The organism is Gordonia oryzae (assembly GCF_003797185.1).
GTDB lineage: Bacteria > Actinomycetota > Actinomycetes > Mycobacteriales > Mycobacteriaceae > Gordonia > Gordonia oryzae.
In genome coordinates this window covers 229850-286093 of sequence record NZ_RKMH01000006.1, presented here as the reverse complement: position 1 = coordinate 286093, position 56244 = coordinate 229850, and the positions used below count along the sequence as shown (strand labels likewise).

Sequence of the window (56244 nt, the reverse complement as noted above, 5' to 3'; positions counted from 1 at the left end):
CGAGCTGTGGTGCAAGAGATCTCGAGAATCGGCGCACGCGCCTCACACCTCGACCATCGGGGGAAAGGGCGCCTCGACCACCGGGCGGAACCCGACCGTGCTAGCCGAACTCGATGCGGCATTCGCGGTCATCGGGGACGTACAGTTCCTGCCGGGATACTCGCTGGCGTTGACGAAGTCTCCTGGGGTCGAAGGACTCTCCGCACTTCCTCGAGCCGAGCGCCTTCGATTCCTAGCCGACGTGAATCTGATCGCCACCGCCGTCGAGACCGTATGCGCGGCACATGATCCGGGTTTCGGCGCATGAACACAGAGATCCTCGCCAACACACACCCGATCCTGCACGCTCACATCCGGCCGCGCTACACCTGGGAGCCCGCGGACCGGGTGGGGATGCCGATGTGAAGCCATCCGCAGGAGTGCTGGCATGAACCCGACAACGCCCTGTCGGCTGCGCACCCCGAGTTGAGATCGGCCCTCAGCACCGAGATCAACCGGCTGCGTCAGATCGAGGAGAACCGCAGCGGTTGATTGATCGACGGGCGGTGATCAGCCTGGCGGTCGGCCCGCAGCGATCTGCACCAGCGCCCGGACACTGACGTCGCGGGCGCGGCGGCGGGATTCGGCGAGCGGATTGTCGGAGGGCACGAGTAGACGCAAACCCTTGTGGTGGCTGCGGAATCGCAGCGGGGTGGTGAGTTCGACGGCCTCCCCATCGACGCCCGCGTAGGTGGTGCCACCAGCCGAGGAGACCTCGAAGGTTGGGGTGGTGAACTCGTGCCAGTGTGGACTGGTCTTGCGCAGGCCGACGGCCGACAGGGCGACCAGTGTGGCCGCTTCGGCGCCGGTGCGCGGCGACACGGCGACGAGGCCGAGGAGGCCGGTATCCATCCGTCGTCGCTCACCGGCGTCGAGAGGGGCGCCGGAATAGGGGTTGTTGGACACCAAGATCAGGAATGCGCCGTCGACCGTAGTGCCGTCGGCCGACGTGAAGTGCAGGTCGAACGGTTCTGCGGTGTTGCCGAGAAGTTCGGGCAGCAGCGCCGTGGTGGTGTGAGCCTTGTCGTCACGGTAGGAGTCCTGCTGCACGATCGTTGCATACACGCCGAGCGAGACGTTGTTGACGAACAGGCGTCCGTTGACGGTGGCGTAATCGACGCGGCGGATCACGCCGTCGGAGAAGGCATGGACGTTGCGCCGTGGGTCGGACCGATCGAGCCCGAGATCCAGGGCGAAATGGTTGCGGGTGCCCGCGCCGACGCAGACGAACGGCAGGTCGTGCTCGATCGCGATGGCGGCGACGAGCGCCTGCGAACCGTCACCGCCGGCCATCCCCAGACAGTCCGCACCACGCGCCACCGCGTCACGTGCGAGTTGCTCGAGGTCGTCGTCGGGTCCCAGGACGACGGTCTCGACACCGATCCGGTGTGCTGCCTCGACGAGTTCAAACCTATCGACCTTGCCGCCACCGGATTTCGGGTTGCAGATCAGAACCGGATGCCGGGGCCGCCACGGCGCGTGCATCAGATCCAGCTCGTGCAGATGCGGCGTCAAAGCGTAACGGGCCGAGGCGACCGCGATCACCCCGAGCGCGACGGCGACGAACAGGTGCACGACAAAAGCGCCGGAATCAACGACGGCCAGCACCAACGCACTGATGAGCGCTGCGACCCCGAGCATCCCGACGCCGATACCGACACCGCGTCGTACCCCGCGTTCGGTGATCGCCCACCACGCGCCGAGTGCGGCGACGGCCAGACCCGCCACGCCGAGCACGAAGTGCAGACCGCTGTTGACCAGGAACACCAGAATCGCCACGAGGAGTCCGGCCGCGGCCAGCAACGCGACGACGGCACTGATCCGTCGCTGGCTCGTCACCTCGAGTCGGGGTCGGTGGTGATCAGAGCGCAGATCTCGGCGTAGCGCAGCAGAAAGCGCTTCTCGTCGAGACGTTTGCGGCGCATCCACGAGGTGACCTCGGTATTGCACTTACCCGCGTTGCACGACCGGCAACTCGGCACCACGTTACCGGCGGTGTACCGGCCGCCCCGGGAAATGGCGAGAACGCAATCCTTCTGTAGCGCAACGCCATCAGCCTCGCAGTAGGCGCATCCACCCCACAGTGAGATCAACTGCTCCCATTGCTCGGGGGTGAGGTCATCGGTGACCGCGTCCATTCGGCGCCGACGACGTTTCGCGTAGCGGCGGGCACGGGTGCGGTTGGCGGGCACGACGATCAGGGTAGGCCATCACCGGCGTCTCATGCGCTGAGACCGGCCGGCACGCCGGGGCAGTGTGACCTCCATGCGACCGTCGGAAAGCCGCGCATGCGACGAACGTCGACGGCGCCGCGGGCGTGATCGGAGCACCTGCTGCGTGGTCACGGTGACCTCTGTCGTATGGTGAAGCCGATTATATATTTGATATAGACAGAGGTGTACGGCGTATGGACATGACCTGGTCGGATGACGACATCGCCTTTCGCGACGAGGTGCGTGAGTTCCTCGACGCCGAACTGACGCCGGAGTTGCGCGCCGCCGGTCGACTGCGCACCAGCGTGTACACCGATCACGCGGCCTCGATGCAGTGGCAGGCGATCCTGCACACACGTGGATGGGCCGCGCCGGCATGGCCGGTCGAACACGGCGGCTGCGACTGGTCGCTGACCCAGCACTACATCTTCAGCCGCGAGTCGGTGCTGGCCGGTGCGCCCGCACTGTCGCCCATGGGCATCCGCATGGTCGCCCACGCGATCATCGCCTTCGGCACCCCTGAACAGAAGGCGTTCTACCTGCCGGGCATCCTCACCGGCGACGTCTTCTTCTGTCAGGGCTACTCCGAACCGGAATCCGGCAGCGACCTCGCCTCGCTGTCGATGTCGGCGGTCTCCGACGGAGACGATCTCGTGTGCACCGGCAGCAAGATCTGGACAACCCATGCCGCCGAGGCCAATTGGATGTTCTGCCTGGTCCGTACCTCACGGACCGGGAAGAAACAGGAGGGCATCACCTTCCTCCTGATCGACATGAGCTCCCCGGGCATCGAGGTGCAGCCGCTGGTAATGGCCTCGGGTGAGCAGGTGCAGGCGCAGGTGTTCTTCGACGAGGTGCGGGTGCCCAAGAAGAACGTGCTCGGCGCGATCGACGACGGCTGGACGGTCGCGAAGTATCTGCTGGTGTTCGAGCGCGGCGGCGGCGCGGCAGCGCCGGCACTGCAGGTGATGGTGGAGAACCTCACCGATCATGCCTCGACGGTCACCGGGCCGTCGGGGGTGCCGCTGGCCGACGAGCCGACGTTCGCCGCCAAGCTCGCCGATCTGCGCATGCGCGCAAAGGTTCTCGAGGTTCTCGAATATCGCGCGCTCGCGGAGATGAGTGCTGGACGCAACCCGGGTGCGATCTCGTCGATGCTCAAGATCCTCTCGACCGAGCTGAGTCAGCAGATCACCACCCTCGGCGTCGAGGCGGCGGGTCCCCGCGGACGGGTGTATCAGCCGCACGCCGCCGCTCCGGGTGGGCCGATCGCCGATTTCGTGGCGCCGGCGGACGGATATGTCAGTGGGCAGCCGTGGCAGGCTGTGGCGCCGCTGCTCTACCTCAACGACCGTGCCGGCTCGATCTACGCGGGCAGTAACGAGATCCAGCGCAACATCCTCGCCAAGGCTGCTCTGGGCCTGCCCCAGTACTGACCGGAAAGGTTTCGCCCACTATGGATTTCGATCTCACCGCTGAACAGCAACTGCTCTCCGACGGGCTCACCCGCTTTCTCGAATCCCGATACGACCTCACCGAGAGCCGCACGGTCGCCAAGGTCGGTGACGGATGGCAACCACAGATCTGGCGCGCCTTTGCCGACGAACTAGGCGTCATCGGTGCCTGCTTGCCCTCGACGGTCGGCGGTGACGACGGCGGCCCCGAGGAGCTGATGGTCGTCACCGAGGCGCTCGGCCGCGCCCTCGTGGTCGAACCGTTCGTCGACACGGTGGTCCTCGGCGCCGGTCTGCTTGCGCGTACCGGACACGACGGTGCACTCGAGGTCGCGCGGTCGGTGACCGCGGGTGAGACTCTCGTGGCCACCGCCGCGCTCGAGGACACCTCGGGCGGACGGCTGCACCATGTGACCACCCGCGCCGAGGAGTCCGACGGCGGCTGGGTTCTTCGCGGCGCCAAGGCTGTTGTCACCACCGCCCCGATCGCCGATCAGCTGATCCTCACCGCACGGATTTCCGGCGACGTCGACGACCGCGACGGCATCGGCCTGTTCCTCATCCCGCTTGGCGACGCGACGCCGGCCGGGCTGACCCGGCACGGGTTCCGCACCGTCGACGACCGCCGTGCCGCGGACCTCACCCTCGACGGTGTGCAGGTGGGCGGCGACGCAGTGATCGCCCGCGGTGCCGACGCGCTCGCACTACTCGAACGCGCATGGGACACCGCCACCGCCGCGGTGGTCTCCGAAGCGGTCGGCCTGATGCGCAAGGTGCTGGCCGACACCGTTGCCTACACCACCCAGCGTCAGCAGTTCGGACGTCCGCTCGCCGGCTTTCAGGCATTGGCGCACCGCATGGTCGACATGTACATCGAACTCGAACAGGCGGTTGCCGCACAGTATCTGGCGATCCTGTCGCTCGGCGCCGAACCCGCCGAGCGGGCTGCGGCGGTGTCGGCGGCCAAGGCCACGATCAGCCGGGCCGCACGATTCATCGGCCAGAGCTCGGTGCAACTGCACGGCGGGATGGGGATGACCGAGGAACTCGCGATCGGACACTACTTCCGGCGACTGTCCGTCATCGAATACGAATTCGGTTCAGCGGACGCTCATCTGGCGAGGATCGAGAAACTCGCCAGGGCCTGAGCGAACTCGGCCTCGACCTCGGCCCGGCCATGCACGGGGTCGGTGCCGGGCACATGTGCCGGCTACTTCTCTGAGAGTGTCGCCGTCCTCGACGAGCTGCAAAGCAGCATCGCACGCACCGGTGCGAGGCCGGCCATCGACACCGCGTTCACGCTGCGCCGCAGCAGCGCTCGCCTGGCGGTGACGTGCGTGGCGGTGACGTGCGTGGCGGTGACGACGAGTCGCACGGTCTCTCGACGACCACTGGATCGGGCGGGTGAGGCGCCGGCGGCCAGAGCGGCGATCTCGGTGGCCGGCCAAGTCCGCGGTGGCACTGATGTTCATGCCGACCGTCTGATTGCCCGGACCGACCGTGGTGCACGGCAGGCCGTCGAATCGGACGTGGGGATATCAGGGGAAGGGTAGGCCTCCCGTGCCGCCGTTGCCGTTGCTGTTTCCGTTGCTGGGCACTGTGGTCTGCGCATTGTCCATGGCGCTGCCGAGTTTCACGGTGACCGCGCGCTCCTGGCCGCCGCGGGAGACGGTGATGGGTACCGTCGAGCCGGGTTCATGAGTGAGGATCTGGGCCATCAGGTCGGCGTAGCTGGTCACACGTTGATCGCCCACCTTGGTGATCACGTCACCGGACTTGATGCCCGCGGCCGCGGCTGCTCCGTCACCCGCGACTTTGGTGATCTGCGCACCCTCGACGTCGGAGGTGGCCGATTGTGATAGCGAACCCGTCACTCCTAGAACGGGTTTGGTTGCATGGCCGTCGGTGAGCAACTCGTTGGCGACTCGGCGCGCGGTGTTGACCGGGATGGCAAAGCCCAAACCGTACGCCTGCACACCGCCCTGCGCGGCCTGGCCGGTGTCGACCGCCGAATTCACCCCGATCACCTGCCCGGAGAGGTTGACCAGCGGACCGCCGGAGTTGCCGGGATTGATGGGGGTGTCGGTCTGCAGCCCGTTGTAGACAGCGACCGAAGAGCCCTGTTCGTCTCCGGCGGTGACCGTGCGCGAGAGATTGCTGATGATGCCCGAAGTGACCGTGTTCGACAGGCTTTCTGGGCTGCCGACCGCGACGACCTGTTGGCCAACCTGAAGTCCGTCGGAATTGCCCAGGGACGCCGGTGTCAGTCCGCCGGCATTCTGCAGCTTGATCACGGCGAGATCGTAGGAGGGCGACGTCCCAACCACTGAGGCCTTATAGGTCTTCTGGTCGGAGGTGGTGACCTGGATTGCCGAAGTGTTTCCGACGCCGGACACCACGTGATTGTTCGTCAGAACGTAGCCGTCGGGGGACAGTACGATCCCGCTCCCGACTGCCGTGCCCTGGGACCCGGCCACCTCGATGTCGGCGGTGAACTTCGACGCGGTTTGTGCGGCGTAGGTGACCGACCCGGGGCGCACATCGGCTGCGGTGGTCGCGGGCGGAGCCGTGAGCTGGGGCACAGTTGCCGTGGTGTGCTCGACCAGCGCATTGCCGCCGAGCGCGACCGCGCCACCGATCAGGCCGGCGATGAGTGCGGTGGCGATGATCGGTTTCATCGACGGCCGGCGCATGGCGCCGACGCCGGCGGGTATCGACGCGGTGGAGGGGCTCGGGTAGTGGCCACCCGGGTGGTACCCAGAAGGCTCGTATCCTCCAGTCGAGTACTGGCCGGACAGAGGCGGGGTGTAGCCGGGGGTCGGGCCCCACCCTCCGGCGTGCTGGCCGTACGGGTGCGTGTCACCGGTGGTCGGGGGCGGTGGGCTCAGCGGCGTGGTCGGCGCCTCGGGGGCGCTCGGATATTGACGCGAATCCTGCTGTTTACCCGAGATTTCCGTTCCGTCTGGAGTGATTTCGCCCGGAACATCATTGTCGGGATGGCGATCTGTGGTCACCAGACCACATTGCCCACGATCACTGAGAGCAATCCGAGAGGATTGTGTGGAATTGACCCTCAATTCGCACATCGAGGCGCCCACCGTTGCCGGTGTGCGCCTCGATGTGTCGATGTACGCGATACTGCGACGTAGTGGTCGCCCCGGCTACTTCACCTCACCGCGCAGGATGCGGAGCACGCCGAAGAACAGCGGGACACCGATCCACACGATTCCGGAGACGACGAGCTTGGCCCATTCGCCGCCGCTCGCCCACTGCCCGGTTTGCAAGGGCGCGCTGGTCAATCCGGTGTCGACCCACGCTCCGAGATGGTCGTGGAACCACGGCACCAGCTGACTGACGAGGGTCAGCGCGGTCGGCAGCACGAAGTAGGCGACGATCGCGCCGGGAGTGTTCAGGATCAGCGCGGCGAAGCCGAACCCCAGCAGTAGTCCGAACAGTTGCAGCACAAACGAATTGACCAACCCCGCGGCGGTGAACGACCAGGCTCCGGCCGGATCGGCGAAGGCAAGACCGGCGATCACGTTGCCGACCGCCCCGAGCACGAGGGCGAGGCCGACGGCGATCACCGAGGCGATCAGTGCGGTTAGTAGTTTCGCGACGATGATCCGTTCTCGACGAGGTTCCATCGTGAACGTCGTCAACGCCGTTCGCTGACTCCATTCACCGGTGACCAACAGGATCGCCATCACCGGCAGGATGATGTTTAGCGGGATATTCATCATGCCGAAGAACTGGCCGAAGGTGAGGTTGGTCAGAGTGTTGCGGTTGGCGATCAGCATTGCCACCACGACGACCACCGACAGCACGCCGATGGATGCGGCCAACCAGAATCCGGCTCGGGTGTCGACGAGTTTGCGGAGTTCGACCCGGACCAGGCGGGTCATCGGAATGCCGGCGGTGGTGCGCGTCGGCGCGGGCGCGGATGGGGCAACGGTGAGGGTGGTCATCAGAATGCTCCTGCGGTCATCGGTTGTTCGCGTTGGGTGGAGGCGGTCAGTTCGAGGAACATCTCCTCGAGTGTGGCGTCGTCGCCGGCGCGCAATTCGGTGAGCACGATGGCGTTCGCCGCGGCGACTCGCCCCACCTCCTCGGGGGCGGCGTCGGTGGACAGTCCGCCGCCGGACTGCGGCTGCGCGCTGATGCCCGAGGCATCGAGCGCGTCGGCGAGGGCCCGGTCGTCGAGAGAGCGCACTGTGGTTCCGGTGCCCGCGAGCAACTCGGCCTTGGTGCCCTGGGCGACGATGCGTCCGTTACCGATGACGACGAGGTCGTCGGCGACGATCTCGATCTCGTGCAGCAGATGGGAGGAGAGCAGAACGGTGCCGCCACGATCGGCGTAGCCGCGCAGCAGGCTGCGCATCCAGTGGATGCCCGCCGGGTCGAGGCCGTTGGCGGGTTCGTCGAGGATCAACACCCGCGGATCGCCCATGAGTGCGTTGGCGATTCCGAGTCGCTGCCGCATACCGAGGGAATAGTTGCCGACCCGCCGGCCGGCTTCCTGCGGCGTCAGGCCGACCAGTTCGAGCATCTCGTCGACCCTGGTGCGGGGCACTCCGATGGTCATCGCGGTCAGGCGCAGGATCTCCTCGCCGGTGCGTCCGGCGTGCTGTGCGGACGCGTCGAGGAGTACTCCGACCTCGGTGGCGGGATTGGGGATGTCGCGATATGCCTGCCCGTCGATCCTCGCCGAGCCCGACGTCGCCGGGGTCAGTCCGGTCATCACCCGCATGGTGGTGGACTTGCCCGCCCCGTTCGGTCCGAGGAAACCGGTCACCTGCCCCGGGCGGCACGTGAACGACACGTTGTCGACGGCGACGTACTCGCCGTAGCGCTTGCTGAGGTTCTCCACTGTGATCATGGAGATCATCGTTGCCGCGCCGGGCGGGTGCGCACATCGGGCACGAGGATGGACCCGATCTACGACGAAAGTCTGATACTGCCTGGCCGTCGGGTGCAGGCGGCTGGGGGACCACCCCCACTACGGTGAGGGGGTGCGTCCCGAGGATTATCAGCCGCCGCTGAATTGGTGGAGCCATACGTGGCGTCTGCTGCTAATGCTTCCGATCTCCGCGGTGGCGCTGATCGGACGCACCGATCACCTGGGTGCTCCGGTGATCTGGTGGCTGATCCTCGATCTGGCCCTCGGTGTGGTGTGCGTCGTCGCGATCTGGTGGCGCCGAACCCATCCGGTCCTGGTGTGTACGTTGACCAACCTGGCCGCGATGGTGTCGGTCAGCTCCTCGGGAGCCGGGGCACTGGCGATGGTCTCGTTGTCCACTCGACGGCGGTGGCGTGAGATCGCGCCGCAGATCGTGCTGGTAGTCGTGTGCAGCGCGGTCGCCGACGAGTTCGTCTATCGACCCGATCCGAGTGAATCACCGCTGGTGCGATACTCGTTCATCGTCGCGATCACCGCGGTACTGGTGGCGTGGGGCATGTACATCGGGTCGCGGCGCGAGCTGCTGGCGAGTTGGCGCTCGCGGGCCATGCTGGCCGAGCAGGAGCAGCAGGCGAAGGTCGCACAGGCGCGATCGGTCGAACGGGCGAGAATCGCACGGGAGATGCATGACGTTCTGGCGCATCGTATCTCGACGGTGAGCATGTATGCCGGGGCGTTGGCCTACCGTGCCGACCTGACCCCGGAGCAGGTGCACGACACCGCGTCGACGATCGAGGAGAACTCGCGACTGGCCCTCACCGAACTACGAGAGGTACTCGGGGTGCTGCGCGAGGGCCCCGGGGATGCCGACCCGGAACAGCCGCAGGCCGGCCGCGACGACGTGGACGACCTCGTCGAGCAGAGCCGGGCGGCGGGTATGCGGGTGAGCTATGTACGCACCGACGACCTGCAGACGGTCGCGGCCACCACCGCACGGACTCTATATCGCTGTCTGCAAGAGGGTTTGACCAACGCGCGTAAGCATGCACCGGCGTCGGCGGTGACCGTGCGCATCGAACCCGGACGCTCGGGTGGGATCGACCTGCTGGTGGCCAATCCGCTGCCGATCGGCGACCGGTCACCGACGCTGCCGGCGTCGGGTCTGGGGCTGATCGGGTTGGGCGAACGTGTGGAGTTGAGTGGTGGCCGGTCCTCGACGACCCGCACCGACGACGGGATGTTCATCCTGCACGTCTGGCTGCCGTCGGCCGTGACGAGCAGAGACGACTCGAGAACAGGATGATCAGGGTGACCGAGATTCGAGGAGGTGGCTGGTGGTCGCACGGGTGATGATCGTCGACGACGACCCGTTGGTGCGGTCGGGACTGAAGTTGCTGCTCGGCGCCGAACCGGGCTTGTCGATAGCCGCGGAGGCGCCCAACGGCAGTGCGGCGCTCGACGCGCACCGCAGCGACCCGGTCGATCTGGTGTTGATGGATCTGCGGATGCCGGTGATGGACGGGATCGCGGCCACCAGCGCCCTGAAGGCTGCCGAACCGGCGCCGGCAGTCATCGTGCTGACGACCTTCGACGCCGACGACTATGTGGTACGGGCATTGGCGGTCGGTGCCGACGGATTCCTGTTGAAGGACACACCACCGCAGCAGATCGTGGCGGCCATCAGCAACGTCCTCGACGGGCAACCCGCGCTGAGTCCCTCGGTGACCGCGGCGCTCATCAAACAGGTCGTCGACTCCGGGCAGCAATCGGGGTCGGTCGTGGCGCGCGACGGCATCGCGCGACTGACCGAGCGGGAACGCGAGGTGGCGATCGCGTTGGCCAAGGGAGCGTCAAACGCCGAGATCGGCGCCGAGCTCTACATGAGTGTGGCCACCGTCAAGGCGCACATCTCGCACATCTTCAGTAAACTTGGTGCGGCCAATCGTGTGCAGGTGGCGATCGCCGTTCACGGCGCGGGTCTGGTCTGAACCTCTTCTCACACAGTCTGTTCGACGATGCGCGGCGGCCCGGCCGCTGCGCCGGCGGCGAGGAAGGCCCACACCGCGATCGCCGCGCAGACCAGCATGACGATCGCCAGGGGGCCGGCAGTGTCGGGTCCGGCGACGCTCACCAAGGGCGATACCAGTGCGCCGAGCCCGAAATGCAGGGTGCCAGTACCGCCGATGCGGCGCCGGCGTTGGCGCCGACGGACGACATGGCCAGGGCAGTGGTGCGTCGGTCACCACCAGCAGTGCGAAACCGATGGTGGCAGTGGACATCACGGTGATTCCGACGGAGACGAGCCCGCGTACCGCGCGGGTGGCGACCACACGCGCGGCCAGTGCGCTGCCGGCCGGCAGGACCGCTGCGTTGACCCCGAACGCCAGCCCGTACACGCCACTGGAGAGCCCCATCACGTCCTGATAGACGAACGGCGACGTCGAGAGATGGGCCATCATCACCGCGAAGGAGAACGCGAAAGTGCCGCTGTATCGGAGAAGTCCGGGCCCGCGCAGCTCGCGGGTCGATCCCGGGTGGTCGGCGCGGCGGCGTGCGAGCCGGCGATCTCGGGGCAGGGGTCTCGGTGATGACGCAGGCGATCGAGACGAGCGTGATGACCGAGATCGCGAGAACCACGCCGAGGATTCCGCGCCACCCGATCGGATCGACGAGGAACCCGCCGAGCAGCGGCGCGAGTACCGGCGCCACCCCGCCGACGATCATCATCGGCGAGAATGCTGCGCGTCCGGTCGCGAGATCAAGCCCCGCGGACCACACGGGTCCATCCGGCGTGGTGCCTCTCAACCGCAGCGAGGCCGCGGTGATGCGGTGGGTGCATCGTCACCTTGGCGGCACCCCGGCTCAGGATGCCACCGCAACGAGATTGCAGCGCAGCAACTTCAGCGTTGTCATGCGATCTCTGGAGGTCAAGGCGATGATCGTCCGGGAACCCGATCCCGGCGATGTCCGCTCGGTGCGGCTGTATCCGGCCGACCTCGCTCCCGACAGCATCGCCCGACTCCACGAGTTCTGGGCACACATGATTTCTGGGGCCCTGGAGACGCAGACGTCGGCCGTGCGCAGCCGATCCAGCTCGACCAGCCTGCGGACCGCCCTCGAGGTGCTCTGCGCACTCGATAAGGGATTGCTGCGGGCGCGGTGATCGAATCCATCGCGGTCATCGAACCGATCGCGGTGGCGAAGTCGGGTCCCGCTCGCCACACTGGAGACCACAACGCCTGACGCCGACGACAGGCAACGACGGAAGGCCCAACGATGGCTGGTCGCAACGAGAACTTCGGATTCGACCCCGAGGACTTCGATCGCTTCGCGCGGGAGGCCGCCGACGGCTTGCGCCAGGTCCTCGGGCGCTTCGTTTCCGAACCGGCGGCATCGAGCCGCCGCACCAAGCCGGAACCGACCACCGCGGGCGAGGTCGGGGCAGGCGTCTGGGCGGTGTTCGACGTCGATGATCGCGGCGATGCCCGAGTGGAGCAGGTCTTCGCCACCGAAATCGATGCCCTGCGAGCCAATCAGCACAACACCGACCCCCGACGCCGGGTGCGATTCTTGCCCTATGGCATCGCGGTCAGCGCTCTCGGCGGATCGGCGATCGCCGCCGGTGACGGTGGCAGCGAGGACGAGAATCGTGGCGATGCGGCAGGGGAGTCCGCGCAGAGCTGACCCTCTACCGATCATCGGGGCGCTCCTCGCGATCGGGTCCGGTGCCCATGATGTGATGTGGCGGGCGAGGTGGTCGCGTCTTGATAGGCACGTCGCGAGCGATGCGGCAGGATGACGTGGGTGAGCATGCTTGCCGAGGCGGCCTCGAATCCCGATCGAACCACCGCGGTGACCCTGTTCTGGATTGCGGTGGCGGCGGTGGCCGCGCCGCTGGTCGCCCGACTCACCCGCCGCTACGTCCCCGAGGTGGTGGTGCTGCTGATTCTCGGCATGGTGTTCGGGCCGCACGTCCTCGCCATGAGTGATCCGGACTCGGTGGCCGCGGTGAGCCAGCTCGGCCTCGGCATGCTCTTCCTGCTCGCCGGATTCGAACTCGATCCGACGATCTTGCGGGGCAGACCCGGCGTGCTCGCGGGCGGGATCTGGTTGCTGAGTCTGCTCATCGCGACGATCGCGGTGGCGTTGCTGGTGGCGCCGGGCGATTTCACCGCACACGTGGCGATCGGGATCGCGATGACCTCGACGGCATTGGGAACCTTGCTGCCGATCGTCAAGGCCGATGGGCTGCTCGAGCAACCGTTGGGACGCGCGGTGATGGCCCACGGGGCGGTCGGTGAACTCGGTCCGATCCTGGCGATGTCGTTGCTGTTGACCAGCCGCAACATCGGCGGTGCGGCGATCGTGCTCGCCTTGTTCGCCATCGCGGCCCTGATCCTGTTCGCGCTACCGCGGCGGGTCGGCCGGAGTCCCGCCCTGCGCGCCGCGCTCGTCGAAATGGAGGGCGGCACCTTCCAGTTGCCCGTCCGTGTCGTCGTGGTGCTGCTCGCGGCGTTCATGGCGGTGGCCGCGGTCTTCGATCTCGACGTGGTGCTCGGTGCCTTCGCCGCCGGCATCGCCCTCCGGCGCCTGCTCCCCGAGCACACCCGGGTGGTCGAGAGCCTCGAAGTCATCGGCTTCGGACTGCTCATCCCGGTCTTCTTCGTGACCTCGGGCATGAACATCGATCCGTCGGCGGTGGCGTCGGCGCCGATGCTATGGGTGATCCTGGTCGTCGGCATCGGTGTGGCCCGCGGTGTCCCGGTGTGGGTGGGCGAGCGGATGGTGACCCACGACGCGAGCCTGCGAGTCGGACGTGAACGCGTCTCGCTGGCGCTGTATGCGGCCACCGGCCTGCCGATCATCGTTGCCGTCACCCAGGTCGCGACAAGCAGTGATCTGATGTCACCGACGCTGGCCTCCACGCTCGTCGCCGCGGGCGCCACGACGGTGCTGGTGTTCCCCCTGGCAGCTAGGTTGATCGCTCGTAAGGACACCACGGCGCCATCCGCGGCATCGTGATGCGGTGGGACGCGCCTCGGCATCCGTCAGACGAGCAACTTGGCGAGACGAGCAAGGGGACGACCCACGGAGTGGATCGTCCCCTGCGCCGGACCCGGGACATACCGGATCCGTGCTGCGTCGTTATCGATCAGAGGTACTGACCGCAGACCGGCCAGGCGCCCGGTCCCTGGGTGGCCAGCACGTTCTCGGCGACGCGGATCTGCTCTTCGCGCGAGGCGTACGCAGGGTTGCCGGTGCCGCCGTTGGCTTCCCAGGTGGACTGGGTGAACTGCAGTCCGCCGTAGTAGCCGTTACCGGTGCTGATGCCCCAGTTGCCGCCGCTCTCACATTGCGCGACGGCGTCCCAGTTGTGGCCGGTATCTGCTGATGCGGTCGCGGCTGCCACGCCGAGCGGGGCCAGTGTCAGGGCGCCGATCACTCCGGCGCGCGCAGCAAGCTTCTTCATGGTGGTCGTCATCCATTCCTCCCTCATCCGCCCGGTGGTAGGCGGGTGATTCTCGGACCGGAGGCGACCCTACGGCTCGGTAACGGTCAGGTCACGCCGGCGCTTGCGACCTGGGGGAAAGTCATCACGGTGAGATAAAGCTGTGAAGTCGCCGGGAAACGCCTGCGCATTACGGCGTGTCGCACACCTCGACGCAGGGTTGGCGGCGCCCTGCTTTGTGACCAAACGCACAGCGGCGGTGTGGCTCGTGTCACGCGCTTGTGGCTGAAGCGCTGTCCGTTTCGCGCAATTGATGTCGAAAGTTGCTGGCGGAATGCGTGATTCGTCGTCTAGGTCGGATCGGGTGAGCGCGCGCGTGCTCAGTCCCTTCACAGTCCGGAGGGTTAGCCTTGCGCGGTTTACGTGCCGACGTTGCCGTCTTCTGGGGACGATGCGGCGGGCGACGGCGCCCTGACGACGAGTGGAGAACGGATGGCCAGCGAGTTCGATCGACGTCGGTCGCGGGCGTCCTCCGGGCATCATCGCGCCGGGCGGCCCCATCGGCTGACTGCGGGCGAGGTGTATCGCCGGGCGGCGCAGCGCCGAGCCGACGAGGACACCTCGGTCTGGACGCCCGTCGGGGGGGTTACCGCGGCACCGGACGTCTCCGATCACGCTGATCGCCCCGGCGCCGGGCCCACCGAACCGCGGCCGACCCGGCGTTCGGGCTCCGAGGACCCGACTCGGCCCATTCCGACGACTCCGAGATCGGATCGTCACCCGAGTCCGCAACTGCCGGAGACGGCCGCGTCGACCCAGGACGACGGCACGGTGGGGGCCAATAGTGGCGTATTCCGGACCATCCCTGTCCGCGGCGGCACCGCACGGGGTAGCGCGGCAGACCGCGATCGCGTGCGGCGTCGCGCACCACGACGAACGGCGTCGGAAACAGTGCGTGCCTCGCGTGGGCGCCGCAGGGCGATCGGACTGGCCCGAGCGGCGGTCCTGGTGTGCTCGGTTGTCGCCTTCGTCGTCTGTGGGGCGATGTGGATGGGGGTCAGCACTTTTCATGGCGGGCTCGGTTACTCCAACGTGCTGCAGGGCGCGCCGCGGTCGACCGATGGCACCCAGAACATCCTGCTGATCGGACTCGACACCCGAAAGGACAAGAACGGCAACGATCTTCCCGCCGATGTGATGCGACAGCTGCATGCCGGTGACGGCGACTCGGGTGGCTACAACACGAATACTCTGATCCTGATGCACATCCCGGCCGACCGGAAGAACATCGTCGCCTACTCGATTCCGCGCGACGACCTCGTCGAGACGCCCGACCTGGACGTGTCCCAGGCCAAGATCAAAGAGGTGTACGGCCGCACCAAGGCGGCCACCGAGGACCAACTGGCCAAGGGGGGCATCAGCGATCCGGCCACGCTCGAGGCGAAGGGCCGCGACGCCGGCCGCACCGCAACGATCAAGGCGGTGCGCACCCTCACCGGAGTGCCGATCGACCGATTCGCCGAGGTCAGCCTGATCGGCTTCTACGACGTCGCCAAGGCGCTCGGCGGCGTCGAGGTTTGCCTCAATCACGCAGTGTCCGACGACTATTCGGGCGCGAATTTCAGTTCGGGCATGCATCGGCTATCGGCGTCGCAGGCATTGGCCTTCGTGCGTCAGCGTCACGGGCTGACCCGCGGCGACCTCGACCGCACCCACCGTCAGCAGGCATTCCTGCTCTCCGCCCTGCATCAGGTGCAGAGCGCCGGAACGCTCACCGACGTCGGCAAGCTGAACCGGCTGATGAGCGTCGTCGACGATGACGTGGTCTTCTCCCAGGGGTGGGATGTGGTGTCCTGGGCCCAGGACATGATCGGCGTGCCCGATCAGAAGATCAGCTTCCAGACCCTGCCCGTCGTGCGGTACGCGACCGTCGACGATCAAGACGTCAACATCATCGATCCGGTTGCGATCCGCGCCGAGGTCCAGCGTGCCTTCGGGGTGCCGGTTACCGCGTCCGCGCCATCCTCATCCGGTGCGTCGGAGTCCGCTGCGTCGCCCGAGTCCGGGTCGGCGGCGACCCCGAGCACCGACGACTCCTCCGACGGGGCGCAGAACACCAGTGCCGACAACTCCGGGCCCGCGCCCGACAGCGGCCCGGCCGTGGTCAACACAAGCACCATTCCCTGCGTCGACTGACCTCTCGCCACTTGCCCCAACGGACGGGACGCGGCGGTGCCGTCGGGAAATGCTGATGCCGGGTCGAGGTGGTTGTCGATGCGCCATCAGGGATCGTGACGTCGACCCGCCCGTGGCGGCGCAACCCGTTGTCGACGGACACTGCGTTTCTCGGCTGGACATGACCAATGCGAGCTCGTCGACCGCACTCTCGACGACGAGCGCGCTGTCTTCGACACCTGCGTGGAGATAATGGACGCGGTCCACGAACTCGCGCTGCGCATTGCCGGGTCGAGCGCTTCGACCCTGGCGATCGGCAAACGTGGCTTCTATCCGCAAATCGACGAAACCGACACACGGGCGTATGACCTCATGGCCGAGACGATGCCCACCAACGCGATGACCTGCAATGCGCAGGAGGGGATGTCGGCGCTCCTGGCCAAACGAGCGCCGGTGTGGACCGACCGCTGACCTCCTCGGGGTCGTCCCTACTCGTCTCGGGGGGGTGAGTCGGTGTGGCGGGGGCCGTCCTCCGGTGGCGTTGCCGGGTCTGTTTTCTCGAGCTCGTGGTTGTTGTCGGACGGTGTCGTCACCCGTTGCGGGACAGAGGAATTGAGCAGCACATCGACCCATCGGGTGGACGGATCGATGTCGAGCAGCAGTGCCTTGCACATGATGGTCAACGGCACCGCCAGGATCGCCCCGAGCGGACCAAGGACCCACGCCCAGAACAATAACGACACGAACGTCAAGGTGGTCGAAAGCCCGACGGCGTCGCCGACGAACTTCGGTTGGATCACCGACTGGATCACGAGGTTGATCACGCTGTAGACCACGACGACCACCAGCATCGTCGACACACCGCCGTCGAGGAGCCCAAGCAGCGCAGGCGGGATGACGCCGATGACGAACCCGATGTTCGGGATGTAGTTGGTGATGAACGACAGCAGACCCCACAAGATGGGCAGCGGTATGCCGATGATCGCGAGCGCCACGCTGTCGAACACCGCCACGATCAGACCGAACAGCGTGGTTACCCATAGATAACTGCGAGTGGCCTGGGCAAAGGCGGAGAAGGCCGACGCGATGTCGGGGCGCTCGGCGCGTAGGTACTCCATCCGGTCCCCGAAACCGACCGAGTCGGCGGCCATGAACAACAGCAGCGCCAGGATCAACACCAACGACGAGGCGAGGCCGGCGGTCGACTGAAGGATGTTGGTGGCCGCGCCGATGATCTTGCTGGAATCGATCTGATGCAGCATATCGTGCACTTTTTGTTCACTGACCCCGTGCGAGGTGAGCAACCGCTGGAACGAGGCGACGAGATCGTTGGCCTTGTCGCTGTAGTTCGGCAGGATCGTAGCTAGGCGCGCCACCGAGTAGGCCAGCGAGGCGAACAGGCCCACGAGGATTCCATACACCAGCACCAGGACCGTGACGAAGGCCAGCCACGCCGGTAAACCCTTGCGTCGCATCCAACCCGCGGCCGGGGCCACCGCCACCGTGAGCATCAGCGCCAAGAAGACCGGTGCCACCAGTGCCGAAACCGATCGGATACCCGCGACGGCCACCACGATGCCGGCGATGGAGATCAGCACGATGGTGCCGCGCGGCATCGACCACGCTGGTGGGTTCGCGCGCAGTGACATGGGTGCGTTGCCTTTGGCCATATCGGGGGTGCCCCTTCTCCGGCGGGGCGCGCGTAGTGCACCGAGCGCCCCAGTAGTGTCGTGCTCTCCGCAAAGACTAGGTCGGGTGATGGCTGTTGTGGGCGCTTCCGCCTCGGCGAGCGCAGAAAAGTCACCGGCAGTCATGAGTCACTCCGATCCGCACGCTTTGCGCGCGCGCTGCGTAGAAGTGTGGGCGGCAGCGGAGCGGCGGCGGAGACTGTCGGAGCCTCGTGTCGCGATGCCGCGCCAGCGGCTCCGACACGACAGTCGACACGACATACCGCTGACCCCAGACGACTCCTGTCCTCGCACTCGCACACCGCAGTGGCAGGAGTCATGAAAGGACCACCGTGACCGCGACCTCGAGCGCCACAGGGCGCACCACCCCCGCAAGTGGCGAGTACACCGACGCCGACCTCGACGCCGTGTTCGGGCCGGTGTTCGCCCGGATCGCCGAGGGAGCCGTCGCGCGAGAGGAGGACCGCCGCCTCGCATACGACGAGATTTCATGGCTCAAACAGGTCCGGTTCGGTGCGCTGCGTGTCCCCGTCGAATTCGGTGGTTACGGAGCATCGGTGCAGACCCTGTTCCGGCTGCTGATCGACCTTGCGGCGGCGGAATCCAATCTGCCCCAAGCACTTCGGGTGCACTGGTCTTTCGTCGAGGATCAACTACTCGCCGACGACTCGCCCGCCCGACAGCGGTGGCTGTACGCCGTGGCCGACGGCACACTGGTCGGCAACGCCATCACCGAGCCCGGAGTGGGCGCCGTGGACCGCTATCGCACCACGGTGACCGACATCGAGGGTGGATACCGCGTCGACGGCACCAAGTACTACAGCACCGGCAGTCTCTACTCCGACCACATCCTCGTTGCCGGTGATCATGGGGGAGAACGTGTCTCGATTCTCGTCGACGCCGACGCCGATGGGGTTGTCCAGCACGACGACTGGGACGGCTTCGGTCAGCGGCTGACCGCGAGCGGCACCACCGAGTTCACCGGTGTCGAGGTGCCCGCCGATCGTCTGCTCGGCGCCGGATACGGAGCACCCGGCCGAACGTATGCGACGTCGTATCTGCAATTGGTGCAGTTGTCGGTACTCGCGGGTATCGCGCAACGCGCGCTGGACGACACCTCCGAATGGGTGCGTGCCCGCACCCGCACCTTCACCCACGGCGCGGCGGATCTGCCCCGCGAGGATCCGTTGGTGCAGCAGGTCATCGGGCGCCTGGCCGCTGCTGCCTACACCGCGCGCACCTTGGTCCTCGACGTCGCGAGCAAGATCGATCTGCTCCTCGATGGGGGTGCCACCGACGAGGCGCTACTCGACGAGGTCGAGTTCGACGTCGCCCGCGCCCAGCACGCGGTCATCACGACGGTGCTCGACTCCACGTCTACCCTGTTCGAGGTCGGCGGGGCGTCGATCACCTCCGAGCGGTTGCGTCTGGACCGGCACTGGCGCAACGCGCGGGTGATCTCGGTGCACAATCCGCTGATCTTCAAGCTGCGCGCCATCGGCGATCATGTCCTCAACGGCGCGGATCTGCCCTATGCGTGGAGCGCAGGTGACCGCCGGCCGGTGAGAGTCGGGGCAGCACAGGGCGAGTAGGGGCGGCTCACCCGCCATGCCCGGGTGCGGGTAGAAGTGACGAGTCCTCGGCGGTTCCCGCGGACCATTCGTGCGTTTCCAGATCCTTCCAGCCGATATCGAGGTGGCAGGCGGCCAGCGCGGCGTGTTCGGGCCCGAGTAACTCGGTCAACACGTCGGTCATGATGTCGCGCACCTGCTCCGAATCCCACGGCAGCACGTCGTGGTAGCGGGCGATCAGGCCGATCCGGATGCGGTCGACGCGTCCGTCCTCGCCGTCGACGAGCAGATGTACCACCAGTCGACCCGCGGTCCGGCGGATCCGCGTCGTGAGGACCTTCTTGAGGACCCGGTCGGAGACCTGAACCCCGGGGGTGTCGGTGTCGAGGTTCCGGCCCGGTCGGCGCACCCGCCCGAGATTCGCGGTGATCGTGGTGACGAGGCGATTGGCGATCTCGCCGAGATGGTCGGTGGCACCGTCGAGTTCACGTCCGGCAGCAACGAGCCAGGCGTCGGGGCGTGCGTCGTCGAGTCGGCTTCTCACGCCGGCGCTCCTTCCTGCGATGTGGTGTCTTCCTGCGATGTGGTGTCTTCCTGCGATGTGGTGTCGGTATCGCCTCCGGGGTCGTCGGACGGGTCCGACGATCGGGCACCGGGCCGCCAAGGTTCCAGCCGGGTGGCGAGGTAGCGACGACTGCGCTGCAGATGTCCGCGGACCGATCCGGTGCTGATCTGCAGGATTCGCGAGATCTCGGCCAGCGACATGCCCTCGACCTCGCGGAGCCACCACACCGCCCGGGAATTTTGCGGCAGGGTGGCCAACTCGGCACCCAGCGCATCGACCAGCGTCTTGCGCATCGCCTCATCCGACGGCAACGGTTCGGCGGCGGCCAGGTCGGCGAATTGAGCGTCGTCGGTCGGAATCTCGCGTCGGCGGCGTCGATAATCGACTGTCTTGCGGTGCGCGATCGCGAATACCCACGTCTTCACACTGCTGCGAAAGGCGAAGTCCGGCAACCCTCGCCAGGCAGCGAGCACGGTGTCCTGGGTCAGGTCCTCCGCGGTTTGGGCATCGGGCACCATACGGCGCAGATACCGCAGCAAGGGCGGGGTCAGCCGGATGACCAGCTCCGAGAACGCCTCGGTATCGCCGACGGCAGCGGCCGCGGCCAACTCGTCGACGGACAGACGCTCCAGCGACACACCCGGCGCCTGGATGCTGTGACCGGAATCACTCTCATCCACGTGTGCATATTTCGGGTCCACTACGACTGACCTTATACCGGCATCGTGCACCGCAATTCGGAACCACGATGGGACGCTCTGAGGTCGTCGTCGCCGCGTGTGGTGCTGCCGATGCCGCGAACCATGTGGACCGTGTGTAGTCAAGTGAGTACAGAGGAGTTCTCGTGACCGATTCAACTGTGACCGACAAGACCACGACCGCCGCTGCCGATGCGACGGATGCCGGCGAGCCCACCGGAAAGGGGCTGGCACTGGCCCGCGAGGGCGGCGCGCCCGGCGACCGCGGCAAGACCGTGATCGCCGATGCGGTCGTCGCGAAGATCGCCGGAATCGCGACCCGCGAGATCGACGGCGTCCATGATGTCGGTGGTGCTGCCGAGCGTGTCGTCGGAAAGATGCGCGAGGTCATTCCCGGAACCTCGGCGAGCACCACCCAGGGCATCAACGTCGAGGTCGGCGAGAAGCAAGCTGCCGTTGACGTATCGATCGTCGCCGATTTCGGCGTCGCCATTCATCAACTGGCCGCGGCAATCCGGCGCAACGTGATCAGCGCGATCGAATCCATGACCGGCCTCGAGGTCACCGAGGTCAACGTCACCGTGCACGACATCAACTTCGGCGATGACGACGACGACCAGACCGATACCTCGCCTCGGGTCAAGTGATCGCTGTGCAGGCCGAATCCGGAGGTGAGCGGCTTCCCGCACGTTCCGGGGAGCCGGGCGTCGATCTCGCGCAGCGGGTTGCCGACGCGGTGACCGCGGTCGACGGAGTCACCGGTCTGCATGGCGGCGTGTTCGGTGAGATCGCCACCTATCTCCCTGGCGGTCGCGTGAGCGGTGTGCAACTCGACGACGACCGCGGCGAAGTCCACGTGATCGTCGACATCTCCCATGACCTGCGTAGCGTCGCCGCGCATGCGGTGGCTGTTGCCACAGAGGTCGCCGGGGTGCCGGTCGATGTGACCGTTGAAGACATCAGCTTTCCGGAACAACGAGCGGAACAAGCTCCGGAACAACAGAATTCGGGTACCCGACGCGGCGCCCCCGCCGGCGGTGACACCTCCGGCGCGACAGACGGGAAACACAATGGGTAACAACGCAATCATTGGCCTGATCGTCGGACTGTTGCTTGCACTCGCGGTCACCACCGGCGGATTCGGCGGCTTCGTCCTCGCGCTGGTCCTCGGTGGGATTGGACTGGCACTGGGACTACAGCGAGATGGCGTCATTGATCTCGGTGCGCTGCTGCGAAGCCGGAACCGTGGCTGAGTCGTCGAACCCGACGCGCACGGGCGCCACCGTGACGCGAGGCGTAGACGACGTACGCCCAGATGCCGTGGGGACCGCGGCACCGGCCACCGGAGATGCCAAGGGGTCGTTGATCATCGCCGACCGTGTCGGCGCCAAGATCGCCCGGCGGGCAGCACTCGACATCAACGGGGTCATCCGGTACAGCAACACGATCGGATCGCTACTCGGGCCGGGAGCGCTGGGAGCGGCATACCCTGCGGTGCGCATCGACATGTCCGACACAGCGCCGCTGGTGGAGGTCACTGTTGCACTGACCTGGCCGTGCGCGGTGGCGCAGGTGTGCCGGGACGTGCGCGCGCACGTCGCCGACGAACTGGCACGGCTCACCGGGATTCGGCCCTCTCGGGTCGATGTGACGGTGGGAACGATCACCACCGACAAACCGAACTCGGCCACCCGCGACGGTTATGTGGAATTACCGGCTGTTTCGGAATTCGAGAAGCGCGGGTTGCAGGAGCACGCCATCGCGCCGGATGACACCGACATGGCCGCCGACGCCGAGACAGTACAGGGGAGGGTTCACTCATGACCACCTCGACGACACCCGAATCCGCATCGCGACCACGGGCCGAGATTGTCGCCGAGAATCAGGATGTGGCCGGCGGCAAGGTCTTCGCCCCGGCCGCCTACCCGGGCGCGGCGATCGTCGGGTCGCTCGTCGGGCTCCTGCTCCTCGGACTGGCGTGCGTCGGGATCCGAGATCTCATCGTGTTCGCCGGATGGATCGACGGAACCCGATGGACGACGAACACCGCCGACTGGATCACAAGAAGTACGTGGCAGGGCTGGATGTGGCCGGTCGCGGTGATCTGTGTGATCACCGGACTGTGGTTGGTGGGGTTGGCGGTCAAGCCTCGGCGTCGCACCCACGTCCCACTCGGAGACTTCGAGGTGATGTGGACCCGCCGCGGCGACATGGCGCGCCGCGCGAGTGCCGCACTGCTCACCGTCCCCGGGGTCGAGCACGCCACGACCGTGGTCACCCGACGACGGGCAAAGGTCACCGTCACCGTGTCGGGCGGTGCGGACGAGCAGGCCATGCGCGACCGCGTTGGCAAGGCGCTGGCCCCGGTGAAACATCCTCCACGCGTGGTGATCCGGCGTGTGGTCCGCAGCAAGGAGGCACGCTCGTGAACCGGCGTCCAGCGATCCTGCACCGACTCACCGTTGCGGTGATCGGTTTGGCACTGGTGGTGGTGGGTGTCGGCGCCATTGGTTGGAAACTCGACATCACCCCCATCCACGACTGGGTCGACCATCTCGACCCCACCTGGGCGAGTCGCACCACTGCGGAGAACTGGTGGTGGGCTGTGCTTCTCGGGGTGGTCGTCATCGCGGTGGTCTGGGGGTTCGCGCTGCTGGTTACCGCGTCGCGTCCCGGCCGGGTGGACGACCTGACCCTGACCGGCAGCGGTGCCGAGGGCACCCTGACGGTTCCGCCCAAGCTGATCGCCGCAGCCGTAGCCGACGATCTCTCCGGGCGGACGATGTTCGACAAGGCGAGCGTGCGCGCCCTCGACGATCGTGGACGCAGCATCATCCGCATCGACGTCACCGCACCGCCGCGCTACTCCTACGACGAGATCGCCGAGGTGCTCGGGCCCGCCGTGGAGGACATCCGTCGGGCGGTCGACGGTGCCGACATCCACGTCCAGGCCTTGGTCCACCTACAGAATCCGAGTCGCTGAGTTCGTACCCGAGCGCAGAACTCACGGATATTTCACGACACCGCATCGTGGGTGTCGCCACGAACTCGCCGGGACCCCCGGCAGACCCGAGCGCACCGCGCGCGGGACCATCAAAATAAGGAGCTGTCATGGCACTTGAGGACAAGATCTCGAACAAGATCGAAGACGCCAAGGGCAAGGCCAAGGAAGTTGGCGGCGATATCACCGGCGACGACAGTCTCAAAAGCGAGGGCAAGGCCGATCAGGCCTCAGCCGCGCTCAAGGACGGCATCGAGAGCGTCAAGGACGCCGCAGGCAAGATCAAGGACAAGCTGACCGGCAACTGAGCTGCGCGCGGCACCACCGGGGCGGGCATCGTCATCGACGATGTCCGCCCCGGCGCTTCCGGCGGTAGGGTGAGCCCGGTGCAGCGGATGAGCGCCGTCGACGCGATGTGGTACTGGATGTCGTCGGCGATGCCCAGTGATCAGTTCCTGGTTTACGGATTCACCTCGCCGCGAACGGCTCTCGACGTCATCGCCGAAAACCTGCTGCGGCGGGCCGCGACGATCGACGATCTGGGACTGCGTGTCGCCGACGTCCCGATACACCTCGACCGGCCGTACTGGCGGCACGCTCCGGTCTCCGCGGATCAGGTGCGGGTGACCCGAGGTCCGCTGTCGTGGCAAGGGTGCCTCGATCACATTGCGCAGTCGATGGACGATCAACTCGATGCGCGACAACAGATGTGGCGGATACACCTGTACGGTCCCGTTGCCCCTGCCCCTGCCCCTGCCCCTGCCCCTGCCCCCGCCGCGGGCGCGGGCGCCGCCGAAGAGAGCGATCTCGTTGTAGCGGTTCTGCAGGTCGCACACGCGCTCGGCGACGGCCGACGATCGTCGGCCATTGCGCGACAACTGTTCTCCGTGAAGGAGGTCGAGGTACAGACATGGTGTCCGGCCGAACGGCGGCCGACGACGGTGAGGAACGCCGCGGCCGCCGCGGCACTCGGTGTGGCCCGCATGCCCATCGACGTCACACGCATGCTCTTCTGGGGCGGTCTCGCGTTACACCGACACCGGCAGACTTCGGGGACAGTAGGTGCGGTTCGGGCGACCTCAAGCGTCGCGCCGACCTCGATCAACGGGCTACCCGGTCGCGGACGCGAACTACGGACCCTGACCGTTGACGCCGATGCGCTCACTGCTCGCGGCGGCACCGTCACAGTCGGAGCGCTGACTGCGATCTCCGACGCACTTCCGCGCTTCCTCGGCCACCCGTCGATGCCGGTGACAATCACCCTCACCGTCGCTCGGCGACGGGCGCATACGGACCCGAATATATTTCCCCGCAACGACTTCCGTACCGTTGGGATCGACCTGCACACCGACATCGCCGACTTCGGTGATCGAGCAGCGGCGATCGCCGCCGAGATTGCCCGCGCCCGTGACGAACACATGACCCCCGAACGCGCAGCCGCGCGACGGGCCGAACACGCCACACCCGCCCCGCTCCGGATCCTCGGCGCCCGCCAGGCCGGGGTGGCGCCGCTCCCGGAGCGCATCGACGGCATCAGCGTGGTTTCCTCCGTCGATCGGGGACCGGCCGATCTCACGCTCGGTGGGGGTAGCAGATCTGTGATCACCGCGGGTTTCCCGGCACTGTCTCCGGTGCACGGACTCAACCACGGCGTGCACGGTCTCGGTGCGTGCGTGACGCTTTCGGTGATTGCTGCACCCCAGCGATGCCCCGATATCGATCGCTACTTCGCCCTGCTGACTGAAGCCCTACGACGGTGAGCTGCCCGGAACGAGTCGATCAGGACGTGATCTGGGGAGGGCCGGCGTCCGGTCCCGACCCACGCGCCGAAGTCGGCGAGCCGTTGCCGCCCCGACTGCCTCGCGTCAGGCGCTTCGGCAGGCGTTCGGCGAGTCCGCCGAGCGGGGCCACCGTCTGATTGAGCAGATCTACCGTCTTGCCCAACTCGTGCACCGTGTCCTGCATGGCGAGCAGGGTGGGTGCGAGCTGACCGATCACCTCTGTGAGCTCGGTGATGCGGTCGAGCGGGCCGTCCGGCGCGATGGCGCGCTCGACCGCGCCGTTTTCACCGACGAGCTGATCGAGCAGACCGCCGTCCTCGGCGAGGCGATCGAGGATTCCGCCGTCGGCGGTGACCTTTTCCAGGACGCCCTCGGGTGCGGTCAACTTGTCGATGATGCCGCCCTCCGACGTCAGGCGTTCGAGAATGCCCTCGTTCTCGGTGAACTGGTCGATCACCCCGCCGGTACGGGTGAGGCGATCCAGCGGACCGTCCTTGGCGGTCAACCGCGTCAGGATGCCGCCGTCCTCCGACATCTGATCGAGGATTCCGCCGGGCGCGGTCAGTTTTTCGAGCAATCCGTCCTTGGCGGTCAGGCGGTCGACGACGCCGCCGGGAGTGAGGAGCCGTTCGAGCGGTCCGCCCGCAGCGACGATCCGGCCGAACGGACGATCGGGACCGAGGAGATCGGCCAGCTGGCCCAGTAGCGCCAACGGCGCGCGGGCCCCGCTGAGCTCGTAACCGGAGATACCCAGAGCGTGATTGAACTCGTGCTGCACGCTGTCGGCGGTGATGCGGGCGATGTTCACCGCCGACTCTGCGGCGGTAAGCGTCACGCCGGTGACCGCGAAGCCCAACTGGAAGGGGAACTCGATCAGGGACCGGACGTCGATCGGACCAGGGGACTGTCGGCGAGGTGCCGACCCAGTCGCGCCAGCGTCTGGCCTGTCGGGGGAGTTCATGCTGGAACGATAGCGTGTCAGTGCTGGGCGGACTCGGCCTTTGCCGCCGCCTTGGCGGCCTTCTTGAACTCGCGCACCCGCAGCAGCGAATCCGCATCGGTCACATCGGCGACCGAGCGGAAGCCCTTCTTTCCGTAGTCGCCGACCACCTTCGTCCATCCGGCCGGCTTCACGTCGAGTTGTTTGGCCAGCAACGCGATGAAGATCTTGGCCTTCTGCTCACCGAAGCCGGGGAGCTCGCGCAGCCGCGCGAACAGGTCGGCGCCGGTGGTGGCCTCGGTCCAGATCCGCTCGGTCTCACCGTCGTACTCCGCCACCACGGTTCGGGCGAGCTCCTGAACCCGCCCGGCCATCGAGCGACCATAGCGGTGAATCGCAGGCGGGGTGGCGCAGAGGTCGGCGAATTCGGTGGGGTCGGCGGCGGCGATCGCTTCGGGATCGAGCGAACCGAAGCGGTCCTTGATCTTCGCCGGCCCGGCGAAAGCGCGCTCCATCGGGAACTGCTGATCCAAGAGCATCCCGGTGAGCAGCGCGAACGAATCGGTCGACAACAATTCGTCGGCGATGGGATCCTGGGCAATCTGCAGTTTCGCCATCACATCAGGATAGTGCCCCTACACTGAGGCCCATGCTGCGTGGGTCCGTGGATTCTCGGCGCTCGGGGGAGACGCCGCCGATCACAACAACACTGTCAACAACAACACTGTCGACGACATCGCCGACGTCGGGGTTGCGTGGCCGATGCGGTCGGCGCTTGCAGACGGCGGTAATCGCGGTTGTCTCGGTGGTGGCGGTGGTGCTCGGGCTGACCGCCGAGGCCTCGGGTACGGCGTCGGCGTCACCCGACCCGCAACCGAATTACGTGACCACGCTGCGCTGCGACAGCGCCAATCCGTGGCCCGCACCACGCATTCCGGTGTGGGTGGATGTCTACAACCAGATCGCCTTCCCCTCCGACGGACTGCCCGGGCCGGCGATCTCGCTCGTCGGGTCCTCTCGAGCCAAGCCCGGCGTACTCGAATTCACCGTCGAGGTGACGGTGGCGTGGCGCAATCTGCGCACCGGACGCACCGGCACGGTGCGCGTCCCGACCCGCACCCAGGTGGTGGGCTGGGAAGCGGTGTTGCACCCCGGAAGCGGTCCGGTGAGCTTCACGATCAACCAGAAGATCGGTGCGCTGGCGTTCGTGCCGATGGTGAACCCGCAGTACTCCAGCTGCCGGGGCCAGGCAACCGCCTAGCCAGGCCCAGCTCGGTGTCGGGCCCGGCTCGGTCTTCGCGCGGCGCTCCGTCCCATTTTCGAGTGCCCGAGGCCGATAACACTTCGGCCATGGCGACATGCGGGTGCGCGAAACCATGGGGGCCGCGCGAATTCGCGGGGTAGCGTAATCCGCGGTAGCCCGATCCCCTCCGATATCGGGCCCGGACGAAGGGGTTCGGATCATGTCAGAAGCGCACAACGCCGAGATCGCCGACCAACACACGGCCAAAGTCATCGGCGTCTCCATCGCCGCCGCGGTCGGCGGCTTCCTATTCGGGTTCGACAGTTCGGTCATCAATGGCGCTGTCGACGCCATTCAGAAAACCTTCGAGTTGAGCTTCCTCGTCAACGGATTCGCGGTGGCCGTCGCGCTTCTCGGGTGCGCGGTCGGTGCGTGGTTCGCCGGTCGGCTGGCCGACTCCTGGGGCCGCAAACGGGTGATGCTGCTCGGCTCGGCGTTGTTCATCATTTCGGCGATCGGTACCGCATACACCCAGACGCTGTGGGATCTGTTGCTGTGGCGCATTCTTGGTGGCCTCGGCATCGGTATCGCGTCGGTCATCGCTCCCGCGTACATCTCCGAGATCGCGCCCGCACGCTACCGCGGCGCCCTGGCGTCGATGCAGCAGCTGGCGATCACCCTCGGGATCTTCGCCGCGCTGCTTTCGGACACCGTGCTACAAAACAAGGCCGGCGGACCCGAGAAGGACCTCTGGTGGGGACTGGACGCATGGCGATGGATGTTCCTCGTCGGTGTTGTCCCGGCGGTCATCTACGGCCTTTTGGCACTGTCGATCCCGGAATCCCCGCGCTATCTCGTCGGACGCAACCGCGACGAGGAGGCGGCGCGCATCCTGCGGGAGGTCACCGGTGAAATCCACCCGCTCGAGCGGGTGAAGGAGATCCGGTTGACGGTCAAGCGTGAACGCAACAGTTCGCTCGCCGACATCCGTGGTCCTTCGTTCGGTCTGCATCCCCTGGTGTGGGTGGGCATCTGGCTCGCGATCTTCCAACAGTTCGTGGGTATCAACGCGATCTTCTACTACTCGACGACGCTGTGGCAGTCGGTGGGATTCTCCACCGACGACGCGTTCACCACCTCGGTGATCACCTCGGCGATCAACGTCGGTATGACGTTCGTGGCGATCCTGTTCGTCGACCGGATCGGTCGACGGGTGCTGCTGCTGTGGGGTTCGGTCGGCATGTTCATCGGACTGGTGATGGCGTGTGTAGCCTTCACCCAGGCGGTTACCACGGTCGTCGACGGTAAACCCACGACGTCACTGGCCGATCCGTGGGGGCCGCTGGCCCTCGTCGGTGCCAATCTGTTCGTCGTCGCCTTCGCCGCTACGTGGGGTCCGGTGATGTGGGTGATGCTCGGCGAGATGTTCCCCAACCGTATCCGCGGCGTTGCCCTCGGCGTGTGCACCGCGTTCAACTGGGTCGCGAACTTCATCATCTCGATGCTGTTCCCGCAGATGAGCAAGGTCGTCGGATTGGGGTGGATCTACGGGTTCTTTGCCTTCTGTGCGGCGGCGTCATACTTCTTCGTGCGATTCAAGGTCCGCGAGACCAAAGGGATCGAACTCGAGGACATGGATGCGATGGCCGACTCCGAATTGTCAGCGCTGAAAAGCAAATACGCAGCCAAGTCCGCTCGCGTCACGTAGCTCTGGGTTACTCGGCGAGCGTCCCGACGAGTAGTGCCTGCGCGGTGAAGTAGGAGGCGAGCACCCACACCTCGACGGCTCGTCGCCGCACCGGGTTGCTCATCAGATGACGGCGATTGAGGATGCTCAGATCCGAAGCGAGGAACAATAATCCGCCGATACGCAGGGTGGGTTGTCCGGTGGGTGCGGAAGCGGCGAGCGCCGACATGGTTGCCAGCGTGTTGCCGTAGGGCCCGAGGACCGACAGCAGTCGGGGTCGGTGGTAGCCGATGACCGCCGCCGACTCGGCGAGTGCGAGCATCCGCGGGGCCACCTCGCGTACCCGTGGGCGCGCTCCACGGCGCCACAACAGTGCGCAGTACGACAGCTGCGCACCGGCGAACAGTGCAGCTCCCAGTGCCAGCCGGGAATCCTTGGTGCTCAAAGGGTGAGCGAGGGGCAGACGAGTGCGCTGATCCTCCGGGGTCGTCGGTGTGAACTCCTCGGTGAGCATTGCGCGATCGCCGGCCGCCGAGCACACGACCGCAGCGCCGAGTAGCGCGTTGTCGACTGGTGCTCGTGTGTGCCACCGACGACCGACCTCGACGGCCAGCAACGCCAGCGGTACCGGTTTGGTGAGTGCGGCGGCCCGTCGCGACCCGTAGGCGCCGGTGATTGCGGCGACACCCGAGGCGAGTGCGTACGGCAGGCGCCTCACCGCATCAGGCCGGCGACGAAGTCACGGGTGTCGTTGTCCGACATCGAGGTTGCCTGGCGCTCATCGAGGGTCAGGTAGGTACGGCCGGAGACACGCCGGTCGGCGGTGCGGGCGTCGTTGATGTACTTCAGGGTCAGCGGCACAACCACATTCGGGTCCTGTAGGGTCTGTGTCATCAGCACCGGTCGGGTGAAACCGCTCGACGGCAGGGTCGACGCCGACGACAGGATGGTGGTCAGCGACGAGTTCTGGGCCAGCGGTCTGCTGAACAGCGACCCGAGCGAGAGCCCGGCCACCTCGCGCGTCAGGTCGCCGACACATAGGTTCTGCGCCTTGCCCATCCACGCACGTCCGGTGTCGCTGAGGTAGCCGTCGAGGCCGACCTCGGGGTGTGCGGCGCGGATCGCGGCAAGGGTGTACAGCGCGTCGGAAACCCATCCGGGCGGCGCTGTCAGGGTCGTGGCGGGGCCGAGATTGCTGAGCAGAGAAGCGAAGTCTGCGGGAATCGACGTCGCGGCGCTGCCACGGTAGTCGAGCTTCGAGCCCAGTGGTTGCGGCAACGAACGGGCCAGGGCGATCGCCGCCGACGCGCCTTGCCCTTCGCCGACGACGGCCCACCGGGCGGAGAGCTGATCGGAGATGTCGCGGCCGGCACGGACTGCGTCGACGATGTTCTGGGCGGTCGCGTCGACGTCGTAATACTGTGGCGTGCCGGTGGTTCCGAGGCCGGCGTAGTCGGTGCCGACGACGGCATAGCCACGGCGCAACCATGTGCGCAACGCGTCGAGGTCGGTCTCGGTCGGATGGACGGACGGGGCGCAGGCGTCGGAGAGACCCCGAGAACCGTGCGCCCACACCACGATCGGATAACCTCCGGCCGGAGCTGTCTGCGGTGGCAGGTAGAGCGATCCGGTGCTCAGATGCGCAGCACCGTCGGCGCCGACGCTCCAGTAGGTGAACTGATTGCCCTGACGTGCCCCGGCGAACAGTGTCGAGCCGGGGATCTGTCGGTTCGCGTAGACGGTTCCGGCCTGCTGTCCCGGGCTCGCCGACGGCATGCCCGTCGAGGTGGTGGCATCGGCGGTGGGACTCGCGGACGGGGTGGACTCGGTGGTGGGGCCGGAGTCCGGCGCGGCATGCGCCAGGCCGATCACCGAGCCGGTGATGCCCGCGGACACCACTACGGCGGTGGTCGCGAGGGCGGTGCCTATTCGGGTGCGTCGGGCGACCCAGCGAGGCCGACGTCGCAGGGTGATCATGACGTCGCGTCGACGATGCCGACGGCGGGCAGGAAGAAGCAGGACTGCGATCCGTTGCGAGCTGTGCCGTACACCGCGGACAGTATGGTCCCCTTGCCGGTCTCCACCGGTGCGAGCCGGATGGCGCCGAGCGCCGGGATCATCTTGGTCAACAGCGCCGCCTGCGGGTTGTCGGTCAGTGACTGCAGATCGGCGAAACCTCCCTGCAGGGTGCTGGTGTTGAACCAGGCGACCTGGATCTTGCCGTCGGTGACCGGAGAGGCCGGCACGAATGCGTATCCGGTCTGACCGTTGCCGACCAGATTGATCGGTGCCAGCGGAGGGACCTTGACACCTGGGATCATCTGCAGGATTTGACTGATCTGGGTCGTCGGCTCGGTCTTCATCGGCCACGGCCCGGCGACCGCGCCGGCTCCGGCGGTGACTAGCCCCAGTGGGTTGTCGGCAGTCGGCGCTGTGCAGAACGGTGCGATCGACGGGGTGAAGGTCTGGATACCGGCGGCACGCAGCACGGCACTCGGGTCGGTGATCGTGTCGACGTCACGGCGCGCGGAGACCGAGGAGAGTCCGCCGAGCGGCAGTTGCCCCAGCAGGCCGGTGATCTGGTCGGGGGAGATCTGGCCGAGGCTGCTCTTGACGGCCTCGGCGGCCTTGAGTGCCATCTGATCCACGCCGGCGGCCTTCATTTTGCGGACGGCGTCGGCGAGTTCGCTGTCGAGCGGAACCGCGCCGAGTTCGATCTGGTTGATCAGGCCACCGATCTGGTCGGAGGGGGAGGTAGTGGCCGTTGCGCCCGTGGTGGGGGCGTGGGTGGCCGGGGCATGCGGCGCGGGTGTCGGTGCTGCGTGTGCGAGCCCAGCGCCACCGGCCAGGGCCAGCGCGGTGGCCAGCGCGATACCGCTCGCGCCGAGACCCCATCGCCGGCGTGGGCTTCGCGCCGATGGCGTCGGGAGCGGAGGCTGCGACGCCGATGACGTCGAACGTGGCGCAATGGACATGGCTCTCCTCAGGCGGCAACTCGCCCGCAACCAGTGAGGCGAATGTGACAGATGGTGCTGAAGTTAAAAGTAAGCACGAGGGTTGTCGGATCGACAAGTCGCGAGTCCGAGTTGTGATACGCCCGCGACCGTGGGGATATGCCCGTCAGAACACGAACGCCCCGGCCGGGCGGCCGGGGCGTTGATGTCGCATCGAGAGCGCTCAGATGATCGCAATACCGATCGTCGGTGCGATCGTGCACGAGAGGATTCGGCCCTTGGTCTTGGTGGTGACGTCGCCGTAGATGGTGGAGATGATCCGGCCCTTGCCGGTGGCCGCGATCCCGGTGAACGTGCCCGGCCCCGCCGTGACATTGATCTTCTCGTTGCGCTTGAGCTGCAACTGTCCGGTGCGGCCGTTGTCGATGTTGAGCCAGCTCACCCAGAGCTTGCGAACCGGGCTGTTGACGGCCGGGCCGGTGCCGAGGCTGGTGTACACGTACCCGGCCTCGCCCCGCTTGGGTCCGGGCGCGGGCGCGACCTGCGGGCCCGCGGTCACCAGAGCCCGACCCAGGGAGTTGCCGTTGCCCGGCATGCAGCCGAAGCCCAGTGTCGGATACAGGAACTCCTGGATACGTGGAGCGTTCGGGCCCTGCGGGATCACCGGGTCACCGGGCTTGGCCACGCGGGTCTCTGCGGCCCGCTGGGTGGCGAGTTGCTGCCGTCCGGGCTCGCCGAGAAAATCGCTGATCCGCTTCCAGATGTCCTTGATCTGCGGCGGTAGCGCGGGATTATCGGCGAGAGATTGTGCCTGCCGCAGCAGGTCGGCGTTGACCTTGCCGTCCGGGCCAGGTGTGGTGACTGCACCGATGATCGCCGGTGCGAATGCTCCCAGGGAGTCGAGTGTTTGCTGATCCGGGGTCGGGGTCTGCGAGGTAGACGCCGGGCCGGCGGGTGCCGCCATGGCGACGGCGGGGATGGCGAGCGACGTCGCGATGGCCACCGCGGTGGCGGCGATCAGGCGTCGGGATCGGCTCATCGGTGCTTGCAGGCGCACGAGGCGAGGTCCTATCCAAGTCGGTGTGTGCCGAGATCATTCACGGCCCACGCTGGCGTTCTCTGGCTCCGACGTCCCCCCGACACACCCCCGAGCACTGCGGCGTGCCGAGTAACCGGACCCGGCGCTCGGTGAGCACACCGCGGACGTCGCCGGTCATTCTAAGCCCCTCGGGTGGGGCCGTGTCCAGGCAGCCTAACCTCGAAGAGCTGTGACAAGTGAGGCAATTGATACAATTGTTACTCTTGGTGTTACGCGGGCTGGGCTCGTGTGGGCACTGATCACCTGGTTAGATCAACGTGGGCGTGCAATTCGGCCGCGCGTCGGACATCGGCAGAACCGTTGACCGGTGGGTGTCCCCGCCGAGCCCGTCCACCCGATTGCCGCGTCACCGTCCAGGGGAGCCCGTGAGTCACTTCAGCGAGTCCGTGCGCAGATCCGTCCGAGGCAGCGCGTCGTCACTTCGGCGCGTGTGGGTCGCTGCCGTCGTCCTCGCCGCAGGCGCCACCTTGGTGACCGCATGCGGTGACGATGCCTCGTCGTCGGCGGATGTCGTGATGCTGACCCACGATTCGTTCAGCCTGCCGCAGTCGGTGCTCGACAGCTTCCGTACCGACACCGGGCTCAACCTGAAAATCGTGAAGTCCGGAGATGCCGGTACCCTCGCATCGACGGTGTCGCTGACCCCGGGATCGCCCAAGGCCGACGTCGTCTATGGCATCGACAACACCTTCGCCTCCCGTCCGATCGACGCCGGGGCCCTCGAGTCCTACAGCCCGCCCGCAGCCGCCGACGGCGCCGTCCAGTTCGCGGTGCCGGATTCGAACAACGAACTGACCGCCGTCGACCGCGGCGACGTCTGCCTCAACATCGACAACAACTGGTACGCGAGTCGCCGGCAGCAGCCGCCGTCCAGCGTGCGCGATCTGCGCAACCCCACCTACGCCGCGCAGGCCGCGCTCATCGACCCGAGTACCTCCTCGCCAGGAATGGCCTTCCTGCTCAGTACGATCGGGATGTTCGGCAACGACTGGAAGTCGTACTGGCAGGATGTGATCAAAGGCGGAGCTGCCATCGATTCCGGATGGGAGATCGCCTACAACCAGCAGTTCAGCGCAGGAGAGGGTAAGGGACCCAAGCCGATCGTGTTGTCCTACGCGTCGTCGCCCGCGGCGACACCGGGTACCAGCGCGCTGCTCGACGGGTGCTTCCGTCAGGTCGAGTACGTCGGAATACTCAAGGGCACCAAGAACATCACCGGGGCGCGCAAGGCCGTCGACTTCATGCTCAGCCCCGCCGTGCAGAAGGCGCTCCCGGCGTCGATGTACGTCTATCCGGTGCAGGAGAAGACGCCGTTGCCCGACGGCTGGGTCCAGCGCGCGCCGTTGCCACAGTGGACGGTCAGTATGCCGCCGAAATACGTTGCCGAGAACCGAGAGTCGTGGCTCGAGCAGTGGCGCGCCGCGGTCGGCCGTTGATCGATCCGTCCACCGAGACGACCCGCGGAGAACCGTCATCGCCGGGGCTGCGGCGTGACGGTCGGCAGACACGACGTCAGCACGCGACCGATCCGCGACGCATCGCCACGCCGGCACTGCAGGCGATCCCGATGGTGTTCCTCGGGGTGTTCTTCCTGTGGCCGGTGGCCGCCCTGACGCGTCGGGCGAGCGATGTCGGGACCGCCGGTGATTCGCCGGTCGCATTGCTCGAACGCACCCATGCGTTGCACCTGCTCTGGGTCACCCTCGGCCAGGCCGGTGCGTCCACCGTGGTCGCAGCAGTCGTAGCCGCGCCGATCGTGTGGCTCTACGCCCGACTGCCGGGATCGGGATCGGTAGTCCTCACAGTGATGGTCACCGTGCCCTTCGTCCTGCCGACGGTCGTGGTCGGGGTGGCCTTCCGGGCTCTGCTGAACGGTCCGCTCGCCGGACTCGGCATGGCCAGTGGATGGCCCGCTGTGCTCGCCGCGCATGCATTTCTCAATGTCGCCGTCATGGTGCGGGTCGTGGGTGCGGCCTGGCGTTCGTTGGACACCCGCACCGAGGAGGCGGCCCGTGTGCTCGGTGCGACCCGGACCAGGGCCTGGTGGTCGGTGGTCGCACCGCAACTTGCCCCGGCCGCCGGTGGTGCCGCCGCCCTGGTGTTCTTGTTCTGCTCCACCAGTTTCGGGGTGATCATCATCCTCGGCGGAGGGGCCCTGCGGACTCTGGAGACCGAGATCTATACACAGGCGATCGGCTACTTCCGGCTCCCGGAGGCGGTGATGCTGTCGCTGCTGCAGATCGTCGTAGTCGTCGCAGTGTTGCTGTGCACCCGGATCGTCGCCCCGGGTGGCGCGTCCGGCGCCGCAGGCGCGCGGCGTAGGCCGTCGGCGATCACCGGCATCGGATGGATGCCGGTGGTGCTGGCGTGGGCGTGGACGGTGCTGGTTCTGGTGGGACCGATTGCGGTGCTGGCGATCCGGTCGGTGCGGCCGACCGTCGGCGGATCGTGGACACTGGCCGGGTATCGGGCACTGTCCGAACCGGTGAACGGCGTGACGCCGCTGGACACGTTGCGGTATTCGCTGCTCAGCGCGATCCTTGCCATGGTCATCGCGGTGGTGGTTGGTGGCATCGCGGCGATCACCCTGCGGCGGTCACCGGGCGTCGCCGGCGTGGTGGGCAACGCGATCGCCATGATCCCGTTGGGGATCAGTGCGGTCACACTGGGATTCGGGTATCTGATCGTGTTGGCCGTCCTGCCGGCAGAGATCGCCGGATCACCGTTGGTGATCCCGTGCGTGCAGGCGCTGATCGCGATTCCCGTCGTTATCCGCATCGTCATCCCGGCGCTGGAATCGGTACCCGAGCAATTGCGTCAGGCGGCGGCGGTCCTCGGTGCCGGGCCGTTGCGGGTGTTGGGCACCGTCGATCTCCCGCTGATCGGCCGATCTCTCTGTGCCGCAGGTGGTTTCGCCTTCGTCATGGCGCTCGGAGAGTTCGGCGCGACGAGCTTTCTCGCGCGCGCCGACACCACCACCTTGCCGGTCCTGATCGGATCGGCCCTCAACCGACCGGGTGCCACCGAACTCGCCACGGCGATGGCCGCATCGATGGTGTTGGTGGTCGTCACCACTGTCGCGGTGCTCGCCGTGGAGATCTTCCGGCCCCGCTCGGGGACACTGATCTGATGCTGCACATCGAGAAACTGAGCGTCGCGTATGGGGCCGAATCGGTCGTCAAGGGACTCGATTGGTCTGTGGGCGGCCAGGATTCACTCGTCACCGCACTGCTCGGGCCGTCCGGATGCGGCAAGTCGACGTTGATCCGCGCGGTCGCCGGACTGGAGCGACCGACCGCCGGAATGATCCGTTTCGACGGGACCGATCTTGCCGAGATCGCCACCCACCGGCGGGATTTCGGAGTCGTCTTCCAAGACGGCCAGCTCTTTCCGGGACGCACGGTGGCCGCTAACATCGGCTATGGACTCCGCGTGCGGGGGTGGTCGAGAGCCGACATCGCCGCACGGGTTGTCCAGATGCTCGAACTCGTACGACTGCCTGGCGTCGAGAAACGCCGCGTCGAGTCGCTCTCGGGTGGTCAGGCGCAGCGGGTGGCGCTGGCGCGGGCGTTGGCACCGCGGCCGCGGTTGCTTCTCCTCGACGAGCCGCTGGCCGCCCTCGACCGCCGACTCCGTGACAGCCTGGCCGTGGAGATCGCCGAAATCGTCCGTGCCGCAGGCACTCCGACGATCGTCGTCACCCATGACCACACGGAGGCAGCATTGATGGCCGACTCCGTCGCGGTGATGCGCGATGGCGAGATCGTCCAGACAGCGCGACCGGCCGCTCTGTGGTCGGCGCCCAGGGATGAGTGGACAGCGCGATTCCTCGGGTGTACCACCATCATTGACGCGCACAAGGAGCGAGAAGGTCTGGCCGTCACAGTCTTCGGAGCACTTGCCGTCGATGTGCCGGATGCGGGCGCACGGTTGGGTCTGCGGGCCGAGTCGGTGCTTGCCGAGCCGGCCACAGATCCTGCCATGCAGGAGGGTGATGAGTCCTCGGGTGCATTCGGTACGGCGATGGTTGTCGCCGACCTCCCCGGAGGTCCTCGCCTGCGGGTGGCCACCGATCACGGTGAGATCGATGCGATCGGCGCCGGAGCGATCGCGGTCGGTGACCGCGTAGTGGTGCGGTTGATTCCCGACCGGGTCGCGGTGATCCGACGATGAGCCGTCGGCATGTGGTGGCCGGAGCCATCCTCGACTCTTCGGGCACGCGGATATTGCTCGCCCGACGGGCGCGACCGGCCGAATTGGCCGGTCTCTGGGAACTGCCCGGCGGAAAGGCCGAGGTGGGTGAGACCGACGAGGAAGCCCTGCGTCGTGAAGTGGCGGAGGAGCTGGGTATCGACGTCGGCGTCGAGTGTGAGCTACGCGAACGGGTGGCGCTCTCCGACGAGTTGGTGCTGATCGCCCGTTGGGCGCATGTGATTGCCGGCGAACCCGCCGCCCGTGAACATCAGGCGGTGCGGTGGGTCGGTGCGGAGGAACTGTCGACGATGTGTGAGCAGGGCTACCTGGTCCCCGCAGACGCCGTGTGGGTTCCGGAACTGGTGGCGCGGCTACGCCCCGCTTGATCCACGCCACAGCGCTCGCCAGCCCGCCGACGGCGCCCGCCATTTCGCCGACAGCGCCCGCCATTTCGCCGACAGCGCTCATGGTGTTGCCGTCGGTGCCTGCGGACGGCGTTCGGCGTAGGAATCCTGGTAGGGCCGCCCCGCCATTGCAGAGAGTTCGATCATCAGGCGGTCGGTGGCGCTCCGTAGGTCGTCGTCTGCCATTGTCTGGTCGACGGGAACTGGGAATCCGATGACGATGTCGACTCGATGCGGGCGCCACATCAGACGATCCGGGGGGTTCACACCTTCGGTGCCGCGCAAGGCAATAGGGATCACCGGCGCGCCGGTTGCCCGGGCAACCCGCATCACGCCGGTATGGCCGCGGTGCACGCGGCCGTCGCAACTACGAGTCCCTTCGGGATGAATGGCCCACGCGCCACCTCCCGACACCAAGGTGGTCGCCGTTGTCAATGAGGTCGCGGCACGGTCGCCACCGGATCGATCGATGGGAATCTGACCGGCCGCGAGAAAAAACCACCGCTGCATCCGCCCGCGCAAGCCCGGTCGGTCGAAGTAGTCGCTCTTCGCGACGAAGGTCAACCGGCGTGGAAGAACCAGACACAGAAGGAGCGAGTCGATAAAAGCGCTATGGGTGGCCGCGACGATGACCGGACCAGTCGCCGGTAGGAGATCGCGGCCGACGATCCGAGGGCGGCACGTCACCAACAATGCCGGACCGATCAGGACGTACTTGAACAGCCAATACCACATGCGTGTCCCCTGTGTTCGTCGATGGGAGGCTTGTTGGAAAGCGCGTAGACATTGTCTACTCGACACATGGTAGACAATGTCTACATGACCAACGCCAAAGGGAGGCCTGCCGACACGACACGTTCTCGTCTTGTGGCCGCAGGAGTGGAGTTGCTCGAGAGTGATGGGCTCACAGCACTGGGGGTGCGGGCGATAGCAAGGAGCGCGGGTGTGTCACACGGTGCCCCACGCCGGTACTTCCCGACGCATGCGCAACTCGTGGCCGCCGTCGCTCGTAGCGGACTCGACGATCTTGGTACGGAGATCGCACCGGTACTGCGAGACCGCTCAACACCTCCGCGGGATCGACTCGTCTCCGCGGCGAGCGCGTACATCGGCTTTGCCCAACGCCGGCGCGCGATGTTTGAGCTTATGTTCCGCCACGACATTCTCGTCGGGTCCGGGGCCGACCTGCGATCGCTATCGCTACCCATGATCGCCGAATTGCACTCAGTCGTTGCGGAATTCGTCGGTGATCAGTATTCGTGGACCGCCACCGTTCGTTTCTGGATGTCCATTCACGGGTTGGCCGTGCTGGTGGCCAACCGTGCTCTTGAACCGATGGCAGCGTTGATCGAGATCGACGTTGAGGCGCTAGTGATCGACGCGGTCGACGCCGTTGGGTAGGCGCGCTGGGTGCTCACAGCGCTGTCGGTGTCGGGACGGGCGCTGTCGGCGATAAACCGGGCGCTGTCGGCGTCGGGACGGGCGCTGTCGGCAAATAGACCGGGCGCTGTCGCGGTAGAGGGGGTGCTGTCGGCGCGGGATACCGTCAGGCAGCCCGTGCCTTCTTGAGTGCCTTGCCGAGTTCCTTCTTGCTCATCGAGTCGACGTCGAGTTTGCGCATCCGAGCGATGACGACCGGACAGCGTACGCAGCGGGTCTTGGAGCGACAGCACTTCTTTTTGGGCTTGAGGTCGGCGATCTTTGCCGGGTTTTTCGTGCCCATGCGGTGACGCTAGCACCGGCCGTTCACCCACGGACACTCCGCTGTGATCGCGGTCTCTCCCGTGGACCCGATACGCTGTTAGCCGTCGTCAGTCTGCCGGCGCCGGTCCCGCGTGCGCCGAGTGACCGCCCCCGTACACGAAAGAGATCTCAGTGAGCCCTGCTCCCAACTTCCGCAACGTCGCGATCGTCGCGCACGTCGACCACGGCAAGACCACGTTGGTCGATGCGATGCTCCGACAGTCCGGGGTGTTCGGCGAGCGCGCCGAGCTCGTCGACCGTGTGATGGATTCCGGTGACCTGGAGCGAGAGAAGGGCATCACCATCCTCGCCAAGAACACCGCGGTCCACCGTCGTCAGCCCGACGGCACCGAGGTCGTCATCAACGTCATCGACACCCCGGGCCACGCCGATTTCGGCGGTGAGGTCGAGCGTGGTCTGTCGATGGTCGACGGCGTCGTGCTGCTGGTCGACGCTTCCGAGGGCCCGCTGCCGCAGACGCGGTTCGTGCTACGCAAGGCGCTCAGCGCGTCGTTGCCGGTGATACTCGTGGTCAACAAGACCGACCGTCCCGATGCCCGTATCGCCGAGGTCGTCGAAGAAACCCACGATCTGCTGCTGGATCTGGCTTCCGACCTCGACGAGGAAGCCGCGTCGGCGGCCGAACAGGTGCTCGACCTGCCCGTCCTCTACGCCTCGGGCCGTGCCGGTATCGCCTCGACCGAGCAGCCAGCCAACGGTGAGGTGCCCGACGGGGAGAACCTCGATCCCTTCTTCGATGTCCTGCTCGAGCACGTGCCCGCCCCCAAGGGCGATCCCGAGGCGCCGCTGCAGGCCCATGTGACCAACCTCGACGCGTCGCCGTTCCTGGGTCGCCTCGGACTCGTGCGTATCCACAACGGCACCCTGAAGAAGGGGCAGACCGTCTCCTGGTGCCGTGCGGTCACCAAGGAGGACGGGACGCTCGAGCCGGTCATCGAACGCGCGAAGATCACCGAACTGCTGGCCACCGTCGGCGTCGAGCGCAGTCCGGCCGAATCCGCCGTCGCCGGTGACATCGTTGCGATCGCGGGCATCCCGGAGATCATGATCGGCGACACCCTCGCCGACGCCGAGAATCCGGTCCCGTTGCCGCGCATCACCGTCGACGAGCCGGCGATCTCGGTCATCATCGGCACCAACACCTCGCCGCTGGCCGGTCGGGTCAAGGGCCACAAGCTGACCGCGCGCATGGTCAAGGATCGTCTCGACACCGAGCTCATCGGCAACGTCTCGCTGCGCGTTGTCGACATCAACCGGCCCGACGCCTGGGAGGTGCAGGGCCGTGGTGAGCTCGCGCTGGCCATCCTGGTCGAACAAATGCGCCGCGAGGGCTTCGAGTTGACCGTCGGCAAGCCGCAGGTGGTGACCCGTCGGGTCGACGGCAAGGTGCACGAGCCGTTCGAACACCTCACCATCGACGTACCCGAGGAGTACCTCGGCGCGGTGACCCAGTTGCTCGCGGCCCGTAAGGGGCGGATGGACCAGATGAACAACCACGGCTCTGGCTGGGTGCGTATGGAGTTCACCGTGCCCTCCCGCGGCCTGATCGGCTTCCGCACCGACTTCCTCACCGAGACCCGTGGTACCGGTATCGCCAATGCGGTCTTCGACGGGTATGCCGCATGGGCCGGCGAGATCCGCGCCCGGCACACCGGGTCGCTGGTCAGTGACCGTGCGGGTACCGTCACGCCGTTCGCGATGATCCAGCTCGCCGACCGCGGGACGTTCTTCGTCGATCCCGGCGACGACACCTACGAGGGCCACGTCGTGGGCATCAACCCGCGCGCGGAGGACCTCGACATCAACGTGACCCGTGAGAAGAAGCTGACCAACATGCGGCAGTCGTCGGCCGATGTGATGGAGACCCTCGCCAAGCCGATGCATCTCGAGCTCGAGGGCGCGATGGAGTTCTGTGCCGCCGATGAGTGTGTCGAGGCGACTCCCGAGGTGGTGCGGGTGCGTAAGGTGCATCTGGATGCCACCACCCGAGCCCGTGAGCGTTCGCGCGCCAAGACGCGGGATGCCGCGGCGGGCTGAGTCCCGAACGTGCTCGGGTGAACGTGGTCGTGGTCTGGGGGTGAGTGGATTCGTGATGGACGTGGGATGTGAGCGGTCGAGGCGGCGTCGCGCGACGCATTCGGCCGGGCGATCACTCCTGCTCGTCCTCACGGTCCTGGCGGCGGTGCTCGGCTCCGCGGCGTGTACCGCCAACCCGCCGCCGCCCGTGCGGGACACCGCGAGCCCTCAGACGCCGACCGAGTATCCCGACGGCAAGACCATCTACATCGCCACCGATTCGATCGGCACGGGCTTCAATCCGCATCTTGGCGCCGATCAGAATCCGGTCACCACGGCCATCGCCGCGATGACTCTGCCCAGTGCGTTCCTTCCGATGCAGACGCCCGACGGTGTCGTGTGGCGACGCAACGACGCTCTGGTGACCTCGGCGGAGGTCACCTCCACCCAGCCGTTCACAGTCACCTACCGCATCCACACCAATGCGCAGTGGTCCGACGGTCTGCCCGTGACCGGAGACGATTTCAACTACCTGTGGCAGCAGATGTCGCGACAGCCGAATGTGGTGGCGCCGGCCGGCTATCGGTTGATCGACTCGGTTACCTCCAGTGCGGGGAGCAAGGTCGTCGAGGTCCGGTTCGCCCGGCCCTATCCGCGGTGGCGGGAACTATTCACCAATCTGCTGCCCAGCCATGTGCTTCGTGGCACCCCGGCCGGCTTCCAGACCGGTATGGACTCGGGAAAGCCGGTGTCGGCCGGTCCTTTTCAGATCTTTTCCCTCGACCCCACCCGTGATGAGGTGCGGTTGATCCGCAACGACCGCTACTGGATGACGCCATCGAAACTCGATCAGGTGGTGTTGCGCCGAGCCGGTACCGACTCGCAGATGATCGACTCGATCCGCTCGGGTGGCTCGGCGCTGGCGACCGTCGGCGCGGGCCCGGCGACCGCGGCCGAGCTCACCGCGGTACCTGGGGTGACCGATCAGCGCGGGCCGACTTCGCGGGCCCTCACGGTCAGTGTCAACGCACGAACCCCGGTAATGAATCGGGTGGAGGTCCGGCGCGCGATCCTCGGCATGATCGACACCAACCTCGCCACGCTTGCCGGCGCCGGAGAATGGGTGGTGCAGCAGTACGCCAACACCGTGTACGCACCGTCGGACCCGGGATACTTCCCGGTGAACCGTCCACGCCCGGCTCCGCAGGCGATCGACGATCTGCTCGCCGCCGCGGGATACAAGCGCACGCCACCCGCCCCGGAATCCCCGACATCCGGCGCTCCGAGCCCATCGACTTCCGCCGGTCCAACGACTTCCGTCGGTCCAACGAGTTCGGCGGGTCCGTCGAGTTCGGTGAGTCCGCGGAGCTCGTCGGCACCGAGTAGTACCCCGACAGCGGCGGAGCCCAGTGTCGCCCCGGTGCCCGACGGTGTCATCCCGTTCGAGAAGGATGGCCAGGATCTGACGGTTCGGGTCGGGGCGATCAGCGGTGACCCCCGGGCGACGTCGGCCGCGGCGAACATCGTCGATCAACTGCGGTCCGCCGGTGTCCGAGCCGGGGTGGTGTCTCTGCCCAACAGTGACCTCTACGGCGTTGCGCTGACCGATTCCCGCGTCGATCTGGTCGTCGGATGGACGGGGCTCGGCGTGCCCCCGGCGGCGGCGCTGGCCTCGCAGGTCGACTGCGATCAGCCCAAGCCCGGGACCGCGCCGTCGCTGTCGACACCCCCGACGCCCACCAGCGTCGCACCCAGCCAGGACGCGTCGGGTGCGACCACCGTGTACGCCAGCAACATCTCCGGGGTGTGTGATCCCGCGCTGATCTCCCTTGCCCGCGATGCACTCTCGGCCGACGACCCGACGCCGATGCTCGCCGAGGCCGAACCATTGCTGGCAGATCAGGCGATCTACCTGCCGCTCTATCAGGACAGCATGCTCGTGGGGGTGACGCCGGCGGTGACCGGTGTGCCGCTGTCCGGGCCGATTCAGACCTCCATTTACGGCACCGCCGCCACCTGGGACATCACATGACCGAACCGTCCGAGTCGGCAGGCCGCCGACTGCTGCTACTGCACGCCCACCCCGACGACGAGACCATCATGACCGGTGGCACCATCGCCCGATATCTCGACGAGGGGGTCGACGTGCGGGTGGTCACCTTCACCCTGGGTGAAGAGGGCGAGGTGATCGGCGACCGTTGGGCTCGACTGGTCGCCGACGGCGGTGCCGATCAGCTCGGCGGCTACCGCATCCTCGAATTGACCAGGGCGCTCGAGGCGCTCACCCCGCCCGGTCGCCCGCCGCTGACCCCGCGATTCCTCGGCGGCGCCGGACGCTGGCGCGACTCCGGGATGGCCGGGACACCGTCGGCGGAGCACCCGCGCGCGCTGGCGCAGGGACCGTTCGACACGGTCGTCGCGGCGCTGGCCGACGAGATCGCCGAGTTCGATCCGCAGGTGGTCGTCACCTATGACGCCGCGGGGACCTACGGACACCCCGACCACATGACGGTGCACGAGGCATCGGTGGCCGCGGTACCGATCGCCTCGGGGCGGACCGGAACCGACTACCTGGTGTACGAGTCGGTCACCGAGGCGAGCGCACTGCGCGCCGGTCTTGCCGCGGCGGCCGACCGCGTCCCCGACGGCTGGCGGATGCCGCATGACGCCGAACTGCCCAGCTATCCCGACAACCGGATCACCACCGCCATCGACATCGGTGGGGTGTACCAGCGCAAGGTCGACGCCCTGGCTGTACACGCGACGCAGGTGACCGTGGCGCCCTCGCGGACCGAATACGCCTTGTCCAACAACATCCTCGCGCCGATCTTCGACGTCGAGCACTTCATCTTGCGCAGCCAGGCAGCAGAGGGGTCCTCGAACCCCGCACCGAACGAGCCCACCGCTCGCAACAGCGATCTGTTCACCCCGCAACGCCGTCCCGCACAGGCGCGACCGTGACCCGCGCGCTCGACCGCTTCCTCCTCGCGATGCTGGTCGTCGACGGTGTCGTGGTTGGACTGGGATCGGTCGCGTTCTGCTACCTGCGGGTGTGGGGGCAGCCCGTTCCGGCCGTCGCCATCGTCGCGGGCCTGGTCAACGCGATACTGCTGTGGCTGGCGGCGCGCACCACCGAATCGCCGCTGAGATTCGCGCCGTTGACCGCGTGGGTTCTGGTCCTGCTGGTCGCGGCGTTCACCGGTCCGGGCGGTGACGTGGTGCTCTACCTCGGCGGTACCACCGTTCCCGCGACGCTGATGTTGGTCCTGTTCGGACTTGGCATCCCGGTGGCACTGATCTGGTCGGGACGGCTGCCACGTCCAGACGTGTGAGCACCCCGAGCCGACTCGGGCGCCGGTGGGCTGCGGCTAGAGTGGGTCCATGGTGTTGCGCGCGTGGGCGACCGATCGACGGGCGCCCGTCGAGCGGGTCGCCGCGGCGCTGGAGCGATTGTCTACCGCCCCGGTAGGGACGTCGGCCGACCTCTGCGAGGAGGAGTGGATCGCGCTGCTCGGCGCCGACGGCGATCTCCTCGACGAGCTGTGCGCGCACGCCGACGCGGCACGCCGTGCGGTTACCGATCCCGAGGCCCTCACCTATGTGGTGAATCGCAATCTCGACACCGCGGTCGCCGCGAGCCTGACCGCCGAACCGTCACTGGAGGATCTGGTCGTCGAGGCCCACGAGCTCGGGGCGACCGAGATCTGCATGCAGGGGCCACTACCCGCCGATGCCCCGGCCGAGGGATACCTGAACCTGATCGAGCGGATCACCGCCGCGGCGCCGGTCCATCTGCACGCCTACCGCCCACCGGAGATCCGCGACGCCGCCGCCCGCCTGGGCATCGACGTCGAGGAGTTCCTGCGCCGCGCACGCGGCGCCGGACTCGGTTCGGTGCCGGGAACCGCGGCGCAGATCCTCGACGACGAGGTCCGTGCCGTCCTCGCACCGTCCGGGGCCGACCACGCCCGCGACCGATGGATCGAGGTCATCACCGCAGCGCACGAGGCGGGACTGTTTTCGACGGCGACGGTGTTGTACGGGCATGTCGAAACGCCGGGCCACGTTCTCGCCCATTTGCGGACCCTGTGCGGGATCCAGTCGCGTACAGGCGGGTTCAGTGAGCTCATCCTGATGCCGATGGTCGCCGACAACACCCCACCCCACCTGCGGTCGGCGGCGGAGGCGATCGCCTCACGCCGCGAGACGCGGGCGATTCACGCCGTCGCGCGGCTGGTCACCCTGGGTCGGTTCGACCACATTCAGGTCGCCTGGACCAAGCTCGACGCCGACGTCGTCGACGAGGTGCTGCGGGGCGGGGTTGACGATATCGGCGGAATGCTCCTCGACGGCACGATCATGCCGTCGGCCGGCCCTGAGGCCGGTCGCCTCCTCGACGCGGATACCCTCGCCGGATTCGCCGAGCGCGCCGGCCGCACGCCGGTCCAGCGGACCACCGCCTATCGGCAGCCCGGCGGTCGGCCGATCCCGCACCGGGCAGGCCGGTGACCGCGGGCGCACCCCACGTCGACGTCGCGATCGTCGGGGCGGGATTCGCCGGGCTGGGCATGGCCACGCATCTGGCACGGCGCGCGAAGGAATCGTTCGTGGTCCTCGAACGCGCCGACGCCGTGGGCGGAACCTGGCGTGACAACATCTATCCCGGCATCGCCTGCGACATCCCCGGTCACCTCTATTCGTTCTCGTTCCGTCCTCCCGCCGACTGGTCGGCGGTCTATCCCGCCGGCGCCGAGATCCGCGCCTACCTCGACCGGCTCGTCCAGGACGAAGGACTTGCCGACCACATCCTTCTTGGTCGCGAACTCGCCAGTGCCACATGGGATGCGCAGAGTGCCCGATGGCATCTGGTTACCGAGTGCGGCGAGGGTGCGCAGTCGCTGACCGCTCGAATCCTGTTGCTGGCCGTGGGCAGGTTGTCGGAGCCGAGAATCCCCGACATCGAGGGCCTCGACGACTTTCCGGGGACCGTGGTCCACACCGCCGCCTGGGAGCCCGACCTCGATCTGGCAGGCGCCCGGGTCGGGGTGGTCGGTACCGGGGCGTCGGCGATCCAGATCGTGCCGCATGTGGCCGACCGCGCCGCTGAGCTCGTCATCTTCAGCCGCACCCCGCCCTACATCGTGCCGCGCGAGGATCGTCGACTCGACCCCGCCGAGCGGGCAGAGCTCGTAGACCCGCAGCGGGCAGCCGCACACCGGAACGAACTGCTGCTCAACGCCGACGCTGCGTTCGCGCAGCGGCTGCGTCGCCGTCCCGACATCGACGAGATCCGGGCGCGGGCATTGAGGCATCTGTGCGCGCAGATTGCTGATCCGGTGCTGCGTGCCGAACTCACCCCAGACTACGAGATCGGTTGTAAACGAATCCTTCTCAGTGACGATTTCTATCCTACTTTGTTGCGTGAGAACGTCGTCTTCGAGCCGGGGTCGCTCGACTCGGTCGTCGAATCGAAGGCGCGGGCGTCCAGCGGTCGCAGTCATGAACTTGACATCCTGGTCATGGCAACGGGTTTCGAGACGGCGCGGCCGCCGGTCGCCACGCGCGTGCACGGCCGGGACGGCGAGTTGCTCGCCGACCACTGGCGGCACGGCATGATCTCCTACGCCTCGACCGTGGTGGCCGGCTTTCCGAACATGTTCGTGCTCGACGGCCCGAATGCGGCTCTCGGCCACAATTCGGCGATCTACATGATCGAGACGCAACTCGATTACGTCGTCGGCGCCCTCGATCACATGACCGAGGCGGGGATTGCCGCACTCGAGGTCACCGCGGACGCCGAGGCCGCATACACCCGGGAGATCGACGACCGGAGTTCCGATACGGTGTGGTTGACCGGTTGCGACAGTTGGTATGTCGATCCCGAGAGTGGTCGGCTGACACTGCTGTGGCCGGGTACGGCGTTGTCGTTCCGCGAGCGCAACGGCACGTTCGATCCGGAGCCGTTTGTCACCCGATCCTCAGTGGCCACCACCAGCGAGCGAGGGGAGTGAGCACTGATGCCGTCCATGAGCATGGTCGAGGCACTCGATGCCGCGATGAGCGCCGAGGTCACCGACGTCGAGGTGGCGAGCACCCTGTTGTCGGCGTCCGGCGCCGATCTGCATGCGCTGCAACGAATCGCCGCCGATCTCCGCGATGAGGGACTCGCGGCTGCCGGACGATCCGGGCAGGTCACCTACTCGCGCAAGGTGTTCATCCCACTGACCACACTGTGTCGCGACCGATGCCACTACTGCACCTTTGTGACGATCCCAGGGAAGCTCGCGCGGGCCGGTGCGGGGATGTACCTCGAGCTCGACGAGGTCGTCGACATAGCGCGCAAGGGCGCCGAACTCGGTTGCAAGGAAGCATTGTTCACTCTCGGTGACCGGCCGGAGGATCGGTGGCCGCAGGCCGCGCAATGGCTGTCCGAGCGTGGTTACACCTCCACGCTGGATTACCTTCGCGCCGCCGCGATCGCGGTCCTGTCGCGCACAGGGTTGTTGCCGCACTTGAATCCGGGTGTGATGAGCGCCGAGGAGATGACCGCCCTCCGCCCGGTCGCCCCGTCGATGGGCATGATGCTCGAGACCACCTCGCGCCGACTGTTCACCGGGAAGGGTATGCCTCATTACGGCAGCCCAGACAAGGATCCGCTGGTACGACTGCAGGTGTTGCGTGACGCGGGCGCGGTCGGGATTCCGTTCACCACTGGAATCCTCGTGGGCATCGGTGAAAGTCTCCCCGAGAGAGCGCAATCGTTGCTTGCGATGGCCGAGATCGCCGCTGCCGGCGGGCACATTCAGGAAGTGATCGTGCAGAACTTCCGGGCCAAGCCGGACACCGCGATGCGTGGTACCCCCGATGCCGAGATGACCGAATTCCTCGCCGCGGTCGCGACCGCGCGGATCGTGCTCGGTCGGCACATGCGGATTCAGGCGCCGCCGAACCTGGTGTCGGCGGCCGAATGCGAGGCACTCATCGCTTCCGGCGTCGACGACTGGGGTGGGGTGTCACCGTTGACGCCCGATCACGTCAATCCCGAACGCCCGTGGCCCAACCTCGACGCGCTCGCCGACCTCACCGCGGGCGCAGGATTCACCCTGACCGAACGTCTCACCGCGCAGCCGCCGTACATCCTCGACGCGTCGTCGTGGATCGACCCGGCACTGCATGAGCACGTAGCGGCACTGAGCGATCCGCACAGCGGTCTGGCTGCCGATCGGATTCCGTCACCCCGGACGTGGTCGGCGGTGGCGTGAGCGGTCTGGCTGCCGATCGGATTCCGTCACCCCGGACGTGGTCGGCGGTGGCGTGAGCGGTCTGGCTGCCGATCGGATTCCGTCACCCCGGACGTGGTCGGCGGTGGCGTGAGCGGTCTGGCTGCCGATCGTCAGCGGGGCCGCGCTCATCAGAGTCACTCGATGGCCTCGCCGCCGTCCGGTCGATAGCCGTTGCAGCACAACCATTGTGGACGGACGCGCAGGCGCATGATGTCGGGGTCGGCCGTCGGCTGCAGGTCCGGATATTGCGCGAAGTATGCGTCCGGGCATTGCTGCGCGGCGTCGTCTCGTGCGCTGCGCCGGCGTGACGGTCACGGCCCCCGAGCGAGCGCGCGGGGGCGAGCGACGGCGATGAATTCGGTCGGGGTTATCGGCTCACCGGGCATCGTGATGCGCCGCGAGGGCCCGATATCCCCCGACGACGTCGGTGGCGCGGTGCAATCCCAACTGCTGCAACGATGCCGCCGCCAGGCTCGAGGTGTACCCCTCCGAGCACAGGATGATCCACCGCACGTCGTGGTTGACGGCCTGTGGGATCCGCGCGTCGCTGGCCGGATCGCATCGCCATTCCAGGACATTGCGTTCGATCACGAGTGCCTCGGCAACCCCACCCTCGGCAGCGCGTTGCGCGGCTGGGCGGATGTCGACGAGCACGGCACCGGCGGCGAGTTCGGCGGCGAGATCCTCGGCGGCTAGTCGTTGCAGGGACTTCCGCGCGACGAGCAGCATGTCGTCGATGGTCATCGCCATGGGTTCACGATAGGTGCTCTATTCCGGGTCGTCGGTCAGTTCGGTCCGGGTCCGGCGGAGTGCGCCGCCGTCGGTCACCTCGTAGAACGACATCGCGGTCAATGGCGGGGAGTACGCGTGGACGCTGAGCGTCGGACCGCTCGAAGTGGCCACGGGGGCATCGCCTGTCGGGGCGGTGAGACCACGCGCCGGCGGGATGCTCCCGTGATGCTGCACGTCGTGGACCCAGCCCAGCGGGAATGCCGCCTGATCGCCAGCCGAGAGGATGCGCAGCGCGAGATCGTCACCAGTCCAGCGATACTCGCGCAGTGCGCCGCTCAACACGGTCAGCGCTCCCAGCGATCCGGCATGATCGTGAAGGTGGGTGGAGCGGTCCGGCGTCCAACTGATCAGCCACAGGTCGAGGTCGTCGTCGGATTCCAGACGGGTCGACCACCGTTCCACCGGGTCCCAGGTGGTCGGCAGCAGGTGGTCGTACCGTCGGTCGAGGACGTCGGCGACGCCCTGGTCGGTGATTCGCAGCAGGTCGGCCGGGCGTAGCCGGGTCGGAAGGTGGGCGGCGGTGTGGCGGGCGGACCGGTCCGGGCGGTGTGAACGGGACGGCTGGGTACGGGAGGACAGGGTAGGGGAGGACAGGGTCGAAGTCATGAGTTCTCCTGCGAACGAGGGGCGAGGGGAGTGCGTCGGATACGGTGACCGCCGCGACATCGCCTCGATGGAGTGCTCACCCGACCAGGGTGACCGCGGATCGACATGAGCGGGAGGGTTCTGCTCACCCTGGGCGCAACCGGGACCCGGTGTGATGTGTGACTCAACGATCGTCGGTGAGCAGGGGCGGGTGTGGGAGGGGCGCCTGGTGGGCAGATACTCTAGGACCACGCGCGTGTGCGGTCTTTCAGAGCTGCGGATTGCCGCTGCCTGCGTGCTCGACGCGACCAGCCCTCGCGTACATCTCGGCCCGCTGCGCGACGGCGGCCGACCGAAGTGTTTGCAGCAAAGGAGTGTGTGGTGACCTACATCATCGCGGAACCCTGCGTGGATGTGATGGACAAGGCATGCGTGGAGGAGTGCCCGGTCGATTGCATCTACGAAGGTGGTCGCAGTCTCTACATCCAGCCGGATGAATGTGTGGACTGTGGTGCCTGCGAGCCGGTGTGTCCGGTGGAGGCGATCTTCTACGAGGATGACGTCCCCGACGAATGGGATCCGTACCTCAGTGCCAATGCCGACTTCTTCGACGAGCTGGGCTCGCCGGGCGGTGCCAGCAAGGTCGGCAAGACCGACTTCGACCCGCCCTTCATCAAGTCCTTGCCCCCGATGAACGAGGACGAGGACTGAGTTCGCGGTGACCGGTGACCGTCCGGCCCGACGCCGGGTCAGTGCCGCCCTTCCCGATTTTCCGTGGGACACCCTTGCCGAGGCCAAGGCCACCGCGAACTGCCATCCCGATGGCATCGTCGACCTCTCGGTCGGTACCCCGGTCGATCCCGTCGATCCGGTCATCCGCGAGGCACTCGCGCAGGCCTCGGAGTTCCCGGGCTATCCGACGACGATCGGGACCACAGCTCTGCGCGACGCCGCAGCCGCGGCCTTGGGTCGTCGCTACGGCGCCGCCGGCGTGGACGAGTCGAGCATCCTTCCGGTGGTCGGAACCAAGGAGGCCATCGCGGGGGTGGTCGCGACGCTCGGTGTCGGCGTCGGCGAGATGGTCGTCATTCCCGAGGTCGCCTACCCGACCTATGAGGCCAGTGCCCTGCTGGCCGGTGCGACCCCAGTGCGTGCCGATTCGACGGTGGCGCTCGGGCCGGCGCGCCCGGCCGTGCTGTTCCTGAACTCGCCGTCCAACCCGACTGGCAAAGTCCTCGGGGTCGACCACCTGCGCAAGGTGATCGAGTGGGCGCGCGAACGCGGGACCGTCGTCATCTCCGACGAGTGCTATCTCGGTTTGTCCTGGGACGCCGAGGCCGTCTCGGTGCTCGACCCACGTGTCTCCGACGGCGATCACACCGGGCTGCTCGCGGTCCACTCGTTGTCGAAGATCTCCAACCTGGCGTCCTATCGCGCGGGTTTCTTCGCCGGTGACCGCGACCTGATCGCCGAACTCCTGGCCGTGCGCAAACATGCCGGGCTGATGGTGCCGTACCCGATTCAGGCGGCGATGACAGCAGCGCTCACCGACGATGCGCACGTCGAGGTCCAGCGCGCCCGCTATGCCGAGCGCCGAACCGAGCTGTCCGCGGCGGTCCGCGCAGCGGGCTTCACCATCGACCACTCTGAGGCCGGTCTGTACCTGTGGGCCACCCGCGGCGAACCGTGCCGGGAGACCGTCGATTGGCTCGCGCGGCGAGGCATCCTCGCCGCGCCGGGCGACTTCTACGGGCCCGCGGGCGTCGACCACGTGCGGATCGCGCTGACGGCGACCGACGAGCGCATCGCGACCGCGGTGCAACGCCTGGCCTGAGCCGCGACCGCAGGTGACATCCGCCGAGCGCTCTGCGAGACCGGCGACGTGCTGGCGCGCCGAGATTACTCCTGGTGAGTCGATCATCTTGCCTGATGGATGCATGGATCTGCTCTGGACCGGCGAGGAACTCCTGATCGCGGGCCCCGACACCGGGCCGTACGTCTTCGGCACCGACCGGCGCCGGGACATGACCGGACTGCGATTCGCGCCCGGGTACGCGCCCGGACTTCTCGGCGCCCCCGCGTCGGATTTCCGGGATTCGCGAGTGTCGCTGGGCGATCTCTGGCCGTCGTCGGACGTGCGACGCTGGGAGGACAGGCTCGCGGCCGCCGACGATGTCGGGGCCACGCTGTTCGCGCTGTGCGACGCCACACCCGGTCAATCACCCCCGCCGTGGATCGGGACGTTGCCTTCGATGCTGGCACGCGGTGTCCCGGTGTCCGCATGCGCCGAGATGGCCTCGGTGTCGGTGCGCACCCTGCATCGGCTGTCGTTGCAGTACTTCGGGTATGGCCCCAAGATTCTCGCTCGGATCCTGCGGATGCGGGCTGCGCTGGCGTTGCTCGGCGACGCCGGGGAGGATCTCAGCGGTATCGCTGCGCGCGCCGGGTACGCCGACCACGCGCACATGTGCCGCGACTTCGCCGAACTCACCGGCGCACCGCCGACGGTGTGGACCGGCGGTCAGACCAGCGGACTGTAGAGGTCGATGGGGTTGCCGTCGGGGTCGGCGATGACCGCATACCGCTGACCCCAGACGGCGTTGAACGGCTCGAGTATCGACCGGTATCCGGCGGCGTCGAGCGCCGCGTGCTCGGCATCGACCTCGGCCGGAGTGGCGCAGGCGAACGCGAGCGCGATCCGATGGCCACCGGTGGGTTCGGTCCACCCAGGCATGAACGAGGCGACGACGGTGCGGGTGTCGAAGAGAATCCTCATCGGGCCCACCGAACTCTCCACATGCGAGGCGTCGGCGGCGCCGGGCTCGAATCGCAGACCGAGGTGCGTATAGAAGTCGACGGTGGCCGCCATGTCGGCGACGACGATGGACAGGGCGTCGAGGATCGGTCCTGGGGTGTGCGCGGTGTCGGTCATGCGATCACCGTATGGTCACCGCACCACAGGTGTCTTGAACGTTTCGGACAGGTCCCGGCGCGCGGTGGTGTGTCAGTTCTTGTGCAGGGCCTCGTTGAGGGCGATGCCGTCGCCCTTCCACGGCACCACCTCGACCGCGCCGTTGAGGCTGTTGCGACGGAACAGCAGATTGGACTGGCCGGCGAGGTCGCGGGCCTTGACGGTGGTGCCGTCGGGCCCGGTGACCTTGGTGCCCGCGGTGACGTAGAGTCCGGCCTCGATGACGCAGTCGTCGCCGAGGGGGATGCCGCAGCCGGAGTTCGCGCCGAGCAGGCAGCGCTTGCCGAGGACGATGCGCTCCTTGCCGCCGCCGGACAGCGTGCCCATCGTGGACGCGCCGCCGCCGACGTCGGAGCCGTCACCGACGACGACACCTGCGGAGATGCGGCCCTCGACCATCGACTCGCCGAGGGTGCCGGCGTTGAAGTTCACGAAGCCCTCGTGCATGACCGTGGTGCCGGGCGCGAGGTGCGCGCCGAGTCGGACGCGGTCGGCGTCGCCGATGCGCACGCCGCCGGGGGCGACGTAATCAACCATGCGTGGGAACTTGTCGATGCTGTACACGGTCACGTTGCCGCGGGCGCGCAGTCCGGCGCGAATCTTCTCGAAGCCCTCGACCGGGCAGGGGCCGTGATTGGTCCACACCACATTGGCGAGAAGACCGAAGATGCCGTCGAGGTTGGTGCCGTGCGGCGCAACGAGACGATGCGAAAGCAGGTGCAGACGCAGGTAGACGTCGTAGGCGTCGACCGGCGGCGCCGACAGTTCGGCAATCGTGGTCGATACGGCGACGGTTTTGACCCGGCGGACCGCGTCGACCCCGACCAGGTCACGAAGATCGCCAGGAGTCGCGGCGTCGTCCAGGATCGTCGTGCCGCTCTGCTCACTCGTACCGAGTTGCGGCTCGGGGAACCAGACGTCGAGGATGACGCCGGGATCAGCGGAACCCCCGTTGGTCACCGTGGCGATTCCGACTGCGTGTGCACCATTGTTCGTCACGGCACCCGAGCTTACCGGTGGGGCACGGTGCGGTTGGCAGCCGGATCAGGCGGCGGTTTTCCGCCGCGGCGGAGCCTCCCATCACAAGCCGGCGGAACCATCAGGTCACGCACTGTGTCGATAGTCGCGCAGGTGGTGCTCGGTATCGGTGTCGGTGTAGTCGGGATCAGTGCGCTGCGATGCACCTTCCGGCCCGCGGCGTGGTCGTCGTCGTGGCGGCGACACCGAAGGCGACCATTTCGACGACGGTGACAGCGAGTGAGAACGAGCGGACATGGCGATCATCTCCGGAGACGATCGAACCATCATCCGAACGGCCGAACGTGCTGGTCGCGACCGGGTGATGTCCGTATTGTCGCATCATGGCCGAACGTGGACTCCGGACTCCGCACCAGGGCGGGCGGGGCCGGCGCCGGCGATGGCCGTGGGTGCTCGCCGGGTTGGCAGTGGTGGTGATCGTCGTGGCGGTGATCGGTGGCGTGATCGTCAAGCCGTGGTTGTTGTTCGTCGACACCGAGATTGCCGACGAGATCCCGGTCGCCGCGAGCGGTGCGCCACAGCGGGGCGCGCCGCCGGTCACGCCCGTGGTGCTCTCGTCGGGGACCTTCATCAGCCACGAACACGACACCGCCGGCGCTGTGTCGATCATCGAGAAGCCGGATGGCTCAAGGATTCTCGCCATCGAGAACCTCGACACCACCACCGGCCCGGATGTGCATGTGTGGCTCTCCGCCGGCGAGGTGATCGGCGGCTTCGACGGCTGGCGTACCGCAGGCGGTGCGCCGCACGTCGACCTCGGCCCGATCAAGGGTAACCGTGGTGATCAGGTGTATTCGGTGCCTGCGGGGACCGAACTCGCCCGGTTCCCGGCGGTGGTGCTGTGGTGTGTGCAGTTCCACGTGTCATTCGGCGCCGCCGAGCTTCGACCGGTGTGATCCGTGCGGTGTAAACCAGGCGGGTGTAACCCTTTTCGGCGCCGCGCCATCGGCTTCGTTACGGTGGGGGCGTGAATGCCCTCGACCTCCATGGCGATCCGATCGACCTGACCGCGGCGCTAGTCGACATCCACAGTGAATCCCGGGACGAAACGGCCATCGCCGACGCCGTCGAATCCGCGCTCCGGGAGCAGACCACCGGCTTCGAGATCGTGCGTCACGGCAACCGGGTGCTCGCGCGCACCAACCGGGGGCTCGACAGTCGGGTCATCCTCGCCGGGCACCTCGACACGGTGCCGATCGCCGCGAATCTGCCGAGCCGGCGCACCGACGACGCCGCCGAGGGCGAGGTCCTGCACGGGTGCGGAACCGTGGACATGAAATCCGGTGACGCGGTGTTCCTACATCTCGCGGCGACGCTGGCCGATCCGCGCCACGACCTCACGCTCATCTTCTACGACTGCGAGGAGATCGCCGCCGAGTACAACGGGCTGGGGGTCATCGAACGTGAACTGCCGCAGTGGCTTTCCGGCGACGTGGCGATCCTCGGGGAACCCACGGCCGGGCAGATCGAGGCAGGATGCCAAGGCACCCTGCGGGTACGCCTGACAGCGACCGGGACGCGGGCACATTCGGCGCGAGCGTGGATGGGTGACAACGCGATTCACAAGCTTGGGGAGGTGCTCACCACCCTCGCCGGGTACTCGCCGCGCCGCGTCGACATCGACGGATGCGAGTACCGCGAGGGACTCTCGGCCGTCGGGATCGGCGGCGGGGTGGCCGGCAACGTCGTACCCGACGCCGCCCACGTCGACGTCAACTTCCGCTTCGCGCCCGACCGCAGCAT

The 56244-nt window shown here is 67.2% G+C and carries 61 protein-coding genes and 1 pseudogene (1 of these 62 running past the window's edge); 38 read left to right on the top strand and 24 right to left on the bottom strand.

What is annotated here, in order from left to right; all coding sequences use genetic code 11:
* Nucleotides 1–97: 97 nt before the first annotated feature.
* The gene (locus tag EF294_RS21660; protein ID WP_221182450.1) at nt 98–307 is read left to right on the top strand and encodes a hypothetical protein; all 210 of its coding nucleotides are present in this window, start codon (nt 98–100) and stop codon (nt 305–307) included.
* Between the two features lie 242 nt (nt 308–549).
* Here EF294_RS21660 and EF294_RS10120 read toward each other — a convergent pair whose 3' ends face one another.
* Both EF294_RS10120 and EF294_RS10115 read right to left on the bottom strand, forming a co-directional pair.
* Nucleotides 550–1878, bottom strand: a complete 1329-nt coding sequence (locus EF294_RS10120; protein ID WP_123929017.1) for a diacylglycerol/lipid kinase family protein — start codon at nt 1876–1878, stop codon at nt 550–552.
* The gene (locus EF294_RS10115; RefSeq protein WP_123929014.1) at nt 1875–2231 is read right to left on the bottom strand and encodes an HNH endonuclease; all 357 of its coding nucleotides are present in this window, start codon (nt 2229–2231) and stop codon (nt 1875–1877) included. Before EF294_RS10115 ends, EF294_RS10120 begins: the two co-directional genes overlap by 4 nt.
* A gap of 215 nt (nt 2232–2446) precedes the next feature.
* Here EF294_RS10115 and EF294_RS10110 point away from each other — a divergent pair, with 215 nt between their 5' ends.
* Both EF294_RS10110 and EF294_RS10105 read left to right on the top strand, forming a co-directional pair.
* A complete protein-coding gene (locus EF294_RS10110; protein WP_123929011.1) occupies nt 2447–3688 on the top strand; it encodes an acyl-CoA dehydrogenase family protein in 1242 nt (413 codons plus the stop codon).
* Between the two features lie 20 nt (nt 3689–3708).
* Nucleotides 3709–4854, top strand: a complete 1146-nt coding sequence (locus EF294_RS10105) for an acyl-CoA dehydrogenase family protein (RefSeq protein WP_123929008.1) — start codon at nt 3709–3711, stop codon at nt 4852–4854.
* Nucleotides 4855–4916: 62 nt separating this feature from the next.
* Here the strand turns inward: EF294_RS10105 and EF294_RS10100 are convergent, their stop codons facing one another.
* The 4 genes from EF294_RS10100 to EF294_RS10085 all read right to left on the bottom strand — a co-directional run bounded on the left by EF294_RS10100 (nt 4917) and on the right by EF294_RS10085 (nt 8591).
* Nucleotides 4917–5168 carry a hypothetical protein gene (locus EF294_RS10100; protein WP_123929005.1) on the bottom strand — a complete coding sequence of 84 codons (252 nt, stop codon included), beginning with the start codon at nt 5166–5168 and terminating at the stop codon, nt 4917–4919.
* A 76-nt stretch (nt 5169–5244) separates the two neighbouring features.
* Nucleotides 5245–6720 carry a S1C family serine protease gene (locus EF294_RS10095; RefSeq protein ID WP_246007785.1) on the bottom strand — a complete coding sequence of 492 codons (1476 nt, stop codon included), beginning with the start codon at nt 6718–6720 and terminating at the stop codon, nt 5245–5247.
* 147 nt (nt 6721–6867) lie between these two features.
* Complete coding sequence (locus EF294_RS10090; protein ID WP_123929002.1) at nt 6868–7671, bottom strand: ABC transporter permease; 804 nt, start codon at nt 7669–7671, stop codon at nt 6868–6870.
* On the bottom strand, nt 7671–8591 hold the full coding sequence (locus EF294_RS10085) for an ABC transporter ATP-binding protein (RefSeq protein WP_123928999.1): 921 nt from the start codon (nt 8589–8591) through the stop codon (nt 7671–7673). The genes EF294_RS10090 and EF294_RS10085 overlap by 1 nt, the downstream gene beginning before the upstream one ends.
* A gap of 124 nt (nt 8592–8715) precedes the next feature.
* Here EF294_RS10085 and EF294_RS10080 point away from each other — a divergent pair, with 124 nt between their 5' ends.
* Together EF294_RS10080 and EF294_RS10075 are read left to right on the top strand one after the other, a co-directional pair.
* Entirely contained in the window at nt 8716–9906 is a 1191-nt protein-coding gene (locus EF294_RS10080; protein WP_123928996.1) for a sensor histidine kinase, read from the top strand.
* Between the two features lie 31 nt (nt 9907–9937).
* Entirely contained in the window at nt 9938–10591 is a 654-nt protein-coding gene (locus EF294_RS10075; RefSeq protein ID WP_123928993.1) for a response regulator, read from the top strand.
* A gap of 8 nt (nt 10592–10599) precedes the next feature.
* Here EF294_RS10075 and EF294_RS22445 read toward each other — a convergent pair whose 3' ends face one another.
* Nucleotides 10600–10734, bottom strand: coding sequence for a hypothetical protein (locus tag EF294_RS22445; protein WP_281275995.1), 135 nt, complete (start codon nt 10732–10734; stop codon nt 10600–10602).
* Nucleotides 10731–11291: a hypothetical protein gene (locus EF294_RS22545; RefSeq protein ID WP_425459415.1), complete on the bottom strand. Its 561-nt coding sequence runs from the start codon at nt 11289–11291 to the stop codon at nt 10731–10733. The genes EF294_RS22445 and EF294_RS22545 overlap by 4 nt, the downstream gene beginning before the upstream one ends.
* On the opposite strand from EF294_RS22545, the gene EF294_RS10065 reads away from it, so the two are divergent.
* From EF294_RS10065 to EF294_RS10055, 3 genes are all read left to right on the top strand, one after another.
* Complete coding sequence (locus EF294_RS10065; RefSeq protein ID WP_246007784.1) at nt 11191–11766, top strand: MarR family winged helix-turn-helix transcriptional regulator; 576 nt, start codon at nt 11191–11193, stop codon at nt 11764–11766. The two genes, EF294_RS22545 and EF294_RS10065, sit on opposite strands and share 101 nt — an antisense overlap.
* A gap of 113 nt (nt 11767–11879) precedes the next feature.
* A complete protein-coding gene (locus EF294_RS10060) occupies nt 11880–12287 on the top strand; it encodes a hypothetical protein (protein WP_123928987.1) in 408 nt (135 codons plus the stop codon).
* Nucleotides 12288–12413: 126 nt separating this feature from the next.
* On the top strand, nt 12414–13625 hold the full coding sequence (locus EF294_RS10055; protein ID WP_185091026.1) for a cation:proton antiporter: 1212 nt from the start codon (nt 12414–12416) through the stop codon (nt 13623–13625).
* A gap of 130 nt (nt 13626–13755) precedes the next feature.
* Here EF294_RS10055 and EF294_RS10050 read toward each other — a convergent pair whose 3' ends face one another.
* Nucleotides 13756–14085 carry a transglycosylase family protein gene (locus tag EF294_RS10050; protein ID WP_123928981.1) on the bottom strand — a complete coding sequence of 110 codons (330 nt, stop codon included), beginning with the start codon at nt 14083–14085 and terminating at the stop codon, nt 13756–13758.
* A gap of 459 nt (nt 14086–14544) precedes the next feature.
* On the opposite strand from EF294_RS10050, the gene EF294_RS10045 reads away from it, so the two are divergent.
* Nucleotides 14545–16248, top strand: coding sequence for an LCP family protein (locus EF294_RS10045; protein ID WP_123928979.1), 1704 nt, complete (start codon nt 14545–14547; stop codon nt 16246–16248).
* A gap of 68 nt (nt 16249–16316) precedes the next feature.
* Nucleotides 16317–16698: pseudogene (locus EF294_RS10040) on the top strand (hypothetical protein).
* Nucleotides 16699–16715: 17 nt separating this feature from the next.
* On the opposite strand, the gene EF294_RS10035 reads toward EF294_RS10040, so the two are convergent.
* Nucleotides 16716–17876, bottom strand: coding sequence for an AI-2E family transporter (locus EF294_RS10035; RefSeq protein WP_246007783.1), 1161 nt, complete (start codon nt 17874–17876; stop codon nt 16716–16718).
* Between the two features lie 371 nt (nt 17877–18247).
* Here EF294_RS10035 and EF294_RS10030 point away from each other — a divergent pair, with 371 nt between their 5' ends.
* Nucleotides 18248–19507 carry an acyl-CoA dehydrogenase family protein gene (locus tag EF294_RS10030; RefSeq protein ID WP_123928976.1) on the top strand — a complete coding sequence of 420 codons (1260 nt, stop codon included), beginning with the start codon at nt 18248–18250 and terminating at the stop codon, nt 19505–19507.
* Nucleotides 19508–19514: 7 nt separating this feature from the next.
* Here EF294_RS10030 and EF294_RS10025 read toward each other — a convergent pair whose 3' ends face one another.
* Together EF294_RS10025 and EF294_RS10020 are read right to left on the bottom strand one after the other, a co-directional pair.
* Complete coding sequence (locus EF294_RS10025; protein WP_123928973.1) at nt 19515–20030, bottom strand: hypothetical protein; 516 nt, start codon at nt 20028–20030, stop codon at nt 19515–19517.
* On the bottom strand, nt 20027–20731 hold the full coding sequence (locus EF294_RS10020; RefSeq protein ID WP_123928969.1) for an RNA polymerase sigma factor: 705 nt from the start codon (nt 20729–20731) through the stop codon (nt 20027–20029). Before EF294_RS10020 ends, EF294_RS10025 begins: the two co-directional genes overlap by 4 nt.
* 164 nt (nt 20732–20895) lie before the next feature.
* Between EF294_RS10020 and EF294_RS10015 the strand changes: the two genes are divergently transcribed.
* The 8 genes from EF294_RS10015 to EF294_RS09980 all read left to right on the top strand — a co-directional run bounded on the left by EF294_RS10015 (nt 20896) and on the right by EF294_RS09980 (nt 25510).
* The gene (locus EF294_RS10015; protein WP_123928966.1) at nt 20896–21396 is read left to right on the top strand and encodes an Asp23/Gls24 family envelope stress response protein; all 501 of its coding nucleotides are present in this window, start codon (nt 20896–20898) and stop codon (nt 21394–21396) included.
* Entirely contained in the window at nt 21393–21827 is a 435-nt protein-coding gene (locus EF294_RS10010; protein ID WP_123928963.1) for a hypothetical protein, read from the top strand. The genes EF294_RS10015 and EF294_RS10010 overlap by 4 nt, the downstream gene beginning before the upstream one ends.
* Nucleotides 21820–22002 carry a DUF2273 domain-containing protein gene (locus EF294_RS10005; RefSeq protein WP_123928960.1) on the top strand — a complete coding sequence of 61 codons (183 nt, stop codon included), beginning with the start codon at nt 21820–21822 and terminating at the stop codon, nt 22000–22002. Before EF294_RS10010 ends, EF294_RS10005 begins: the two co-directional genes overlap by 8 nt.
* Nucleotides 21995–22573 carry an Asp23/Gls24 family envelope stress response protein gene (locus EF294_RS10000; RefSeq protein WP_123928956.1) on the top strand — a complete coding sequence of 193 codons (579 nt, stop codon included), beginning with the start codon at nt 21995–21997 and terminating at the stop codon, nt 22571–22573. The genes EF294_RS10005 and EF294_RS10000 overlap by 8 nt, the downstream gene beginning before the upstream one ends.
* Entirely contained in the window at nt 22570–23178 is a 609-nt protein-coding gene (locus EF294_RS09995) for a DUF6286 domain-containing protein (RefSeq protein WP_123928953.1), read from the top strand. Before EF294_RS10000 ends, EF294_RS09995 begins: the two co-directional genes overlap by 4 nt.
* Nucleotides 23175–23732, top strand: a complete 558-nt coding sequence (locus EF294_RS09990; protein WP_123928950.1) for an Asp23/Gls24 family envelope stress response protein — start codon at nt 23175–23177, stop codon at nt 23730–23732. The genes EF294_RS09995 and EF294_RS09990 overlap by 4 nt, the downstream gene beginning before the upstream one ends.
* A 128-nt stretch (nt 23733–23860) precedes the next feature.
* The gene (locus EF294_RS09985) at nt 23861–24058 is read left to right on the top strand and encodes a CsbD family protein (RefSeq protein WP_123928947.1); all 198 of its coding nucleotides are present in this window, start codon (nt 23861–23863) and stop codon (nt 24056–24058) included.
* An 87-nt stretch (nt 24059–24145) separates the two neighbouring features.
* Nucleotides 24146–25510, top strand: coding sequence for a hypothetical protein (locus EF294_RS09980; protein ID WP_246007792.1), 1365 nt, complete (start codon nt 24146–24148; stop codon nt 25508–25510).
* Between the two features lie 19 nt (nt 25511–25529).
* On the opposite strand, the gene EF294_RS09975 is transcribed toward EF294_RS09980, so the two are convergent.
* Both EF294_RS09975 and EF294_RS09970 read right to left on the bottom strand, forming a co-directional pair.
* A complete protein-coding gene (locus tag EF294_RS09975; protein ID WP_123928940.1) occupies nt 25530–26492 on the bottom strand; it encodes a hypothetical protein in 963 nt (320 codons plus the stop codon).
* Between the two features lie 17 nt (nt 26493–26509).
* Nucleotides 26510–27088 (bottom strand): HhH-GPD-type base excision DNA repair protein, encoded by a 579-nt coding sequence (locus EF294_RS09970; RefSeq protein WP_123928938.1) that lies wholly within the window; start codon nt 27086–27088, stop codon nt 26510–26512.
* Nucleotides 27089–27276: 188 nt separating this feature from the next.
* Here EF294_RS09970 and EF294_RS09965 point away from each other — a divergent pair, with 188 nt between their 5' ends.
* Together EF294_RS09965 and EF294_RS09960 are read left to right on the top strand one after the other, a co-directional pair.
* Nucleotides 27277–27732 carry a hypothetical protein gene (locus EF294_RS09965; protein ID WP_185091025.1) on the top strand — a complete coding sequence of 152 codons (456 nt, stop codon included), beginning with the start codon at nt 27277–27279 and terminating at the stop codon, nt 27730–27732.
* Nucleotides 27733–27934: 202 nt separating this feature from the next.
* Nucleotides 27935–29422, top strand: a complete 1488-nt coding sequence (locus tag EF294_RS09960) for a sugar porter family MFS transporter (RefSeq protein ID WP_123928934.1) — start codon at nt 27935–27937, stop codon at nt 29420–29422.
* Between the two features lie 7 nt (nt 29423–29429).
* On the opposite strand, the gene EF294_RS09955 is transcribed toward EF294_RS09960, so the two are convergent.
* The 4 genes from EF294_RS09955 to EF294_RS09940 all read right to left on the bottom strand — a co-directional run bounded on the left by EF294_RS09955 (nt 29430) and on the right by EF294_RS09940 (nt 33394).
* Nucleotides 29430–30119 (bottom strand): lysoplasmalogenase family protein, encoded by a 690-nt coding sequence (locus EF294_RS09955; protein ID WP_123928931.1) that lies wholly within the window; start codon nt 30117–30119, stop codon nt 29430–29432.
* Nucleotides 30116–31378, bottom strand: coding sequence for an alpha/beta hydrolase family protein (locus EF294_RS09950; RefSeq protein ID WP_123928928.1), 1263 nt, complete (start codon nt 31376–31378; stop codon nt 30116–30118). Before EF294_RS09950 ends, EF294_RS09955 begins: the two co-directional genes overlap by 4 nt.
* Nucleotides 31375–32376, bottom strand: a complete 1002-nt coding sequence (locus EF294_RS09945; RefSeq protein ID WP_123928925.1) for a hypothetical protein — start codon at nt 32374–32376, stop codon at nt 31375–31377. Before EF294_RS09945 ends, EF294_RS09950 begins: the two co-directional genes overlap by 4 nt.
* Nucleotides 32377–32578: 202 nt before the next feature.
* Complete coding sequence (locus EF294_RS09940) at nt 32579–33394, bottom strand: Rv1157c family protein (protein WP_123929083.1); 816 nt, start codon at nt 33392–33394, stop codon at nt 32579–32581.
* A gap of 425 nt (nt 33395–33819) precedes the next feature.
* Here EF294_RS09940 and EF294_RS09935 point away from each other — a divergent pair, with 425 nt between their 5' ends.
* Genes EF294_RS09935 through EF294_RS09920 form a run of 4 tightly spaced genes read left to right on the top strand, consistent with a single transcriptional unit; the run spans nt 33820 to nt 38034 of the window.
* Nucleotides 33820–34890: a thiamine ABC transporter substrate-binding protein gene (locus tag EF294_RS09935; RefSeq protein WP_123928922.1), complete on the top strand. Its 1071-nt coding sequence runs from the start codon at nt 33820–33822 to the stop codon at nt 34888–34890.
* Nucleotides 34866–36584 (top strand): ABC transporter permease, encoded by a 1719-nt coding sequence (locus EF294_RS09930; RefSeq protein WP_123929081.1) that lies wholly within the window; start codon nt 34866–34868, stop codon nt 36582–36584. The genes EF294_RS09935 and EF294_RS09930 overlap by 25 nt, the downstream gene beginning before the upstream one ends.
* Nucleotides 36584–37627 (top strand): ABC transporter ATP-binding protein, encoded by a 1044-nt coding sequence (locus EF294_RS09925; protein WP_123928919.1) that lies wholly within the window; start codon nt 36584–36586, stop codon nt 37625–37627. The genes EF294_RS09930 and EF294_RS09925 overlap by 1 nt, the downstream gene beginning before the upstream one ends.
* Entirely contained in the window at nt 37624–38034 is a 411-nt protein-coding gene (locus EF294_RS09920) for a (deoxy)nucleoside triphosphate pyrophosphohydrolase (protein ID WP_185091018.1), read from the top strand. Before EF294_RS09925 ends, EF294_RS09920 begins: the two co-directional genes overlap by 4 nt.
* A gap of 78 nt (nt 38035–38112) precedes the next feature.
* On the opposite strand, the gene EF294_RS09915 is transcribed toward EF294_RS09920, so the two are convergent.
* Nucleotides 38113–38787: a lysophospholipid acyltransferase family protein gene (locus tag EF294_RS09915; protein ID WP_123928916.1), complete on the bottom strand. Its 675-nt coding sequence runs from the start codon at nt 38785–38787 to the stop codon at nt 38113–38115.
* A gap of 66 nt (nt 38788–38853) precedes the next feature.
* Between EF294_RS09915 and EF294_RS09910 the strand changes: the two genes are divergently transcribed.
* Complete coding sequence (locus EF294_RS09910; protein WP_123928913.1) at nt 38854–39453, top strand: TetR/AcrR family transcriptional regulator; 600 nt, start codon at nt 38854–38856, stop codon at nt 39451–39453.
* 145 nt (nt 39454–39598) lie between these two features.
* On the opposite strand, the gene EF294_RS21410 is transcribed toward EF294_RS09910, so the two are convergent.
* Nucleotides 39599–39775 carry a hypothetical protein gene (locus EF294_RS21410; protein ID WP_185091017.1) on the bottom strand — a complete coding sequence of 59 codons (177 nt, stop codon included), beginning with the start codon at nt 39773–39775 and terminating at the stop codon, nt 39599–39601.
* A 152-nt stretch (nt 39776–39927) separates the two neighbouring features.
* Between EF294_RS21410 and typA the strand changes: the two genes are divergently transcribed.
* The 7 genes from typA to cofG are packed head-to-tail and all read left to right on the top strand — an operon-like array spanning nt 39928 to nt 49094.
* Complete coding sequence (typA, locus tag EF294_RS09905) at nt 39928–41853, top strand: translational GTPase TypA (protein WP_123928911.1); 1926 nt, start codon at nt 39928–39930, stop codon at nt 41851–41853.
* A gap of 55 nt (nt 41854–41908) precedes the next feature.
* A complete protein-coding gene (locus tag EF294_RS09900) occupies nt 41909–43864 on the top strand; it encodes an ABC transporter family substrate-binding protein (RefSeq protein WP_123929077.1) in 1956 nt (651 codons plus the stop codon).
* Nucleotides 43861–44793: an N-acetyl-1-D-myo-inositol-2-amino-2-deoxy-alpha-D-glucopyranoside deacetylase gene (mshB, locus tag EF294_RS09895; RefSeq protein WP_123928908.1), complete on the top strand. Its 933-nt coding sequence runs from the start codon at nt 43861–43863 to the stop codon at nt 44791–44793. Before EF294_RS09900 ends, mshB begins: the two co-directional genes overlap by 4 nt.
* Nucleotides 44790–45164, top strand: a complete 375-nt coding sequence (locus EF294_RS09890; RefSeq protein ID WP_123928905.1) for a facilitated glucose transporter — start codon at nt 44790–44792, stop codon at nt 45162–45164. Before mshB ends, EF294_RS09890 begins: the two co-directional genes overlap by 4 nt.
* 49 nt (nt 45165–45213) lie before the next feature.
* The gene (locus tag EF294_RS09885) at nt 45214–46341 is read left to right on the top strand and encodes an FO synthase (protein WP_123928902.1); all 1128 of its coding nucleotides are present in this window, start codon (nt 45214–45216) and stop codon (nt 46339–46341) included.
* Nucleotides 46338–47843: a flavin-containing monooxygenase gene (locus EF294_RS09880; RefSeq protein WP_123928899.1), complete on the top strand. Its 1506-nt coding sequence runs from the start codon at nt 46338–46340 to the stop codon at nt 47841–47843. Before EF294_RS09885 ends, EF294_RS09880 begins: the two co-directional genes overlap by 4 nt.
* Nucleotides 47844–47849: 6 nt before the next feature.
* A complete protein-coding gene (gene cofG, locus EF294_RS09875; protein ID WP_123928896.1) occupies nt 47850–49094 on the top strand; it encodes a 7,8-didemethyl-8-hydroxy-5-deazariboflavin synthase CofG in 1245 nt (414 codons plus the stop codon).
* Nucleotides 49095–49490: 396 nt separating this feature from the next.
* Here the strand turns inward: cofG and EF294_RS09870 are convergent, their stop codons facing one another.
* Nucleotides 49491–49865: a rhodanese-like domain-containing protein gene (locus tag EF294_RS09870; protein WP_123928893.1), complete on the bottom strand. Its 375-nt coding sequence runs from the start codon at nt 49863–49865 to the stop codon at nt 49491–49493.
* A gap of 18 nt (nt 49866–49883) precedes the next feature.
* Nucleotides 49884–50513 carry a cupin domain-containing protein gene (locus EF294_RS09865; RefSeq protein ID WP_123928890.1) on the bottom strand — a complete coding sequence of 210 codons (630 nt, stop codon included), beginning with the start codon at nt 50511–50513 and terminating at the stop codon, nt 49884–49886.
* A 357-nt stretch (nt 50514–50870) separates the two neighbouring features.
* Between EF294_RS09865 and fdxA the strand changes: the two genes are divergently transcribed.
* Genes fdxA through EF294_RS09850 form a run of 3 tightly spaced genes read left to right on the top strand, consistent with a single transcriptional unit; the run spans nt 50871 to nt 53032 of the window.
* On the top strand, nt 50871–51203 hold the full coding sequence (fdxA, locus tag EF294_RS09860) for a ferredoxin (RefSeq protein ID WP_123928887.1): 333 nt from the start codon (nt 50871–50873) through the stop codon (nt 51201–51203).
* A 7-nt stretch (nt 51204–51210) separates the two neighbouring features.
* Nucleotides 51211–52326 (top strand): succinyldiaminopimelate transaminase, encoded by a 1116-nt coding sequence (dapC, locus tag EF294_RS09855; protein WP_123928884.1) that lies wholly within the window; start codon nt 51211–51213, stop codon nt 52324–52326.
* A gap of 13 nt (nt 52327–52339) precedes the next feature.
* On the top strand, nt 52340–53032 hold the full coding sequence (locus EF294_RS09850) for a helix-turn-helix domain-containing protein (protein WP_123928881.1): 693 nt from the start codon (nt 52340–52342) through the stop codon (nt 53030–53032).
* Here EF294_RS09850 and EF294_RS09845 read toward each other — a convergent pair.
* Entirely contained in the window at nt 53014–53424 is a 411-nt protein-coding gene (locus EF294_RS09845; RefSeq protein ID WP_123928878.1) for a VOC family protein, read from the bottom strand. The genes EF294_RS09850 and EF294_RS09845 overlap by 19 nt on opposite strands.
* Before the next feature lie 72 nt (nt 53425–53496).
* Nucleotides 53497–54462 carry a 2,3,4,5-tetrahydropyridine-2,6-dicarboxylate N-succinyltransferase gene (gene dapD / locus EF294_RS09840; RefSeq protein WP_123928875.1) on the bottom strand — a complete coding sequence of 322 codons (966 nt, stop codon included), beginning with the start codon at nt 54460–54462 and terminating at the stop codon, nt 53497–53499.
* A 428-nt stretch (nt 54463–54890) separates the two neighbouring features.
* Between dapD and EF294_RS09835 the strand changes: the two genes are divergently transcribed.
* Both EF294_RS09835 and dapE read left to right on the top strand, forming a co-directional pair.
* On the top strand, nt 54891–55397 hold the full coding sequence (locus tag EF294_RS09835; protein WP_123929074.1) for a DM13 domain-containing protein: 507 nt from the start codon (nt 54891–54893) through the stop codon (nt 55395–55397).
* 71 nt (nt 55398–55468) lie between these two features.
* A protein-coding gene (gene dapE / locus EF294_RS09830; RefSeq protein ID WP_123928872.1) for a succinyl-diaminopimelate desuccinylase crosses the window boundary here: on the top strand, nt 55469–56244 show its 5' portion. Its footprint extends 319 nt past the window's final position; only the first 776 of its 1095 coding nucleotides appear in the window; its start codon is at nt 55469–55471; the stop codon falls past the right edge of the window.

Bases quoted from the DNA above. Each gene is read 5' to 3' on its own strand.
- EF294_RS10110 (WP_123929011.1), top strand. From the start codon at position 2,447: ATGGACATGACCTGGTCGGATGACGACATCGCCTTTCGCGACGAGGTG.
- EF294_RS10105 (WP_123929008.1), top strand. From the start codon at position 3,709: ATGGATTTCGATCTCACCGCTGAACAGCAACTGCTCTCCGACGGGCTC.
- EF294_RS10090 (WP_123929002.1), bottom strand. From the start codon at position 7,671: ATGACCACCCTCACCGTTGCCCCATCCGCGCCCGCGCCGACGCGCACC.
- EF294_RS10085 (WP_123928999.1), bottom strand. From the start codon at position 8,591: ATGATCTCCATGATCACAGTGGAGAACCTCAGCAAGCGCTACGGCGAG.
- EF294_RS10065 (WP_246007784.1), top strand. From the start codon at position 11,191: ATGACGCAGGCGATCGAGACGAGCGTGATGACCGAGATCGCGAGAACC.
- EF294_RS10060 (WP_123928987.1), top strand. From the start codon at position 11,880: ATGGCTGGTCGCAACGAGAACTTCGGATTCGACCCCGAGGACTTCGAT.
- EF294_RS10055 (WP_185091026.1), top strand. From the start codon at position 12,414: ATGCTTGCCGAGGCGGCCTCGAATCCCGATCGAACCACCGCGGTGACC.
- EF294_RS10050 (WP_123928981.1), bottom strand. From the start codon at position 14,085: ATGACGACCACCATGAAGAAGCTTGCTGCGCGCGCCGGAGTGATCGGC.
- EF294_RS10045 (WP_123928979.1), top strand. From the start codon at position 14,545: ATGGCCAGCGAGTTCGATCGACGTCGGTCGCGGGCGTCCTCCGGGCAT.
- EF294_RS10035 (WP_246007783.1), bottom strand. From the start codon at position 17,876: ATGTCACTGCGCGCGAACCCACCAGCGTGGTCGATGCCGCGCGGCACC.
- EF294_RS10005 (WP_123928960.1), top strand. From the start codon at position 21,820: ATGGGTAACAACGCAATCATTGGCCTGATCGTCGGACTGTTGCTTGCA.
- EF294_RS09995 (WP_123928953.1), top strand. From the start codon at position 22,570: ATGACCACCTCGACGACACCCGAATCCGCATCGCGACCACGGGCCGAG.
- EF294_RS09985 (WP_123928947.1), top strand. From the start codon at position 23,861: ATGGCACTTGAGGACAAGATCTCGAACAAGATCGAAGACGCCAAGGGC.
- EF294_RS09980 (WP_246007792.1), top strand. From the start codon at position 24,146: ATGAGCGCCGTCGACGCGATGTGGTACTGGATGTCGTCGGCGATGCCC.
- EF294_RS09975 (WP_123928940.1), bottom strand. From the start codon at position 26,492: ATGAACTCCCCCGACAGGCCAGACGCTGGCGCGACTGGGTCGGCACCT.
- EF294_RS09970 (WP_123928938.1), bottom strand. From the start codon at position 27,088: ATGGCGAAACTGCAGATTGCCCAGGATCCCATCGCCGACGAATTGTTG.
- EF294_RS09960 (WP_123928934.1), top strand. From the start codon at position 27,935: ATGTCAGAAGCGCACAACGCCGAGATCGCCGACCAACACACGGCCAAA.
- EF294_RS09950 (WP_123928928.1), bottom strand. From the start codon at position 31,378: ATGATCACCCTGCGACGTCGGCCTCGCTGGGTCGCCCGACGCACCCGA.
- EF294_RS09945 (WP_123928925.1), bottom strand. From the start codon at position 32,376: ATGTCCATTGCGCCACGTTCGACGTCATCGGCGTCGCAGCCTCCGCTC.
- EF294_RS09940 (WP_123929083.1), bottom strand. From the start codon at position 33,394: ATGAGCCGATCCCGACGCCTGATCGCCGCCACCGCGGTGGCCATCGCG.
- EF294_RS09925 (WP_123928919.1), top strand. From the start codon at position 36,584: ATGCTGCACATCGAGAAACTGAGCGTCGCGTATGGGGCCGAATCGGTC.
- EF294_RS09920 (WP_185091018.1), top strand. From the start codon at position 37,624: ATGAGCCGTCGGCATGTGGTGGCCGGAGCCATCCTCGACTCTTCGGGC.
- EF294_RS09915 (WP_123928916.1), bottom strand. From the start codon at position 38,787: ATGTGGTATTGGCTGTTCAAGTACGTCCTGATCGGTCCGGCATTGTTG.
- EF294_RS09910 (WP_123928913.1), top strand. From the start codon at position 38,854: ATGGTAGACAATGTCTACATGACCAACGCCAAAGGGAGGCCTGCCGAC.
- EF294_RS21410 (WP_185091017.1), bottom strand. From the start codon at position 39,775: ATGGGCACGAAAAACCCGGCAAAGATCGCCGACCTCAAGCCCAAAAAG.
- EF294_RS09900 (WP_123929077.1), top strand. From the start codon at position 41,909: ATGGACGTGGGATGTGAGCGGTCGAGGCGGCGTCGCGCGACGCATTCG.
- mshB (WP_123928908.1), top strand. From the start codon at position 43,861: ATGACCGAACCGTCCGAGTCGGCAGGCCGCCGACTGCTGCTACTGCAC.
- EF294_RS09885 (WP_123928902.1), top strand. From the start codon at position 45,214: ATGGTGTTGCGCGCGTGGGCGACCGATCGACGGGCGCCCGTCGAGCGG.
- cofG (WP_123928896.1), top strand. From the start codon at position 47,850: ATGCCGTCCATGAGCATGGTCGAGGCACTCGATGCCGCGATGAGCGCC.
- EF294_RS09870 (WP_123928893.1), bottom strand. From the start codon at position 49,865: ATGGCGATGACCATCGACGACATGCTGCTCGTCGCGCGGAAGTCCCTG.
- EF294_RS09865 (WP_123928890.1), bottom strand. From the start codon at position 50,513: ATGACTTCGACCCTGTCCTCCCCTACCCTGTCCTCCCGTACCCAGCCG.
- EF294_RS09845 (WP_123928878.1), bottom strand. From the start codon at position 53,424: ATGACCGACACCGCGCACACCCCAGGACCGATCCTCGACGCCCTGTCC.